Origin of the sequence: Rothia sp. HMSC066H02 (assembly GCF_001814995.1) — a bacterium.
Lineage (GTDB): Bacteria > Actinomycetota > Actinomycetes > Actinomycetales > Micrococcaceae > Rothia > Rothia mucilaginosa.
Genome location: NZ_KV818684.1, coordinates 103,829 through 161,499 on the forward strand (window position 1 = coordinate 103,829; position 57,671 = coordinate 161,499).

Below are 57,671 nucleotides of genomic sequence, written 5' to 3' on the forward strand. Positions count from 1 at the left end.
CCCCCCCCCCCGTAATGCTGGTCGGGCACCCTGAATATCCACCAAAACTATGGCGAATATCATAGTTGAAGGGTGGTTAAAGCCTACCACCGGCTAGACGCACCAGGCAACCAAAACTCCGGTCACGTCTGATTTATTACATGAGAAACGCGTAGTCAACGAGCATATCGACAGGAATCAGCTCGGGTATCCTGCACCCCTTCACAGTTAAAACACGAATGCCCCCGGTTGATGAATCATCAACCGGGGGCATCGTTTAGCGTCTAACGCAGAACCGAGGTTCTACCGCTAAATGCTTAGTGCTGCTCCAGCTCGGAGTTAGCGTTCACGTTCAGCAGGTCGTACTTAGCGAATGCCTTCGCGGGAACGTCTGCTGCAACCTCGCCGCGCTTTGCCAGCATCTGCAGGGTGCGGACAACAACCGACTCTGCATCGATGTGGAAGAAGCGACGTGCACCCGGGCGGGTGTCTGCGAAGCCGAAGCCGTCAGCACCCAGGGTTGCGAAGTCGTTCGGAACGAACTGGCGGATCTGGTCGGGAACATCCGAAGCGAAGTCGGTGGTCGCGACGATCGGGCCAGCAGCGCCTGCCAGCTTCTGGGTCACGTAAGGAACGCGAGCGGGCTGGTTCGGGTTCAGCAGAGCCTCTTCCTCAGCGGCAATGCCGTCGCGGCGCAGCTCGGTCCACGAGGTGACAGACCAGAGGTCTGCGGAGACGCCCCAGTCCTCAGCCAGCAGCTTCTGAGCCTTCTCAGCCCACGGAACAGCAACGCCGGATGCCAGCAGCTGTGCCTTGGGACCGGAGGTCAGCGGGGACTCGCTGATCTTGTGGATACCCTTGATGATGCCCTCAACGTCAACGTTTGCCGGCTCAGCAGGCTGGTGAATCGGCTCGTTGTACACGGTCAGGTAGTACATGACGTTGTGGTCTTCGTCCTTGGTACCGTACATCTGCTCGATACCGCGCTCCACGATGTGAGCGATCTCGTAGCCGTAAGCCGGGTCGTAGATCTTGAACGCCGGGTTGGTGGAGGCCAGAATCGGGGAGTGGCCGTCGTTGTGCTGCAGACCCTCACCGGACAGGGTGGTACGACCTGCGGTTGCACCGATGACGAAGCCGCGGCACAGCTGGTCGGCAGCAGCCCAGAAGCCGTCGCCAGTGCGCTGGAAGCCGAACATCGAGTAGAAGATGTAAATCGGGATCATCGGCTCGCCGTGGGTGTCGTAGGACGAACCCAGAGCGATGAATGCAGCGGTTGCGCCTGCCTCGTTAATACCCACGTGAACAATCTGGCCCTCGGGGGACTCGGTGTAGGTGAGCATGAGCTGGTGGTCAACGGGCACGTAGTTCTGGCCGTTGGGGTTGTACAGCTTAGCCGAGGGGAAGAAGGAGTCCATACCGAAGGTACGTGCCTCATCGGGGGTGATGGGAGCGATACGGTGACCGAAGCCCTTCACGCGCATGAGGTCCTTCATCAGGCGGACGAACGCCATGGTGGTAGCAGCGGTCTGCTTGCCGGAGCCCTTCTTGGTCTGTGCGTAGACCTTGGACTCGGGCAGGATAATCTCAGGCTGGGTGTTTGCACGGCCGGGGATGTAACCGCCGAGTTCCTTACGGCGTGCCTGCATGTACTGCAGTGCCGGGTGGTTTGCCTCGGGCAGGTAGTACGGCGGGTTGTACAGATCCTTCTCCAGCTCCTCGTCGGAGATGGGGATGTTCAGGTGGTCACGGAAGCCCTTCAGTGCTTCCATGGTGAACTTCTTGATCTGGTGGGTGGAGTTACGTGCCTCGAAGAACGGGCCGAGCTCCGCACCCTTAATGGACTGTGCCAGGATGACGGTGGGCTTGCCCTTGGTCTCCATAGCTTCCTTGTAGGCTGCGTAGAGCTTCTTGTCGTCGTGGCCACCCAGGCGCAGGTTGAAGATCTGCTCGTCGGTCAGGTCTGCAACCAGTTCCTTGGTCTCGGGGTACTTGCCGAAGAAGTGCTCGCGGATGTAGCCGCCGTCTTCACCGCGGAAGGTCTGGTAGTCACCGTCGAGGGTTTCGTTCATCAGCTGGATGAGCTTGCCGCTCTTGTCCTTCTTGAGCAGCTCGTCGTAGTCGGAGCCCCACAGGACCTTGATGACGTGCCAGCCTGCGCCGCGGAAGAATGCCTCGAGCTCCTGAACGATCTTGCCGTTACCGCGAACGGGGCCGTCCAGACGCTGCAGGTTGCAGTTGACGACGAAGGTCAGGTTGTCCAGGTGCTCGTTTGCAGCCAGCTGCAGTGCACCACGCGACTCGGGCTCGTCCATCTCGCCGTCGCCCAGGAATGCCCAGACGTGCTGCTCGGAGGTGTCCTTGATCTTGTGGTTGTGCAGGTACTTGTTGAAGGATGCCTGGTGGATAGCGTTCAGGGGGCCCAGACCCATGGAAACGGTCGGGAACTGCCAGAACTCGGGCATGCAACGGGGGTGCGGGTACGAAGGAATACCGTCTGCGCCCTTGGTCTTCTCCTGACGGAAGCCGTCCATCTGGTCTTCGCTCAGGACGCCCTCAACGAATGCGCGGGAGTAGACACCGGGGGAGGAGTGACCCTGGAAGAAGACCTGGTCACCGCCACCGGGGTGGTTACGGCCGCGGAAGAAGTGGTTCTGGCCCATTTCGTAGAGGTCAGCCACACCTGCGAAGGTGGAGATGTGACCGCCAACGCCGATGCCCTTCTTCTGGGCACGCTGAACCATAATTGCTGCGTTCCAACGAATCCATGCGCGGTACTGGCGCTCGAGTTCCTCATCACCGGGGTACTCGGGCTGCTGGTCGACGGGGATGGTGTTGATGTAGTCGGTCTTGACCAGAGTGGGGACCTTTACGCCCTTCTCGCCAGCCTCCTTGAGCAGTGCGCGAAGGATGTACTCTGCACGCTCGGTGCCGTGAGTCTTGATAAGGTCCTCGAGGGACTCAGCCCATTCCTGGGTCTCTTCTACGTCGATGTCCTTCAGGCCATCAAGAAGGGTGCTCAGGGAGTGCTCGTTCGGTACGTTAGCCAAACTAATCCAACCTCTCTTCTGTGCGGTTGTGAGATCGCCCGCCCCGCGATGTTGCGTTGTCGAACAATCTTTGTGTTTAAGCGTTATAGGTCTGTAAGACCCACATCGCTTCTTATCTCTACTATCTTAGACCTAAAGGCGCCTCTCTTGGTCTCAAATGAGGGTTTTTGTGATGTGGGTTTCGCATTGTGACTATCTGAGTGGAAAATATACGCATCAAAAGTACTAGTTAGGGTCTTTTTGTACCTAAATAGCGCGGAATGACGGGGTTGGCGGAATGGCGCGGAATGAAGGGGTATGACCTACCTAAAAGGTAATGGTCCAACATGACTTGTTGTGGCTTAGTGTGGGGTGCAGTGGGAAAGTGAAAAAAATATTGAGACATAGAACACGTGATGTGGATTTGCATGTCGTGCCAGAAGCCCGTATAGTTTTTTCTTGTGTTCGCCACTGGAACGAAAACGAAACAGTGAGAACTACGGGTCTTTAGCTCAGCTGGTAGAGCGCCACGTTTACACCGTGGATGTCATCGGTTCGATCCCGGTAGGACCCACCGATTACCCCGGTACCGCAAGGTGCCGGGGTTTTTGTTTACCCAGTTTTGTTTACCCGGTTTTTCTATACCCATTACCCGCCGCGAGGGTGCCCGGCGGGAAGCTCACGAAGATAATCCAGCCGGAACTGTGATTCCTTCGGGCATAAAACTGCACTCCACCTATATATAGCCTGCCCTAAGCGCGTATCCTTATATACATGACTGAAAACAAGAAGGCACAGATTGGTGTCACCGGCCTTGCTGTCATGGGCGCAAACCTCGCCCGCAACCTGGCACGTAACGGCTACACCGTGGCACTGCACAACCGTTCCGTAGAGAAGACCGACGCACTGCTGGCTGAGCACGGCGCAGACGGCGACTTCATCCGCACCGAGTCCCTGCAGGAACTCGTCGACTCCCTCGAGTCTCCCCGCCGCATCCTGATTATGGTCAAGGCGGGCGCACCCGTCGACGCAGTGATTGAGCAGCTTACCCCCATGCTCGATGAGGGCGACATCATCATCGACGGCGGTAACTCCCACTTCCCCGACACCATCCGTCGCGAGCACGCCCTGGCTGAAAAGGGCCTGCACTTCGTGGGCGTTGGCGTCTCCGGCGGCGAAGAGGGCGCTCTCTGGGGCCCCTCCATGATGCCCGGCGGCTCCGCAGAGTCCTACAAGCACCTGGGCCCGCTGCTCGAAAAGATCGCAGCGAAGGCACCGCAGGACGGCGCACCCTGCTGCGCATGGATCTCCACCGACGGTGCGGGTCACTTCGTGAAGATGGTCCACAACGGCATCGAGTACGCCGACATGCAGGTGATCGGCGAAGCTTACGACATTCTGCGCTCCATCGCAGGCATTGAGCCGGCACAGCAGGCAGAAATCTTCAAGACCTGGAACGAAGGCGACCTGAGCTCCTACCTGATCGAAATCACCGCTGAGGTGCTCGCACAGGTAGACGCAAAGACCGGCAAGCCCCTGGTCGACGTTATCGTTGACGCAGCGGGCCAGAAGGGTACCGGCCTGTGGACCGCTAAGGCTGGCCTGGACCTCGGTTCCCCCGTCTCCGCTATCGCAGAGTCCGTGTTCGCACGCGCCCTCTCCTCCTCCGAGCGTGAGCAGCGCGAGCAGGCACAGCGCGAACTGCCCGCCGGTCTGATTGCAACCACCGGCATCGGTGCAGGCGACCCCGAGTTCGTTGAGGACGTGCGCCGCGCACTCTTCGCATCCAAGCTCGTTGCGTACGCACAGGGCATGGACCTGCTCACCCGCGCAGGTAAGGAATACGGTTGGGACCTGAAGCTGGACACCATCGCATCGCTGTGGCGTGCAGGCTGCATTATCCGCGCCGAGCTGCTGGGCGACATCATGGCTGCCTACGCAGGCGAAGCACCCGCGAACATGCTGCTGGCACCCGCCTTCAAGAACCTCATGGAGGAGCTCGTTCCTTCCTGGCGTCGCGTGGTGGCTAAGGCAACCGCACTGGGCATCCCCGTGCCGGTGTTCGCTTCCGCACTGTCCTACTACGACGGCCTGCGCCGCGACCGCCTGCCCGCATCCCTGATTCAGGGTCAGCGTGACTTCTTCGGTGCACACACCTACGGTCGTATTGACGAAGAGGGCGCCTTCCACACCATGTGGAGCGGTGACCGTTCCGAGGTGAACGCAGCGGACATTCACGTTCACTAAGCTCCCGTAGCTGAATACGTCAAAGCCCGCCTTCGGCTGGATGAGAATCCGGTCGAAGGCGGGCTTTCGTTATGTCTTGTTCGTTATGTCTTGACGGGGCACCCCCGAGATGCCTCAGGGATATATCAGGGGCATCTTGAGGGGCATGGCAGGAGAGAAGACCTGCTGAGCCCGGTGAGAAACCGCCAGGTGCGCCTCTACCGCCTCAAAACGCTTGCCAAGCGCTAGATCCACATGGCGGGGTCAATGTACTCCACAGCGTCCACCAGCGGCTTCTTCTTCTCCGGGGTACGCGGGCGGTGCTTCGCCGGAATACCGGTAATAATCGAATCGGCAGGGTGATCGTTGACGACCACGGCGTTCGCACCAATAGCGCTATCGGCACCAATCTCCACCGGACCCAGCACCTTTGCACCGGCACCAATGGTCACACGGTCACCAATAGTGGGGTGACGCTTCACCTTCTCCAGGGAGCGACCGCCCAGGGTCACGCCGTGGTACAGCATCACGTCGTCACCAACCTCAGCGGTCTCACCAATGACAATGCCCATGCCGTGATCAATGAAGAAACGGCGGCCAATGGTCGCGCCGGGGTGAATCTCCACACCGGTCAGAAAACGAGCAAACTGCGAGAGAGTACGAGCCAGAGCCTTCGTCTCATCCTTCTGCCAGAGCTTATGGGTCAGACGGTGAACCCAAATGGCGTGCATGCCCGAATAGTTCAGCGCAATCTCGACAGCGCCGCGCGCAGCAGGATCGTGCTGGCGGACGTTCTCAATATCTTCACGCAGACGCGCAATAAAACTCATGGGTTCCCTTTCCCTCATCGGTCGTGCTCTGTGTATGCGACCTTTCCAAAGGTACCAACAACGGTGCTCATTCACCTATTCCCGAACTCTGTCGTCGTCATAGTGAGTGCTCTCTTTAACATCTCGGTCACAATTGCGTGCGGAACGTAATATTCGGGCTCGGGCGGGTCTCAGCGGGGGAGTATCGCGGGAAAACGCAAACGCTCCGCCCCGGCATGCAACCGGGACGGAGCGTCGAACACTGCGTACTGTTCTAGATGGCGGCCTCACGGGGAGGGGTGCCGAAGACTGGGGCCTATTAGCCGCGGATATCCTCGTAGAGAGCGGTAGAGATGTAACGCTCACCGAAGTCGGGAACGATAGCCACGATCAGCTTGTCCTTGTTCTCAGACTTCTTAGCCTCCTCCAGGGCAGCCCACACAGCCGCACCGGAAGAAATACCGCCCAGAATACCTTCCTGGGTAGCCAGCAGGCGGGAGGTGCGCATAGCGTCCTCAGCGCTGACCGGAGTTACCGAATCGTAGATGCCGCGGTCCAGGGTGTCGGGAACGAAGTTAGCGCCCAGGCCCTGAATCTTGTGGGGGCCAACGCGACCCTCGGAGAGCAGCGGGGAGTCCTTCGGCTCAACCGCAACAACCTTCACGTTCGGGTTCTGCTCCTTCAGGTACTTACCGGTACCGGAGATGGTGCCGCCGGTGCCAATACCCGCCACGAAAATGTCGACCTTACCGTCGGTTGCTTCCCAAATCTCGGGACCGGTGGTGTTGTAGTGAATGGCGGGGTTCGCCTCGTTGGAGAACTGGGACGCCAGGATAGCGTTCTCGGTGGTCGCAACGATTTCCTTAGCCTTCTCCACAGCGCCGCGCATACCCTCGGTACCGGGGGTCAGCACAATCTGAGCACCGTAAGCGCGCAGCAGCACGCGACGCTCAGCAGACATGGTCTCCGGCATGGTCAGGATGACGCGGTAACCGCGAGCAGCACCCACCATAGCCAGCGCAATACCGGTGTTACCGGAAGTGCCCTCAACAATGGTGCCGCCGGGCTTCAGCGCACCCGACTTCTCAGCAGCGTCAATGATGGCGCGGCCGATGCGGTCCTTAACCGAACCAGCGGGGTTGTAGAACTCAAGCTTGACCGCTACGTTACCGGGAAGACCTTCGTCCAGTCGGTTCAGCTTAACCAGGGGGGTCTGGCCGGTTGCTTCAACAATGCTGTTGAGAATCTTTGCCATGGGGTGCTCCTTCATGAGCTTGGGGGAGGCCAGCCGCGATGGGGTCTCCGCAATGAATAATCGGTTACGTGGCAACTCTACTACTCACCGGCAGTAGGTTTAAACCTGCGGTCACAGTTCGTAATAATGCCAGAGAAAAACCTCAAGGAACGAGGTTCAGAAAGAGGGTACAGAAAAGCGCCGCACAAACCCTTTCTCGACAAAGGACGATGAATGTGCGGCGCTCTCTAGAAACATTATGTAGCCCAAAAGACAACCTCTGTATATAAGAGTAGTGGTGAACTCCGTTCACCGCAAGCTGGAGCCACAAATTTTATTGCCATCAATGGAAAAAACAGTAAAAACCGCATCCTGAGACGGCACAACGCTAAAAGCGGGGGAGAGAACCAGCCTCAGAGGACTAGTTGATGTCCATGTGAAGGTCCCACTTGTTGTTCAGGTAGCGGCCAACAGCCTCACCGAACATCTTTACGTGACGCTTATCAGCCGCCACGGTCTGCTCCTTGCCGTCCTTGAACAGCTTCTCACCCAGATCCACGTTCAGAGTCACGGTCCAGTTGTACGCACCCTGCGCCAGAACCGGCTGCTTGGTGCCAATAGTCAAAGTAGCGGTCGGGTTCACGTACCAGGTCTTCTTCTCGTCAATACCTGCCTTAGTGGAGTCCGCGTACTTCTTCATCGCCGCCAGGGTCTCCTGATCGGTGCTGACCTCGTTCATGTAGTGCATATCGCCGGTACGCAGCAGGTACTCAAACGCCGCACCGAAGTACGCCAGAGCCGCCGCAAAGCCAGCCACCGAATTCTGGTGCATAGCCTCCGGAACGATCGGGGAGGGAACATTCTGCGGCGGGTGCTCAGCGTTACCCGGCTGATACTCGCCGTGCTCCTCCATCTTCTCCAGCTTCGCTACGCCACTGTAATCCTTATTGTCGTTAGGCAGCGGAGAGTTTGCGGCGGTAGCCGAAGCCGACGCAGAAGCGGACGGGGAAGCAGACGCCGAAGCCGACGCAGAAGCGCTCGGCGACGCGGTAGCAGACCCAGAAGCAGCAGAAGCGCTCTCAGAGCCAGAAGCGGAAGCAGACGCCTCAGAAGTAGCCTTAGAGCCACAAGCCGCCAGCAAAGCCATAGAGCTGACGCCCAGCACACCCAGCGCCGCGCGGCGGGTCAGGTTCTCGGACATAGTGATACCTTTCAGTCAGTCGGTGATTGCAACCAGTTTAGCCGCAAACCCAACAGGATACAGAGTTGAGTGGACGAAGCGTGAGAAGCGCCTCGCAGATAAAAGCGTTATGACGAACTATGACGCCGCGGAAGTGGCGGAAGCCTCAGCAGAAGCGGCGGCAGAAGCGGGCGTAGAAGCCGAACCGGATGCCGCCGCGCTCGCGGAGGGAGCACCGCCCTGAACAGTAGCACCGTACGCCACGCTCAGCTCCCACATCTTAGAATCAGCGTGGTAGCGGCCGCGGAAATCGCACTCCTGAACCGTCACCTGAGAAGCAGGACCCGCCGCAGTAGCCGAAGCAGTGGGGGACGCCGCATCAGACACCAGCGCATCCTCGGACGGCTCAGTAGGCTCAGCAGAAGCACTCGCGGAGGCGACCACCGGCTGGATCTTGCCCTCAGCCACCGCCTCCGTACCGAAGTCCAGAGTGTACTTACCCTTAAACAGCAGATTGCCATCACTCATAATGGACGGCTGCGCACTCGAAAGCACATAGGAAGCCGACGGATTCACATACCAGGAACCCTTCTCCACACCCGCAAGAATAGAAGCCGACAGGGCATCCACCTCAGAGCGAGTCTTCGACGACAGCTGAATGCCGGTTGAGAACGCATCCGTGCTACCGGTCTTCACCAGATAATCCATAGCCGCCGCAAAATACGCAATCGCCTCATGGAAACCCGTCACCGTATTCGCCGACAGAGCATCAGTCACCTTCGGCTTCGGAGCATTACGCGGCGGATGATCCACCGTACCCTGCTCATAATTCACCGCACCCTCATAGTGGGTGTACTCCACCAGACCCGAATAGTTCTGACCATCATCGCTGTACCCGTTCGGGTTAGCGCTCGACTTCGAACCATTCAGGCTACCGCCCTGAGAACCCGACTGCTGGCTAGATCCACCCGAACCGCAAGCGCTCAACAGCGCCGCAGAACCGGCAACAGCAGATGCGCCCAAGCCCAAACGCAGCAGGGAGCGGCGAGAGAAAGACGACTGAGAAAAAGAAGACATAAGAGAAAAAACCTTGAATCCAGGAAAGCTCGTTACTACCAGAGTAAAACAGATCATGCCCTAACCCGAGTGCGAGTTAGGGCATGATGCCTCATCCATCTGAGGGCTTAAAGGTTGTCACCATTAGAATTGCCGCCATTACCGGAGTTGCCGGAATTGCCAGCATTACCGCCATTAGCGCCACCATTCTTCGGCTGAGCCGAAGCCTGAACCTCGTACTCATCCTGAATGGTCAAAGTCCAGTCATTATCGTGGCGCACACCGGTAATCACCAGGCCACGCTCAGTGCGGCGCACCTTCTCGGACATCTCCGCGGGAGCACCGTCAATCACCACGGTCGGACCCAAATCAATCACCAAATCAAAAGTCCACTGCACACTCTTCTTCACCAGAGCAGGAACAGCAGTGAACGCAGACATGGTCACCTTCGGCGACACATACCAGTCACGATTCTGCGAGCTCTCATTCGACTCATCCATAAACGACGAGAACGACGCAACGAACTTCTCATCAGCCTTCGACTCACGCAGCGGAGCCGCGTCACCGGTCAGCACCAGGTAATTAATCGCCGCATACACGAACGCAATCGAATCGTACAGACCCTGCACCGAGTTCTCCGAGGCGCTCGCCGGGCGCTTGGGGAACGGCACGTTCTGCGCGGGCGCAGACTCGGTCGCCGGAACGAAATTACCCTTCTTCTCATAGTTGTCGAAGGTAACCTCGCCGCTAAAATCGGTGCGCGCAGACGCCGACGGGGACATCTGAGGGGTATCCGCATCAACAGTCTCATTGCTAGAAGAACCACCGCCGCACGCAACCAGCAGGGCGCTCAAAGACACGCCCGCAACGCCCGCACCCGCGTAACGCAGAGCAGAACGGCGGCTGATACCGTTAGTGGAACTGGGAAGCCCGGAGGTCATGGGGAAAAGCGCCACGGAATACCTTTCGAGTGAGAATCTCAGGTGAGAGACGAGTGAGAGAACGCCTCGACGAGCGGATATCACACGCGGACATCCCTCTAGAGACAGTCCTAAGTATAACGCGCCCCCGCCTTCACACCCGTGCGTACCAGCGCTCAAACGAGCGTGATATGCCGCCCATCAGCGAACTTACCGCAGTCTTACTGTAACCAGCGGGAGCATCGCGCCGAATGGGGCATAGCGGGTATAGCGAAGGAGGGGACGCGTTAATCGTCTATAGAGATCGTCTATAGGGGAGGGGCTACTGGGCGCCCCCGGCGGGAGCAACATCTCCACCAGCGGCACCGGGCTCAGCGGCACCGGGTGCTACGGTCGGCTGAGCCGTCGCAGCGCCAGGCTGAGTCGCCACGGGCTGCGCGGGAGCGGTAGCCGCAGGCGCCTGGGTAGCGGCAGGCTGAGGAGCCTGAGCCGCGCCACCCTGACCAGCAGAACCCTGATCGGCACCACCATTCTGAGAACCAGTGTACTGACGGGAACCGCCCTGACCTGCACCATTCTGGGCGGTAGGAGCCTGCGCACCACCGTTCTGTGCGGCACCATTCTGAGCAGTGCCCTGAGGCGCGCCGTTACCCGAAGTATTCGCGCCGGCGTTCGCACCAGCATTAGCCGCCACAGTGCTGTCATCAGTCACCGTCGGGGTATAGGTCGAGGAAGGATGCGCGCGCGGAGTCTGAGTCGGCTTCGGAGCCAACGCGGGATCGTACTGCTGAGGCGAAATCACGACCCAGCGCTTCGCTTCCTCATCGTACTCAGCGTACAGAGCCTTAATCTCCGGGGCCTCAGTGTCCTCCAGAGGCTTGGTCGTATTGGTTGCCTTCTCAACCCGCATGCCGTGTGCCTGAGTCACGGTGCACGCCCACGAATACTTCGTGCCGCGGGTCGTCGGCTGCTTATCGGTCAGACGGAACGTCCACTCGCCGCCCACCAGCCAATTCGTACCGGGAGCATAGAACGCACGCAACTTCTCCAGCGCCGCACGGTCGGTAGAGTTCTGCGCCTGAACCACCTGCAGAGCAGGACCGGGGTCACCAGTCATACGGGCATAGTTCACCGCCGCCGCAAAATACGCGAAGGTGGCGCGCAGACCGCGGGCGTTCTTCTCGTACATGGTCTCATCCTCAATGGGGATGGGCACGGCACTAGCCTTAGAATCAACGCTTGCCGGGCCGGCAGTCGGCTCAATCGTGTACACCTGACCGGTTTCCGGGTCGGTGCTGCTCATCGGGGCCGCACCGTTGCCCGCAATGTACTTAGTCCACTTCAGCTCGCCCGACAGGTTGTCGTAGGCGCCCGCAATCGAAGCGGAAGCAGTGGGGGAGGCGGTCGCCTCCGCAGTCTTTTTGGAACCGCAAGCGGCAAACATCGCACCCAGGGCGGCGGTGCCCGTAAGCGCAATAAAGTGGCGGCGGCTGTGAATCATAGTGATCCCCTTGAATGTGCTGTGATGCGGAAGTATCGGTGATAAGTGAAGAGCTCACGCTCCAATTCTCAGCCTAACATCACGCCCCTACAGGAGGGCGCGAAACAGTCACCCGCAGGGCGGGTAGACGCGTATTGAGGCGAAAATGGGCGGACCTCATCTAGCCCCTAGCCTATAGATTTCACGCGTGGCACACAAATAAAAGCCCTCATCCGTGCCTCATATCACCCAATATGACGGGTTCTTTGAGGCACGGATACAAAGAAGCTTTAGGCTGAGCCTCGAATATAACGAGCCGCCTTAGAAGAAGTGCTCTCATTCGGGGTCGGGTGCGCACTCGGAATATTCGCGGACGGTTCAGCGGTAGCCGCAGGGGTAGCGGTAGTACTCGGGGAAGAGTTCGGATCCTCCAGCATCTGCCAGCCCTCTTCACCAAAGTAGACGTACGCATCCGCCTTCTGATTGCTGCCGTAGATACCGGTGAGCTGCTCACGCTGACGGGTCTCATGGTTGAACAGGAACGCGTTCTCGTCAACCTTCAGGGTCGCCTTCCAGCAGTAGACGTCCTGCTCGGTAGCGGGCACCGGCTGAGGGGAACTCAGGTTAATGCACATGGGGTGGTTGTTCTTAGAGACCAGCCAGCCAATGTTGTAGCGGTAGATATCGCGGTACATCTGCGCCATTTGACTAAAGTGCTCCTGGCCGGGCAGATCCATGAAGGGGTTGGTGTCACCGGTGAGGAGCATGTAGTTCTGTGCCGCACCCCAGTACTGCAGGAAGGCGTGCAGGCCCTCGACGGTGCGCTCTTTAGCTTCCGGGGGCATGGTGGGGCGGGGGACATTGACGGCTCGATGGCTCAGGGTGCCGTTTGAGAAATTTCCGGAACGCTCAAAGAACTGATCCGGCAAAAGAGCCGGTCCGCGACCATCCAGAGCCGATGCGGGCAGAGGCTCGGCATACGTAATACTGCGCGTGGTGGTCGCAGATTTGGTCTGGGGGCTCTGAGGAGCAGCCTTAGTAGGGGAAGGGTTAGCGAGTGGTTGAGGGCGAGAAACTGCGCTGGGGCTGCAAGCGCTTGCGAGTGCACTCAATGCTGCTCCGGAAGAAAGAGCAAGAAGATGGCGACGTGACAGCGAACCGAACATACGCAACCTTTCGCAAGAGTAAAGACGGGCAGGCAGTAATGGGTAGCTCGGATGCAGTGAACCTCAACGGCAGTTGATTGCAGTTGTGTGAGGGGTCGGTGAGCGTTCCCGAGGGGTGTGGCATACCGCAGTGAGTACGGATGCGATAGAAAGGGCAGGTCAGAAGCCGCCTGAAGGAATCGGTGTGGGTTATGACCTGCCTGGTTGTCGTGCTCAATGATTCTAAGCGTACTTTCAGATTCAAAATAACCATATCTGCGCTTAAAGGTAAAAAGTTATCAAATCTTAATATTTGCCCGCTTTATGCAGGTTATAAAACGTACCAATGTGTTCCGGATAACCGCATTGAAATGTGCTGATTTCCTGCGGAAAATCAAGGATTTTCCAACCTGTTCTTCTTGTGAGTAAATCATAAATTGGAGTTGTTGCACCCAGTGTGCAAGTAGTATCTCAACCTCTTCAGGTTGTCCAAACACCTATCAAAAAAACCTCAATATGAGCCCCCAAACAACCCGTAGCCGTAACGCGCCCACCGCAACGCCCACACATGGCATGAAGCAGGTGCACCCTATGGGACAATAGCGCTGTGACTACCACCGACTATGCGCAGCTCAAAGCAGCTCGCGAACTGCTCACTCGAATCCCCCTCCCGCTCGACGTAGAAGCCGGCGAAACCCCCGGCACCCCCTATACCGTCACCCACGACGGCACCGCCGAGCACGGTACCGCCTCCGCGCGCACCCTGCTCGCCGCTATGGCACGCCAACTCGACGATTACATCCTGCCCCGCAGCGCCAGCGTCGACAACCCCCTCACCATCGTGGTCGGAGGCTCCACCGGCGCCGGCAAATCCACCCTCGTCAACACCCTGCTCGGCGAACCGCTCACCCAGTCCGGTGCGATTCGACCCACCACCCGCCATCCCGTACTCCTGCACCGCGCAGAAGACGAAGCGGCGCTGTCGCCAGAACGCTTCCTGCCCACCCTGCCGCGCACCCGTACCTCCGGAATGAACGCCGGATCGCAGGCACTACCCGGCCTCGACCCGAAGATTGCGCGCGCCCTCATTCCTATTACTACCTCGGCGCTACCGCAGGGCATCGCGCTCATTGACGCGCCCGATATCGACTCCGTCTCTGAGGAAAACCGCACCCTCGCCAAGGAGCTGCTCTCCGCCGCAGACCTGTGGCTCTTCGTCACCACCGCCAACCGCTACGCCGACGCCGTGCCCTGGGAACTGCTCCACGAAGCAGCCGCACGCTCCATCGCCATCGCCGTGGTACTCAACCGCGTGCCCGAAGGCGACGAAGAAGCCATCGAAAACGACCTGCGACGCATGCTCGACGAGGCCGGAATCCATGCCGTGCTGATTCACACCGTCACCGAACAGCCGCGCGACGAAAGCGGCATGCTCGCCCCCGTCAGCCTCGCCCCGCTGACCCTGTGGATCCGTGAACTCGGCGCCGACGCACCCGCCCGCGCCGCCATCGCCCGGCAGACTCTCGCCGGTGCCGTCGAAACCCTCGCCGGTAACCTGCAGGTGCTCGCCGCGGAACAGGCACGCCAGCAGGCGGCACACCAGTCGCTTGCCACTATCGCCGCCGAAGAATACGAGGACGCGCTGACCACCATCGACGGCGCCCTCTCCGACGGCTCCCTGCTGCGCGGCGAAGTGCTCTCGCGCTGGCACGACTTCGTGGGAACCGGCGACTTCTTCCGCTCCCTCGACAGCACCATCGGTCGCCTGCGCGACCGCGTCGGCTCCGCACTGCGCGGCCAGCCCGCCGCCGCCCAGAAGGTAGAAGACGCCCTTGAAAGCGGTATCCACGCCGTCGTGCTGGATGCGGCCGCCCGCGCCTCCGAAAACACCCGCACCCGCTGGCGTGCCAGCCGCGCCGGACGCTCCCTGCTGGCGCGCCTTGATGCGCCGCAGGCTGTTTCTGTTGCGCCGCAGACTGCCTCCGTCGCGCTCGAACAGAACGCAGGCGCAAGCGGTGAGGCGAAGGGCAACGAAGCGAAGGGCGAAGTGCAGTCCGCCGAGGACATCTTCTCCGCAGCCGTTGCCGAACAGATTCGCCTCTGGCAGGGCTCCGTCCTCGAAATGATCCGCGAAGAAGGCGCCGACAAGCGCAAACGCGCCCGATTTCTCTCCCTGGGTGTGAACGCCACCGCCGTGATGCTCATGGTCGCCGCGTTCAGCCTCACCGGCGGCATCACCGGTATTGAGGCGGGTATCGCCGGCGGTAGCGGCGTGGTCGGCACCAAGCTGCTCGAGTCCATCTTCGGTGAAGACGCGGTGCGCCGCATGGCAACCCGCGCCCGCACCGACCTGCTCGAACGCATGTCGGGGCTGCTCACCGAGCACGCTCAGCCCTTCACCGCCGTACTGGAAGAAACCGACCCGCAGGCTGACGCCGCGGACATTCACCGCGCCGCCGAGCAGGTGCAGAACATCGCCGCAGAAATGAGCGCGCAGAGTCAAACCACACAGCGTCAAACCACACAGCGCCAAGCCGCAGCCCACACTAACGGCACGGTTGCCCGCTAAACCACTCCGGACAGGCACCCCGCACCACAGACGAAGAAATAACGCACTATGACTACCCCCGAGAATAAACTCGAGAACACCGAGCGCAATACTAATGGGCGCAACACCGAGCGAGGCGCCAACCCCGCCGTGGCGACCTCGCCCTTCGCGCGCTCCGTCGCATCCCTGAAGGACGCCATCAGCTACGGCGAAGGACGAGTCCCCGAAACCGTGCTGCTCGACGCCGCCGAAACCCTCGAACGCCTCAGCCAGCGCCGTGAACTCTCCACCGAACACACCGTCATCGGCTTCTTCGGCGCGACCGGTAGCGGCAAATCCACGCTATTCAACGCCATCGCCGGGCAGAACATTGCCCTCTCCGCGCCCACACGCCCGACCACCTCCACCGTGCAGGCGGCAATCTGGGAAGCCGAAGGCAGCGAAGAGCTACTTGACTGGCTCGGCATTGACAAGCGCGTTTACCCGCAAACCCGGGCGCTCGCCGCCGAAGGAGAAGCAACCGATGGTAACGGGGCTGGCGGGGGAGTAGCGGCACCCAACGCCGTGACCGAACCCGCACCCGGACTCTTCAACCGCATCCGCCGAGCCGTCGGCGGACGCGGCGAAATGCGCACCCGAACCGGCGGTCTGATCCTGCTGGACATGCCCGACTTCGACTCGGTCACCACCACCAACCGCGACCTCGCCGCCCGCATGATGCGCTACGTAGACGTGCTCGTCTGGGTCGTCGACCCCCAAAAGTACGCCGACGCCGTCATCCACCGCGACTTCATGGTGCCGCTCGCCGCTTCCGGCGCGCAGGCGCTCTGCGTGCTCAACCAGGCGGATAAGCTCGCACCCGCCGAGGTGCCCGCCGTGCTCGCCTCCCTCACCCGCCTGCTCCAGGCTGAGGGCACCGAGGCGCACCTGCTCGCCCCGCCCCTCGCCGTGTCCGCACGAACTGGCGAAGGAGTCGACGCGCTCCGCGACATGCTCGCGCAGGTAGCCGCCGCCAAGAACCTGTCCCTGCAACGAACCGACGCCCAGCTGCACGCCACCGCCTCCCAGCTACGCACCTACGCCGGGGGAGAGGGCGCCGTGCTCGCCGGAGCCTACGCCCTCGAAGCGGAACAGAAGCTCGTGAAGGCATGCTACGCCTCCAGCCATGCCGAGCAGGTTCTGGAGGCGGCAACCGCCTCCTACCGCCGTGCGGCGGGACAGCGCACCGGCTGGATCCTCACCCGCTGGATGAGCCGCCTGAAGGCCGACCCCCTGCGCCGCCTGCACCTGGGACAGCAGGACGAAACGAAGAGCACCTCTAAGGCTGAGAAGTCCGCGGGAATGCTCGGCTCCGATAGCGAGAATGCACCCGAGCTGGTGGCATCTTCCCTGCCTCCGCTGAGCGCCGCACAGAAGGCGGGTATGGCAAACGCCGTGCGCCAGTACAGCAAACAGATGGCGAACCGCATCGACGAACCCTGGAAACGCAGTATGAAAGAAGCCGCGCTCTCCCGCGAGGCGGAGCTACCCGACCTGCTCGAACGCGATATGGTGCGCATCGACTACGGTCTGGGCCGCACCCGCGCCCCCTGGGTCATCTTCAACGCCCTACAGTGGATTGCGCTACTCAGCGCCCTGGTGGGTGTCGCCTGGCTGACCCTCATCTCCGGCATGGCGTACCTGCAGATTCAACTGCCGCCCGCCCCGACACCCGAAGGCTCCCCGGTGCCCCTGCCGACCCTGCTTCTGCTGCTGGGTATCCTGCTTGGTATTGCCTCGGCGGGTGTGGGCAGGCTGCTTACCGCCATGGGCTCACGCTACTACGCACGTAAGCTGCGGGGTCGCCTGCAGACCGGCGTGGAGAAGGCAGTGCAGTCCTGCGTGGTCGCCCCGGTACAGCAGGAAGCAAAGCGCCTCAACGCCTACCGCAAGGCGCTGGACATTTAGCGGCGTATCATCCGAGAAGCCGCATCAGGACAAGCTGCATCAAACTAAGAGCGCACAAAAGAATCCCTCCCCACCTCAATCGAGGTGGGGAGGGATTCTTCCATTAAATCTATACGCTACTGAAGCTTAGTCCTCTTCAGTACTCTCACCGCAGGGAGCCTGCTGAGACGCCGCAAGCTCACGCAGACCGTCCGTAATCGCCTGGGCAGCCTTAACGACCAGCTCGGGGTAGTTGCGGTTCGGCTGGCGGGTCATGCGGTCAATCGGGCCTGAGATAGACACCGCCGCAATCACCTTGCCGCCGGGCGCACGCACCGGAGCAGAAACCGAGGCGGTACCGCGCTCGCGCTCACCCACGGACTGCGCCCAACCGATGCGGCGCACAGCCGCGAGCATGGCGGCGCTGAAGTGCGCATCGCGCAGGCCTTCAACAATACGGTTCTGGTCTTCCCAAGCCAGCAGAACCTGGGCGGCGGAACCAGCCTGCATGGACAGCTGGGTACCGACCGGGATGGATTCGTGCATGCCGGAGGGGCGTGCCGCGGTTGCCGCGCATACACGCCAGTCGCCCTGGCGGCGGTACAGCTGGGTGGACTCGTCAGCTTCGAGGCTGAGCTTCTGCAGAATCGGGTCTGCCACGGTGATGAGCTCATCGGAAATGGTGGCGGACGCGAGTTCGGTCAGGCGGGGTCCGAGCATGAAGCGTCCCTGCACGTCGCGGGCTACGAGACGGTGGTGAGCCAGCGCCACGGCGAGGCGGTGTGCGGTGGGGCGTGCCAGACCGGTTGCCTTGACGAGGTCGCCCAGGGATACGGGGCCTGCCTCGAGGCAGTCAAGAATGAGGGTTGCCTTGTCGAGCACGCCAACGCCGGAGGAGCCGTGGGAGTGTACCTCTACCATCTGCTCGTCGGGGGCCATGTGTTCGGGCGGCTTGACGGGATCAACGATCGGTGCGTTGTGGTGTGTGGATGCGTTGGGGTGACGCATTCCGTGTGCGTTAAAACGTGAGGCGGAAGGAGTCATTCTTATATTCTATCTCAGAATATGAAAGATACCCCGGACTTCATGGACTCTTTGGGGTGCAGAGCTGAAGATGGAATCACCCCCTACGGGATAAATTATGAACTTTTCATAATAAGTGTTTGTGTGGGTTTATGGGTGAAAATATGCGAAAAGACGCAGAAAAATGCGAATAATCCCGCAAAATTACCCTGGAGTCATAGAGTAAACCCACATAAAAACACTTGCTAGTTCGGGGTGTTTCTGAGTCGTCTCACAGGCTAAGAATCCGTGAAAAAATATGCGACACGCCGCAGGGAAATACCGATTTGAGGGTCCCATCGGGTACATAATCCGCCCCTCAACTCCGCAAACTTGCGGCACGCACCACACCGAACGCATCCACCGTAGGAACGCATCAAGCAGGAGAAAGCATGACTAGCGAACAGAACGCAACCACCGCGGGCACCCGTCCGCGCACCCTGGCAGAAAAAGTCTGGGACGCACACGTCGTCGTCCCCGGTGAAAACGGCAAGCCCGACCTGCTCTACATCGACCTGCAGCTACTGCACGAAGTGACCTCCCCCCAGGCATTTGAAGGCCTGCGCATCGAGAACCGCCCCCTGCGCCGCCTCGACCTGACCATCGCCACCGAGGATCACAACACCCCCACCGACAACATCTTCGGCACCATCGCCGACCTGACCAGCCGCACCCAGATCGAGACCCTGCGCCGCAACGCCAAGGAATTCGGCGTGCGCATCCACTCCCTCGGTGACGAGGAACAGGGCATCGTGCACGTGGTCGGCCCGCAGCTGGGTCTGACCATGCCCGGCATGACCATCGTCTGCGGCGACTCCCACACCTCCACCCACGGTGCGTTCGGCGCTCTCGCGTTCGGTATCGGCACCTCCGAGGTGGAGCACGTCATGGCGACCCAGACCCTGCCGCTGGCACGCTTCAAGACCATGGCAATCAACGTTGAAGGCACCCTCAAGCCCGGCGTGACCGCTAAGGACATCATCCTCGCCGTCATCGCGCAGATTGGCACCGGTGGCGGTCAGGGCTACGTGCTCGAGTATCGCGGCTCCGCAATCCGCTCCCTCTCCATGGAGGGCCGCATGACCATGTGCAACATGTCCATTGAGGCGGGCGCACGCGCCGGCATGGTTGCTCCCGACGAGACCACTTTCGAGTACATCAAGGGCCGCCAGCACGCACCCAAGGGCGAAGAGTGGGACAAGGCAGTCGAGTACTGGAAGAGCCTGCCCACCGACGAAGGCGCCGTCTTCGACAAGGAGATCTTCATCAACGCTGACGAGCTCGAGCCCTTCGTCACCTGGGGCACTAACCCCGGTCAGGGTATTCCGCTGAGCCACGCCGTTCCCTCCCCGGACGATTTCGAGGATGAGAACGACAAGGTCGCGGCAGAGCGCGCCCTCGAATACATGGGCCTGGAGGCGGGCACCCCCATGAAGGAAATCCCCGTGGACGTCGTCTTCCTGGGCTCCTGCACCAACTCCCGCATCGAGGACCTGCGCGCCGCAGCAGACATCGTGCGCGGCCGCACCATCGCCGAGAACGTACGCATGATGGTCGTGCCCGGCTCCCAGAAGGTCCGCGCACAGGCAGAAGCAGAAGGCCTGGACAAGGTCTTCAAGGACTTCGGTGCTGACTGGCGCTTCGCCGGATGCTCCATGTGCCTGGGTATGAACCCCGACCAGCTGGCACCCGGTGAGCGTTGCGCCTCCACCTCGAACCGTAACTTTGAGGGTCGCCAGGGTAAGGGTGGCCGCACCCACCTGGTCTCCCCGGTGGTTGCTGCCGCAACCGCTGTGCGTGGTACCCTGTCCGCCCCGTCCGACGTCGTGGCCTAGCACGCCGCTGTAGCTAAGGAGCCATTATGGAACCCATTATCAAGCACACCGGCATTGGCGTGCCGCTGCGTTCTTCGAATGTTGACACCGACCAGATCATTCCCGCGGTCTACCTCAAGCGAGTGACCAAGACCGGCTTTGATGATGCCCTCTTCGCCAACTGGCGTAAGGATCCCGAGTTCATCCTGAACCAGGAGCCCTACAAGCACGGTAGCGTGCTGGTTGCGGGCCCGGACTTCGGTACCGGTTCTTCCCGTGAGCACGCGGTGTGGGCGCTGCGCGACTACGGTTTCAAGGTCGTTATCTCCGCTCGTTTTGCTGATATTTTCCGCGGCAACTCGGGTAAGCAGGGCCTGGTCACCGCGCAGGTCGCACAGGACGACATTGAGCTGATTTGGAAGGCGCTGGAGCACGAGCCCGGCACCGAAATCACCGTTGACCTGGAGTCCAAGACCGTGACCGTGGGTGCGCTGGTTGTTCCCTTCGAGATTGACGACTACGTGCGCTGGCGCCTCATGGAGGGCCTGGACGACATCGGTCTGACCCTGCAGAACCTCGAGGCTATTGAGGCGTACGAGGCGAAGCGCCCCTCCTGGATGCCCCGCACTCAGGAACTCTAAGCCGTAGATCTATGAAGCTCGGGGCGGTGACTATATGAGTCGCTGCCCCGAGCTTTTCTGCATCCTGAGCTTTTCTGTACCTAAAACCTTGGCACGCATATAAAATACGCCTCCCCGGAGCATCAGCTTCCGGGGAGGCGCATTTATTGACGACCTAGAGCTTAGGCACCCTCAGTGATGGGGGTGTTCAGGGTTGCGTTCTCGGTGCAGCTATACAGCGTTGCAGAACCGGGGGAGCGCACGCCCGCGGTCGGGTTTGCGTTCTGTGCGGTGGCAAGAGCGAAGTCAGAAACCACCTCGTGGTTAATGTAGCTGCCGCCTGCGCCGCCGCCGCTGCTCAGGGCGCTGAGCGAGTAGATGTTGCCTTCGTCTTCGAACTGCACCTGACGGCCGAAAACGCCTTCGTAGTATGAGCCAACGGTCCAGATGTTCAAGCCTGCGCCACCGCCGCCGTAGCCGGCGCCACCACCGGATGCTACGGAAGAGAGGGAGAGCTTGCCGTGGGTTCGGGAAAGCAGCGCGCCGGAGCCACCCTTACCGCGGTAAGAGCCGGTTGCGTTCGCACCGCCGGTGCCCTTCTCTCCTTCACGCACGGAGTCGCCCTCGTAAAGGTAGTAGCGCGGGAAGCTGTACGATTCGAACCAGGAGGTAGACATGGGCTGGAGCTTCAGCTCGTTATTCTCGTCGAGAACGCCGACCAGCGCCTCACCGAGGGTACCCGCCACTCCGGAGCGGCCAGCGGTACCGCCGGTGACCATGAAGCGCATGTCCAGGGTCTTATCGTCCTCCTCAAGAGGCTTGAACTCCTGGTAGGGGCTTGCCATGAGCATGCCACCCTGACCGGTGTTGTCGGTGCCCAGGTCGCCGCCTGCGCTACCGCCTGCGGTGGTGGATGCGTCACGGCCGTCCAGTGCCACGCGCAGTGCCGGGTTTAGCTGGTCCTTGGGCTGCGCGTCAAAGATGCGCTGGTGGGTGGTGAGGGTGCCTAGCTGTGCGCCGCCGCCGCCAGCGCCTGCAACGGCTACGACGGTGACTGCGCCGTCGCGGACGAGCTCGACCGCGGAGGAGCCGCCGCCGGACGCGCCGTACACGTAGCCGCTATCGGTGTCCACTACCTGCGCTGCGCCGGTTGCGGTGCTGGAGCCGGTGGAGTCGCCGCCTGCTGCGTAGCCTTCGCCACCGAGTGCGGGCTGTGCGCCGGCTGCGGAGCCGACGCCGCCGTTACCCGCCCAGACGCGCAGGATGTCGCCGGACTTGACCGCAAGAACGCCGCTGAGCTGTGCACCGGCACCGCCGCCAGACAGGGCCGCGTTCGTGACATCGGTCAGGTATTGGGGAGTGAAGGAGGTTGCGGCACCGCCGGCACCTCCCACGAGGTCGAATCGTACTCGTCCAACGCCTTCAGGGACGAGCCATTCGGTGTATGCGCCTGCCTTGTCGTCGTAGCCGGTTACAGTCGGCTTGAGGGTGAGGGCGGGGGAGCAGGTGGGCTCGCCGCTTGCCGCCCATGCGGGGATGGTTGCGCTGGCGAGGATAACGGGGGCGCTCCATGCCGCGCCCTGTACGAGGCGACGGCGCGAAATGCGTGATGCAGTGTTGTGATGTGTCATATTTGGGGTCCTCCGGTAATTCGCGGATGCAGCCGCGAAGTAACCTGTGGTTGGTTGCGATGCGCCGTGGTTTTCGGTTGACTTTCGAATATTTACGGTAATGTTGAAGTGAATTTTTGAAGTTGAAGTGAATCAGGAAGCCGAACCGTTTTAGTTGGGCGTCATCGCAAGGTTGTATGCAGTGTTTGCACGCCCGTTCCCTGCCGTGAGGCTCCGTACTGCGTGGAGCAACGGCAACGCCGGCGCCGATGCCGCAGTTGAGAGCTGGTTGGCTTCTCCTTGAGAGTGGAGGCGCCGTTCAGTGGGCACGAGTGTGCACGTTATTGTAGGGGTGAGGTTGCTCTCAAGTTCAAATTCGTGCGCCAAAAAGACGAAACTAACGTCAAATTTCGGTGAAGAACTAGAAAATGTTTGCATTAGTGTGAATATTTGTGTATCTTTTTGTTTTTTCCGGCTCTGAATCTGAGGGTTCAGACCGGTTTTTCACATACGCATCAGATCAAAATCCTAGTCGCGAGTTCCAAAGGTTCTTCAGTGTTTGGAGCACCTTTACGCAGGGCTTAGAATAATGATGAATATATGCGCCCGTTTCGCCCTGCTACCGGCAGGGGCGCGGCACGACAGAACGCGGCGTATCGGCACACTGTTAAAGTTCGGCGTAAACCAGCCGACTCCACAAAGGATTTTTAATGACTGAGAACATCAGCAAGCTTCGCATTGAAGGTGGCACTCCGCTCGTTGGTGAGGTTCACGTTCGAGGCGCCAAGAACCTGGTGCCCAAGGCTATGGTCGCAGCACTGCACGGTTCGACTCCCTCGACCCTGCGTAACGTTCCCGACCTGAGCGATGTTGAAATCGTTACCACCCTCGTGGAGCTGCACGGTGCGAAGGTTGACTACGACCGTGAAGCCGGTGTTCTCACCCTCAACCCCGCGCAGGATGCAACCACCGCTGCAAAGAACGCAGAGGAGATTCAGCTCTTCGGTGGTAACTCTCGCATCCCGATTCTGATGGTGGGCCCGCTGCTGCACACTCTCGGTACCGCGCGCATCCCCAACCTGGGTGGCTGCAAGATCGGTGACCGACCCATTGACTACCACATGTCTGCACTGCGCAAGTTCGGTGCGGTCGTTGAGAAGGACGACGAAACCGGCACCACCCTGATCGTTCCCGAAGAGGGCCTGAAGGGTGCAGAGATTGTGCTGAACTACCCCTCCGTGGGTGCTACCGAGCAGGTTCTGCTCACCGGTGTGCGCGCTAAGGGTAAGACCATCCTGCGTAACGCTGCGATTGAGCCCGAGATTATTGACCTCATCGCCGTACTGCAGAAGATGGGCGCGATTATCTTCATCAACGAAGATCGCACCATCGTCATTGAGGGCGTGGATGAGCTGACCGGCTACGATCACGCGTCCCTGCCCGACCGTAACGAGTCCGCTTCCTGGGCTTCTGCGGCTCTGGCTACCGGCGGCGACATTTTCGTTCGCGGTGCAGCTCAGAAGGATATGACTGCGTTCCTGAACCAGTTCCGCAAGATGGGCGGCCTGTACGAGGTGACCGCCGAGGGTATTCGCTTCACCCACCCGGCTCAGCGCACCCCCGGTGCAGAGCTGAAGCCCATCGTCTTTGAGACCAACGTGCACCCCGGCTTCATGACCGACTGGCAGCAGCCCCTCGTGGTGGCGCTGACCCAGGCTAAGGGCGCGTCCATCGTGCACGAGACCGTGTACGAGGAGCGTTTCGGCTTCACCAACGCCCTGAAGCAGATGGGCGCAGATATCGTTGTTATGCGCGATTGCGTGGGCGGCGCACCCTGCCGTTTTGAGGGTAAGGGCTACGGCCACTCCGCTATTATTTCTGGCCCCACCCCGCTGACCGGCGCTGATATTGAGGTTCCGGATCTGCGCGGCGGCTTCTCCCACATCATTGCTGCGCTGGCTGCTAAGGGCACCTCTCACGTGAGCGGTGTTGAGCTGATTGCTCGCGGCTACGAGAACTTCGAGGAGAAGCTCAAGGGCCTGGGCGCCAACTTTGAGGTGCTGGCACGCAAGGCGTCGAAGGCTCCCAAGCCCGATGCAGCAATCGTCGTTGTTGAGCCCGAGGAAGTTGAGGTTCAGGGTTAATGAGCGGACAGCAGGGAAAGCAAGCGCTGCCGGAGATTGAGCCCACCGCTTACGGTGACGCTCTGTACAAGGTGCTCGGTAACGCTGCGCGCGGGCTGTACAAGCTCATCGCGCGCGTTGAGATTACCGGCCGTGAGAACCTGCCCTCCAGCGGCGGGTACATTATCGTGGCTAACCACACCACCGAGCTTGACCCGGTGACCGTGGCTTTCCCTGCTTTCGTTGAGGGCGCCCTGCCGCGCTTCTTGGCGAAGGATTCGCTGTTCCGTGCTCCCGTGCTCGGCTACATTATGCGCAAGCTCGCGCATATTCCTGTGGTTCGCGGTTCGGTGGATGCGCGTAAGTCCCTGATTACTGCCCGCAAGATTGTTGAGGCTGGCGGTGCCGTCGTGATTTTCCCGGAGGGCACCACTACCCACGATCCGCAGCTGTGGCCCATGCAGGCGCGTACCGGTGCGGCTCGTCTGGCTCTTGCGACTGGTGCACCCGTCTACCCGGTGGCGCACTGGGGTGACGAGCAGATTCTCGGTTACGTGGATGAGGCTAGCGAGGACGGCCGCATCAAGGAGAAGCGTAAGATTTCGCTGTTCCCGCGCAAGACCGTGCGAGTGCAGGTTGGTAAGGCGCTGGATATCGCCCCCCTCGTTGATGACGCCAGCCCCGAAGCTAAGCACACCCGCACCGAACTGGGCGTGGTCACCGACGCCATGCTGGACGCTATTACCGCCGAGCTGGAGAAGATCCGCGGCGAGAAGGCTCCTGAGGGTCGTTGGAACCCCCGCACGAAGCGTCGTGAAGCCCCCGGTACCCCCTCGGGTCCGGTTGGTGGCGCGCTCGGCGAACCGGACGAAAAGTAGCATCCCAGCTGGGAAAAATCGTAGAGGCCCTGACAGGAGCCGCGGCTATTTGCTGAGGCGTCTGTCAGGGACTCGCACAATAAGCTCGCAAGGAAGAGAGGCAGGTGTTTTCGTGACCTTCTTTGGACGCACCCCCGCAGCAAGCCCTGAATTTACCCCTCCGGCGACCGTACAGTCTATTGCGGTGCTCGGCGCCGGTAGCTGGGGCACCGCTTTCGCTAAGATTGCGGCGGATGCTGCCCGCGAGCGCGGCGATGACACTCGCGTGACCCTCATCGGTCGTGATGAGCAGGTGATGGCTGAGTGTGAGCGCACCCGCGAGAACGCCCGCTATTTTCCGGGAATGAAGCTGCCGGATAACATGCACTTCACGGCGGATGCCCCCGCGGCGCTTGCCGGTGCGGATATTGTGGTTCTTGCCCTGCCCGCGCAGGTTCTGCGTTCGCAGTTGCAGAGCTTCGCCCGCTATATTGAGCCGAATGCCATGCTGGTTTCTTTAGCGAAGGGGTTGGAGACCGGTACGGGTCTGCGCATGTCGCAGGTCATTACCGAGGAGCTGGAAGAATCTATGGCTCTGCGTGGTGCTGATCTGCGCGCGATCGGCCATATTCCGCACCGCGTGTGCGTGCTGTCGGGCCCGAACCTGGCGAAGGAAATCATGGGGGAGGAGCCTACCGCCTCCGTGGTTGCGGCTCGTACCCTGCCGGTGGCTGAGTCTGTTGCTCACGCGATTGCGTGCGCGTACTTCCGCCCGTACACCAACACGGATGTGGTGGGTACCGAAATTGGCGGCCTGGTGAAGAACGTGATTGCCCTTTGCGTGGGTATTTGCGAGGGCCGCAATTACGGCGATAACTCGAAGGCGTCCATTATGACGCGCGGTCTGGCGGAGATTACCCGCCTGGCGGTGGCGTTGGGCGGCGAGGCTGCGACGATGAGCGGTCTTGCCGGTATGGGCGACTTGATTGCGACCTGCTCTTCGCCGCTGTCTCGTAATCACACGGCGGGCCGCCTGCTGGCTCAGGGTGTTACCCCTGACCGCCTGCACGAGCACATGAGCCAGACAGCTGAGTCGATTAAATCGGCACCGGTGGTGGCTGAGCTGGCTCGTCGCCACGGCGTGGAGATGCCCATTGTTGAGGCTGTGGTGGCTGTGCTTTCGGGCCGTATTGGCATTGAGGAGTTGGCGCCTCAGCTGCTCGGTCGCCGCCTCAAGCATGAGAGCCACTAGGTTTTGAAGCTTTCTGGTGTGCTGGCACCCCTTGATTCGGGTTGTGTGCCAGGACATACTAGAAGATTGAATGTAAACATCCAAGGACGGATACCGTTGCGGAAAACCGGTGCGTGAGAAACGCATCAGTGACCGCGACGGTATTCGTGCGTTAGGATTATTGACGCATTGCCGTTCCACCTTCCGGACATGAGGGTAGGGGAACATTGACTAGGAGAAATATATGACCGAGAAGAAGACCGTCGCCCTGCTGTGCGGTGGCCGCTCCTCCGAGCACCCGATTTCGCTCATTACCGCTGCTGGCGTTCTGGGCGCTATTGACCGCACCGCCTACGACGTCATCACTATCGGTATTACCCGTGACGGCCGCTGGTACCTGACCGACGAGCAGCAGCTTGCCGAGCTGACCGCCGGCACTCGCGGTACCGCAGAGTTCCCCGAGGGTACCCAGCAGGTGTTCCTGCCGATGGGCGCCGGCGATTCCCGCCTGACCCTGGTGGATGCTGAGGGTAACGTTACCCGCACCGCACCGGTGGACGTTGTGTTCCCGCTGCTGCACGGCCCCTTCGGTGAGGACGGCACCGTGCAGGGTCTGCTGGAAATGGCTGACCTGCACTATGTGGGTTGCGGTGTGACCGCATCCGCTGTGGGTATGGATAAGCACTTCATGAAGGTTGCTTTCGAATCCGCTGGCCTGGAGGTTGGCCCCTACGAGGTTGTCACCAACCGCCAGTGGGAGCACGAGGACCGCGAGCAGATTCTGGAGCGCGTGCTGAAGCTGGGCTTCCCCATGTTCGTGAAGCCGACCCGCGCAGGTTCTTCCTTCGGTATTACCAAGGTGGATTCGGTGGAGGAGCTCGTGCCCGCGATTGAAGAGGCACGCCGCCACGACCCGAAGATCATCATTGAGGCGGGTATTGTGGGCCGCGAGATTGAGTGCGCCGTGCTGGACGGCCACCACGGCGAGATGCCGCGCGCATCCTACCCCGGCGAGATTGAGGTTGTGGACGAGGACCACGGCTTCTACGACTTTGAGGCGAAGTACGTTTCTGAGTCTTCCGCTGTGACCGTGTGTCCGGCGAACCTGCCGCAGGATGTGCAGGATCGCCTGCGTGAGCTGGCTGTGAAGGCGTTCCTGGCGCTGGATGGCGAGGGTCTGTCTCGTGCGGACTTCTTCTACACTGAGGATGGCCGCCTGGTCATCAACGAGGTGAACACCATGCCCGGCTTCACCCCGATTTCGATGTACAAGACCATGTGGGAGAACACCGGTATCTCTTACACTGATCTGATTAGCGAGCTGCTGACCCTGGCGATGGAACGCCCCCTGGGTCTGCGCTAGTTCTTGGGTGCGCTGTCGTTTTGACTGCGCTCAGTTATTGAATACGTAACGGTGGGGGACTAGCCCCTGTTGTAAGGCGCCTCGGTGCGGATTCTTGAGGGAATCGCGCCGGGGCGCTTTTTGTGCGGTGGGCAAGTTGATGGCTGTGTGGGAGGGGTAATTGGTACGTATTGAGCCCCAAAAGCTTATGAGAATCGCTCGTTTTTCACTCATGAGAAAAATCACTCTTGTTTGCTTCGGGGCTGCTTGGATGGTGGAGTGCAAGTTTTAAAGTGGTATTGATAAGGCAAAACGTAATTCTGCTCATAAGTGCATGAAATGATGCTTCTAGGTAATGAAAAGATGTTATTGATGGTCGTTGCACATCTTGAAGCTCAAAGATTGGTATGAAAGCGCTAAAGTGAGTAATGAAGAAAAAGCCGATTCGGTAGAATAGATGAAGGTATATCCAATCTGCCCTAGCGATTGGGTATCTATTCACTCACAACGTATCAGAAAGTCAAGGACAACCTTTGGGAAAACGAAACCGTAAGGTGGTCTCTGCGAGTCTGGCGACAGCACTGGTTGCTTCCGGAAGCCCCTACGTAGCCTCATTTGCTCAAGATGTGCAAGAGGCGGCGTCTCAGGTTCCGCCCAACCCTGCCGCCACCGCAAGCCAAACCCTGGACCCCACCGCAAACGCGGCATCTTCCTCTCAGACGGCAGTACCCACGCTCGCAACCGTGAGCGCATGGCCCACCGCTCAGGGGGACAATAAGACTGACAAAGCGCAGGCAGAGCCCACCGCTCAGCCTAGCGCTTCTTCGAGTGCTCAGCCCACCGCTAGCGCCGAGCCCTCCGCGAGTGCTACGCCCAGCCCGGATGCGAACGCTACCGCGCAGCCTACTGCCGAGCCCACCGCTTCTGCTAGTGCGACTGCAAGCCCGAGTGCTACGGCGAGTCCTAGCGTAGAGCCCTCTAAGGATGCAACCGCTGAACCTACCGCTACGCCGACTGTAGCTCCTAGCGCAAGTGCCGAACCCAGTGTTGCTCCTACCGCAACTCCGACGGCTGAGCCGACTGTAGCTCCGACTGCGGAGCCTACGGTCCAGCCGACGGCAGAACCTACTGTTGCTCCCACTCCGGAGCCGACCGTTGCGCCTACTGTGGAGCCCACCGCGGAACCCACCAAGGATGCAACTCCTGAGCCTACTCAGGATCCGACCCCTGAGCCTACGGTAGAGCCCACCCCTGAACCTACTCCCGAGCCGACCCCGGAGCCTACTCAGGACCCCACTCCGGAACCGAATCCGGAGCCCACTCCTGAGCCGACCAAGGACGTAACTCCCGAACCGACCCCGGAGCCGACCCAGGACCCCACTCCGGAACCGAATCCGGAGCCGACCCAGGATCCCGTCCCGGTTCCCGAGCCGACTAAGGACGTAACTCCCGAGCCGACCCAGGAGCCCTCTCAGGTTCCAGTTGTTCCGGCCCCGGTTCAGGATCCGACTCAGGAGCCCTCCAAGGAAGCTAAGCAGGAGCCGACCAAGGATGCGGTCATCCCCGTGATTCCGGTAGCTCCGGTAGAGGATAACAAGGACAGCTCGGACTCCAAATCGGTTACCCCGATCGAGACCGAACCTGTTGCTCCGATTCCTCCGGCGAACAACCCGGTGACCGTCCCCGGCAATCGTCAGGAAGTCTCTGGGGAAGATGTCATCATCTCCATTGAGCTTCCGCGACCGGGCAACTCCTCTGAATCCTCAAGTTCCTCTTCGGGATCTTCGAGCTCTTCACCGAGCAAGGCACCGAGCGACAGGCTTGATGGCGAGGATGACGATCCGTTGCGTTCTGGCGGTACCACCCTCGGACGAATCGCAGCCAATAACGGCTCGAATGACTCCATCCCGGGTGCGGCAGACTGGGTTGCTGGATACCTCTCGCACAATAAGACCGACGAGGACCACTCCCACGAGGTAAGCCCCTCGAACTCCTCAAGCTCGGTATCGGCTTCGAAGTCGCCTAGCTCCTCCACCTCGGCTAGCGCCAGCCGCTCCGCAAAGAGCGTGGCAAAGGCTGACGGTGCAAACGCCGCCCAGGAGCAGGCCGTGAAGAATGCGGACGCGGACGATTCCGGACTTTCCGGCATTGCACCGCTGATCCTCTTCTCACTCATCGGTCTGGTGCTGATTGCTCTGGCAATCCGCTACTTCAGCCGCGGAGCATAAGGCGAACATAACGCGTAAGAATACGCGATAATAGAGGATGTGAATCCTCAGACTTTTAGCGAAACGCGGGACAACCCCATGCGAGAGACACCTCTCTCAAAGCTGGGGGAGTCCCGCGTTCTGCGCGCTTTCATGCCGATTATCAACGCCCACAACGAGCAGGTTGCCGCAGCGGCACGCCAGGCCGGGCACATTGAACCCCTCGAGGTGGGCCCCGGTGACGACTGTGCCGTCCTCGCCGCGCCCGCGCCCGGTCAGCGTACCGTGGTCACCACCGACACTCTCGTTGAGGACCAGGACTTCATGAACCTCTGGCCCGGCGGTATCGCACAGACGAGTGAAGCCGGTGAGTTCATTCTGGAACCCGCCCGCAGTAGCGGCTACGATGTGGGGCGCAAAGCCGCGACCCAGAACCTCGCCGACGTTGCCGCCATGGGGGCACGCCCGGCGAGCCTCTTCATCTCCTTGAGCCTGCCCGGTAGCACTCCTTACGGCTGGATTGACGGCTTCGCCCACGGCATTGTGGACGGAATCAACGCCTGCGGAGCCACCGAATGCGTGATTGGCGGCGGCGATATTGGCGACTCCACCGAAATGTCGGTGACCGTCACAGCCCTCGGCTACACGGACCGCGCCGTGCTGCGCTCCGGCGCGCGCCCCGGTGACACTATCGCCCTGGCGGGGCGTACCGCCTGGTCCGATGCCGGTCTGCGCCTGCTACTCAACCCGCTCTCCCTGCCCGCTACGGCACTACTGCGTGCCATCACCGCAGGTCAGAGTGTTGAGGCGGCGCTGGGCACGGTGGCTCAGGCGTGGGCTCAGCGGCAAGCTGAAGGCTCTGGCGCTCTTCCTACTGGCGCTCTTCCCGAGGGGCTCATCGAGCTCGCCCGCACCCTCACCCCGGAAGATGCCGCGCACATGATTGCGGTCTGCGAGCGCGCCGTCGAATCACAGCACCACCCGGTCAGCCCCATCCCCGCCGGTGAAGTGGCACGCCAGCATCAGGCGAGCTCCATGCTGGATCTTTCCGACGGACTCGTCAAGGACGCCGGACGAGTTGCCGCCGCCTCCGGGGTGCAGATGCGCCTCGACCGCGCCGCCGTGGATGCTTTCGCCGAGCCGCTGCTACCGTTGGCGCGCCTGCTGCTGGCGATTGGTGAGCGCAACGAGGCGGGGGAGAGCCCCGCATCCCTGGCGCGCACCTTCGTGCTGGTTGGCGGGGAAGACCACGGTCTGCTGGCGACCTTCCCCGGTGAGGTGCCCGAAGAGTTCGTGCCCCTGGGCACCTGCGTTGCGGATGCCCCGGAGCGCGGTCTGAGCGCCGAACTCTACGGTGCCGAGCGCCGCCACAATGCGGTGACCGGCGCGGCGGTCGTGATGGACGGCCGCTCCCTGGACGGCATGGGCTGGGAACACTACGGGGCTTCCGCGTAGGAGCTCCGCCGGGTACTCTATCGGGCACCCTGCCGGGCGCCGCGAGGTGTTTTAGCTGGCATTTTCAGCTGGCGGGATAGACGACGGGCAATACCGTACATTTAACCGAAATTACCTAGAATAGAAGTACGAAACAGGCTGGGTTCTGTCCGTGCCGCGGGCACCAAGAAATCAGTCGGGAACCAGCCACAAACTCAGCCGAGAACTAGTTGAGAAATCAGCCGAGAACCGCGCGAAACTGACGAAACTGACGAGGAGGGTAGCGTGAACGCAGAACAGAACCAGCGCACCGAAGAACGCGAGATTTACCGCCGCGCCTGCGTGCGCGCCTACCGCTTCGGCGTAGCGTGGTCCACCGCCGCCCGCACCACCATCGAACGCTACCGCGATGCGCTCAACGAGCTCAACGGGTTCCCCGTTCCCGATAAGGACACCGGCTCCAATATTGCCCACACCCTGCTGACCCTGACCGAAGAGTTTGAGCGGGGCATGGAACAGGTTCTGCCCAGTGAGGATCTGCCCCGTAAGGTTCTGCCCAGCGAGGTTCTTCCCGCTGGCGAAATTCCCGTCGGGGAGGGTGCGTGCGTGCCCGAGGCGGCGGGCGCCTCCGAAGAGGAAACCCTCGCCCACCTGTGGATTCAGCTGGGCGGCATCTACGAGCACGCGATTATGCGCGCATCCCGCGTGGCGCGCGGCAACTCTGGTACTCTGCTTTGCGCTTGGGCGCTGGAGGCGGTGCGTAGCTACTGGTTCCTGCCCGGAAACCTCGCTCGGGAGCTCGGCGACGCAGCCGATGAGCTGCCGCTCGTGCGCGCCCTGGAAGCAGACTACGAGCGTGTGCTGGCTGGCGGTTCCCTGCCGAAGCACCGCGAAGTGAAACTGGAGTACGCCCACGCGGAGGCGCGCGCGATGGCGTTCGCGGCTGAGCGTATTCGCGCCAGCGTGGGGGAGCAGATGGTGCCCTCCACGATGCTGTCGGTCATGGTGGAGCTCGCCCGCCTGGACGCACACTATGATGCATCACAGGACGCAGAAGCTGCTGACGAGGCGCTGAAAGAGCGTCGACGTGCGCTGATGCGTGCCGCCCTGGAACGTACCGCGCAGTTCCCGCCCTCACCCGAGCTTGCCGGTTTCGTGGACGCCGGCGCGCTCGGCTTCTACCTTGCCGTGGTGCACTCCAACCCGCGTTGGGAGGGCGCGACCCTGAACGAGGCGCAGGTGGAGTTCATGCTGCGTGCACCCTCTGCCGGTGTGACTTCTGTAGCCGGTTCTGCGGCGCGAGTGGGTTCTGAACAGGCGGGCGCTGAACCTGCCGAGCACGCAGAAAGTGAGGGGCAGAGCGGCTGGGAGCTCATGGGTACCCTGACCTGCGAGCCTCTCGCCCTGGCGCAGCTGCGCCCCGAACTTGAAGCTATGGGCGACAGCCTGCTCATTACGTCCCTGGACATGGCGGCTGGACTCTGGGCGCTGCACGTGCACGTGCCCGACATCGACCCCGCCCGCGAGCTGATTATGGGCTACGGTCAGTGGTCGGATGAGCGTATTTCCTCCCTGGCGGATGGTCGTCACGCCGACCACTCGTGCGGTGCGGAGGGCGGAGCATGAGCCCCGCCCGACGTTCCGTAAACCCGCAGCAGGAAGCCCTGGACTTGGGTCTTCCTGAGCCTGCTCCGGTCAAAACTAAGCCGACAAATAAGCCCGCGAAAGCTGAGGCAGCGCAGAGTGAGCCCGTAGATTCTGAGTCCGTAGATTCAACGGTTGTGGAGCCTGCCCGTGCTGATTCTACGACCCGTGCTGATTCCGCGACCCGAGCCCGGCCGCGGAAAAAGGATGCGCCGCTACTGAGCGATGAGCAGCTCCGCACCACCGCCGAGCTGACCGTGCGCGATCTTGCCGCCTACGCCCGAGGCGAGGTGAGTCGCGCCGAGCTGAGCGAACGCGCGGCACAGCGCGCCAGCGCACCCTACCGTAAGGCGCTCAAGACGCTCAAGCATTCGCTGGGGCCCGCCGCGCACACCATGACCGACGACGCTCTCTACGAGCTGGTCGATATCGCGTTGGCGGCACGGCAGGCAACTCAGCCGGACGTAAAACAGTCGGAAGCGCATCAGACAGAAGCAGATCAGCCGAAGGAACCTGCCCGGAAAGCACCCGCCCGGAAGAAGCCGGCTCAGAAGAAAACAGCTCAGAAGGAACTAACTCAGAACGAACCGATCCCGCAGGAGAGCGAAACTGCCGCGCGGGCTATTTCGGCGCGCCCGCAGAAGGTAACGAAGGCAAGCGAAGAGGGCGAGCAGAAGCCTGCGCCGAAGAAGAATGCGCCGAAGAAGATCGAGCCCGAGGCGGAAGCTGAAAAGCCTGCACTCAAAAAGACTGCAGCGAAGAAGACTGCGCCCGCAGAGAAAGCTCCCGCTTCCAAAGCCTCGGTATCGAAAACCGCAGCGCCGAAAACCCCTGCAAAGCCGAAAACTGCGCCGAAGAAAGCCCCCGCGAAGAAGGCAACCGCTGAGAGGGTCGCGGCTGATAAACCCGCATCAGCCGCCGCGGAGGCTAAGAGTCGTGCCCTGGCGCGCTACGCCTCCGAAGATCGCATCGAAAATGCGCCGCTCAAAAAGTACCTGCCCGCGCCCAGCGCCAAGGCAATCGCTACGCACCTGGACCTGCACACCGTCGGGGAGATGCTCGAATACTTCCCGCGCAAATACCTGCCGCGCGGTGAGCTCAGCTCCTTCGCCGAACTAGTTGAGGGTCAGGACGTCACCATCATTGCCCGCGTGGTGCACGTGAGCACCCGAACCATGGCGGCGCGGCGCGGCAAAATCACGGAAGTGACCATCACCGACCGGCTCTCCGATGCCACCGGGCAGGACGCACCCGCAGGTTTTGGGGCTGCCGGTTTTGGCGCCGTTGGCCTCGGGGCTGGCGGTCCTGTGTCCGTGGTGCCAGGGCGCGCTAACCGCCCCGGCGTATCCGGTGCATCCAGAGTATCCGGCGTGCCCGCGCAGAGCTGGCAGGCAACCGGGATGCACAACCCGCGCATTAATGCGCTCGCTAACTCCACACAGAACCCAGGTGCCCAGATTCCCCGCGCTCAAAACCCCGCGGCTCAGAACCCCGCACAGGGCAGGGGAGCGCAGCCCGCCTCCTACAGCGGCTACGCAGACAGCTACGGCCAAGATTCGTTCGCGCAGGACAGTTTTGCGCAGGATAGTTTCGCGCAGGGAGGCCTCTTTGGCGTGCCCGCGCCCAGCATGACGAACCCCGGTGCGCTTATTGGCTCGCAGATGAAGCTTTCCTTCTTCAACGCCTGGACCGCCGCCCGCGAAATCCGCGAGGGTGAAACGATGATGTTCTCCGGCAGGGTCGGTATCTACCGCGGCGAATACACCCTCACCAACCCGCACTACGCCCTGCTCTCGAAGGACGCCTCCGGCGCGGACGTTACCGACGCCGCCACCGCCCCCGTGCCCGTCTACCGCGCTCCCGTGAAGCTGCCCACCGACCGCATTAGCGGCTACATGGCGCAGCTGCTCGAAAAGGTTCCGCTCAAAGAACTTGAAGACCCGGTGCCCTACACGATTCGTCACGCCCGCAAGGTGCCCTCGCTGGAGTGGACGTACCGCGCTCTGCACACCCCCGACTCTGAGGACACTTGGCGTGCCGCGCAGGCGCAGATGCGTTACCGCGAGGCGTTCGTGCTGCAGAGCGCGCTCGCCCGCCTGCATTCGGTGCGTGCCGCGCACCTGACTCAGCCGCGCCCCGCCGTGGAGGGCGGCCTCGCCGATCAGCTGCTTCAGGTTCTGCCCTATGAGCTGACCGAGGGACAGCAGAAGGTGGGCGCTGAAATTGCCGCCGACTTGTCGAGCGAATCGCCCATGAACCGCCTGCTGCAGGGTGATGTGGGTTCCGGTAAGACAGTGGTGGCTCTGCGCGCCATGCTGCAGGTTGCCGATGCGGGCGGCCAGTCTGCGATGCTCGCCCCGACCGAGGTGCTTGCCGAGCAGCATTTGCGTTCGGTGCTGGACATCCTGGGGGATATGGCGGCGCCCGAAGACTCTGATGCTGACGATTCTGCCGCCGGTTCCGCCGAGGGGATCCCCGCGGGGAGCGGGGCGGAACCCGGCCGTGTGCGCGTGCGCCTGCTGACCGCCTCCATGGGCACCCGCGCCAAGCGCAAGGTACTGCAGGAACTCGCCGACGGCACCGCCCAGATTGTGATTGGCACCCACGCCCTGCTTTCCGATGAGGTGAGCTTCCACGATTTGGGTCTGGTCGTCGTGGACGAGCAGCACCGTTTCGGCGTGGAGCAGCGCGACAGCCTGCGCGGCACCGGCGGCGCCCTGCCGCACCGCCTGGTCATGACCGCAACGCCTATTCCTCGTACCGTCGCCATGACCGTGTTCGGTGACCTGGACGTATCCGTGCTCGACACCCTGCCCGCGGGCCGCCAGAAAATCTCAACGCACGTGGTGCCCCTCGCCGAGAAGCCCGCCTGGGCGTCCCGGCTGTGGAGGCGCGCCCGCGAAGAAATCGACGCGGGCCACCAGGTGTATGTTGTTGTACCCAAAATCGGGGAGGATGGCGACAGCTTGGAGGAGGGCGCCGCGTTCTTTGGCGCATCCAGCCTGAACGGTGCTGGAACTGGCGCGGGTGCGGGCAACTCTGCCCAGGGATATTTCGGTCAGGGCGGTAGCGCCAGTAGCGACGGCAAGGTTCAGCTGACCTCGGTCGCCTCAATGTACTCCTACCTGAGCGCCGAGGACGCCCTCGTCGGCGTGCGTATCGGCACCCTGCACGGCCGCATGGACCCGGCGGAGAAGACCGCCGCCATGACCGCTTTCGAGCGCGGAGAGATTGACCTACTCATCAGCACCACCGTCATTGAGGTGGGCGTGAACGTCCCGAACGCCACGCTCATGATCATCATGGACGCCGACCGCTTCGGCATCTCGGGCCTGCACCAGCTGCGCGGTCGTGTGGGTCGCGGCGGCTATGCGGGCACCTGCCTGCTGGTTACCCGCCAGGAGGAGGGCGGCGTGTCCCGCGAGCGCCTGGATGCGGTCGCCTCCACCACGGACGGCTTCGAGCTCTCCCGCATCGACCTGGCGCAGCGCCGCGAGGGTGATATTCTGGGTACTGCACAATCGGGCTCGAAGAGCACTCTGCGGTTCCTGCGGGCGCTCGCCGATGCCGACATTATTGAGCGTGCCCGCGAGGATGCCCGCTCGGTGGTCGAGAAGGACCCGACGCTGGCTAAGCACCCGTCGCTGGCGCGCACGATTGACCGCGCCCTGGACGCTGACCGTGAGGCGTTCCTCGGCAGGGGATAAGCGCCCAACGGGACAGAATGCCCCGCCAGCCCCGCCTATCTATCAACCTGCCCCGCCCACCACCCGCTGAAACCGTGACGTCAACACACCGCACTAGTTAAGAGGAGAGACCTATGAGCCGTATTATTTCCGGTGCTGCCGGAGGCGTTCGCCTTGCTTCGGTTCCGGGGGATAATACTCGCCCCACCACCGACCGGGTGAAGGAATCCCTCTTCTCCAAGCTGGAGAGCTACGACATTATTCGTGGCGCCCGCGTGCTGGACGCCTTTGGCGGTTCGGGCGCGCTGGGTTGCGAGGCGCTCTCGCGCGGTGCCGCCTCCGTGACTCTGCTGGACACGTACCCGAAGGCTGTTGCGGTGATTCGCAAGAACGTTGCCGCGGTGGAGAAGGCGATGGGCCGCACCGGCACCGGTTCTGCGACGCGCGTGCAGCAATCTCAGGCGCTGACCTACGTGAAGTCCGCCTCCGGTCCGTGGGACCTGGTGTTTGTTGACCCGCCCTACGCCGTGCCGAATGAGCAGGTCAGCGAGCTGCTGGAGGCGCTCACCCCCAAGCTTGCCGAGGGTGCCGTGGTCGTGGTGGAGCGTTCTTCGCGCGATGCGGAGCCGGTGTGGGGCGAGGGCCTGTACTGTTTTTCGACCCGTCAGCACGGCGAGACGGTTCTCTACTATGTGGAGCCTGACGAGGTGGAGGAGCAGGCGGGCGACGAGTTCGGCAACGAATCCGGCGAGGACGCTGAAGAGCTCGCCGCCTAAGATTGCTACCTAAGATTGCCGCCGCAGCTTGCTGCCTCAGCCTGCGCTCGCCCGCATGCCGCTAACCCGCATCCTAAATTCGCCCACATCTAGTCATTCCAACATCTGATATTTATTCGTGAAGGGACCGCCATGATTGCCCTCTGCCCCGGATCTTTTGACCCCGTGCACCACGGCCACCTGGAAATCATTGCCCGCGCCGCTCAGCTCTTTGACGAGGTGATTGTGGGCGTGGCGCACAATAGCTCCAAGAAGTACCGTTTCTCCCTGGAGGAGCGTGTGCAGCTGGTGCGTGAGTCTCTGCAGGAGCTCGGCATTAAGGGCGTGAGCGTGGAGCCGATTCCGCCGGGCGTGCTGCTTGCCGAGTACGCGGCGGAGCGTGGCGCGAAGGTGCTGGTGAAGGGTCTGCGTTCTGCGACGGACTACAGCTATGAGGCTCCGATGGCGAGCATGAACCGCCACCTGGCGCAGGTTGAGACGGTGTTCTTGGCGGGTGAGGATCGCTACGGTGCGGTGTCGTCCACGATTATTCGTGAGGTGGCGTCGCTGGGTGGTGACGTGACTCCCTTCGTGCCGGAGGCGGTCGCCCGCGCCCTGAAGAACGCCTAGAAAACGCCTAATCAACCCAGGCGCACACAACCTTGTGCGCACCCACCCGACATGCCCACCGGCAGGGCCCCGGCAGAATAACTCGCACCGCCGACGGGGCTCTTAACCGCCCCTGCAGAAGCCCTGACCGACCGATTAAGTGCCGCGCGGCGCCTCCTTAAGGGGATATTTAAGAGGTGAGCGCCACTTAAAGAGATTTAAAAGGCGCTTAATCTTGATTAACGGTGCGAATGACCCCTAAAATGGGACTTTGGTTTATACATTTCGTAAGGAGAAACGCCATTTCACGTGCAGACGCATCGCCGCTGGTGGTATCGGTTACTAACCTGATTCACCGCCCCGGCACCATGGAAACTCTCACTGAGGTTCTGCCCGCACCGGCAGACCTGGGTAACACGCTCATCGGCGTGGAAGAGGGTTCGGATATTGACCTCGATATTCGTATGGAGTCTGTTGTTGATGGTATCCTAGTAACCGGCTCCGTCGTTGTGGATGTACACGGCGAGTGTAGCCTCTGCTTGGATCCGATTGATTACGAGATGTCGGCCAATATTCAAGAGCTTTTCGTCTTTGAGAAGGCCCCGGCTGGCGGCCCCGAAGACGAAGTAGATGAGCAGTACGCCGTTGAGGATGATTCCATCGACCTTGAACCGGCTCTGCGGGACGCAGTAATCCTTCAACTGCCGTTCCAGCCTGTTTGTAGGGACACCTGCCAGGGTCTGTGCGCCGATTGCGGTGCGCGCCTGGAGGATGACCCCGGGCATCATCACGAGGTGTTGGATCCGCGCTGGTCGGCCCTACAGGGCCTGCTCGGTGCAGATACCGAAAACTAAATTGTTGTTACTAGAGATTGTGAGATAGCTGTGGCTGTTCCCAAGCGCAAGATGTCCCGCGCTAACACCCGCGCACGCCGTTCCCAGTGGAAGGCATCCGTGCCCCAGCTGGTTAAGACCGTTGAAAACGGTCGCGTGACCTACAGCCTGCCCCACCAGGCAAAGGTTGTAACCGACGCTGCAGGCAACGCCCTGTTCCTGGAGTACAAGGGCCGTAAGGTTGCAGACGCCTAAGAAGCGGTGAATCCTTATGACTGAATTTCCTAGTGTTGATACTAGGGAGTTGCGTAAACGTCTCGGAGTCGATATCGACGCCGAGACGTTTTTGCTATCCCTAACCCACCGCTCCTACGCCTTCGAGAACCCCGGAGTGGAGCATAATGAGCGCCTGGAGTTCCTGGGCGATTCGGTGCTTTCCCTGGCGATCGCTGAAGAAGTGTACCGACGCTACCCCGAGCTGCCCGAGGGTGAGCTCGTGAAGCTGCACCACGTGGTGGTGTCTACGGTGGCGTTGGCGAAGGTGGCACGCGACCTGGATCTGGGCAGGTACATCCTGCTCGGTAAGGGCGAGATTCACACCGGCGGCGCCGATAAGGACTCGATCCTTGCTGACACCATGGAGGCGATTTTCGGCCTGACCTACCTGGAGTGCGGTCGAGAGGCGGCTCGTGACCTGGTGCTACGCCTGATCGCGCCGCTGCTCGACGATGAGAAGGTCCTGAACTCTGGACGCGACTGGAAGACTGAGCTGCTAAACCTTGCCACCGCCCGCGGCTGGGGAGATGTGCGCTACGAGGTCACCGGCGAGGGCCCCGATCACGCGCGCGTGTACACTGCGGTCGCTATTGTGGCGAACCAGCAGGCAGGTACCGGTGTGGGTCCGAGCAAAAAGGAGGCGGAGCGCCTTGCCGCTGAGCAGGCGTACCGCGTTCTGGTTTAGGCTCATTCAAGCATCCTGCAGGTTTGTTAGCTCTGCGGTCTCTTGATTCTGCAGCCCCGCTGATTGGAGGGAATCATGCCAGAACTGCCCGAGGTGGAAACCGTTCGTGCAGGTATCGCCGACCATTCGTTGGGTCGGTCCGTGCGGGCGGTGCGCGTGGTCGATGCCCGTTCGCTGCGCAGGCACCTGCCTGGTCCCGCCCACTTTGAGGCGGCACTCACCGGCAGGACGCTGCGCGGTGCATACCGCCGCGGCAAGTACCTGTGGCTGACCCTGAGCGAGTCGGATGGCACGCTTGCCGACGAGGCGCTCGTGGTGCATCTGGGTATGAGCGGTCAGCTGCTCGTGCGCGATGAGCCGGGCGGCGATTCGGGTAATGATTTGGAGGCTCGCGAGGCCTTTGATGAGCAGCCGCGGCACCTGCGCGTGGCGCTAGAACTAGGAGCTGCGGGGGCTACCGATGGCACGGCGAGCACCAACCGGGCGAGTACCAACCGGGTAAGCACCGGGCAGCGGTTGCTCTTCGTGGATCAGCGCATCTTCGGCGGCATGTTCCTCAGCCCGCTGGTACCGGACGTACCCGCGGCAGTTGCAACGAATAAAGTAGCGCCGGGTGAGGTAGCGCCGGGTGAAGTACCGGAGCGTTTTCTAGTACCGGAAGCGGTCATGCACATTGCCCGCGACCCGCTGGACGAATTCTTCGACCCCGCGGCGGTGCGCCGCAAGTTCCTGCGCACCTCCAGCGGCATTAAGAAGGTGCTGCTAGACCAGTCGGTGATTTCCGGCGTGGGTAATATCTACGCCGACGAGGCGCTGTGGCGTGCGCGGCTGCACTACGCGAAGCCCGCACGCACCCTCAGCGCCGCCCAAACCCGCGAACTGCTGGAGGCGGTCACCCAGGTGCTGCGCGAGTCCCTGGCGGCGGGCGGCACGAGCTTCGATGCCCTGTATGTGAACGTGTTGGGGGAGTCTGGCTATTTTGAGCGCTCGCTGGACGCCTACGGTCGTGCCGGGGAGCCCTGCCACCGTTGCGCGGAGGCGGGCCGCACCTCCCTGATGGTGCGCGAACCCTTCCAGAACCGCTCGTCCTACCGTTGCCCGCACTGCCAACGGGCGCCGCGCTCTCGCTAGGTAAAAGCGCGGGCTAGGTAAAAGCTCCATAAAGCATCACGCTAGATAGACGCTCCGGCGCAAAAATGACGGCGTAGCTACGTTCCTCCCATAGGGGGATGTAGCTACGCCGTCATTCGTTTGAACCTCAGCTGTATAAACGGGGGGCGAGGGAGTCAACCCGAAAGCCACCCCGACAAGAAGCAACTGGCGGCTGTACCTATCGCCTGCACCTAGCGGCTGTACCCGTCCCCGTAGAACAAGCCCAGACGCTCGTAGCCTTCCTCAATCGACACGGCGGGCTCCCACTGCAGAAGCTCGCGGGTGCGGCGCTGATCAAACCAGTGCGCGGTCGACAGCTGCTCGGCGAGGAACTCCGTCATCGGCGGCTCATCACCGGCAGTCACGTTCTTTGGCAGACGCTCCCAGACGCGCTCAATGACCTTACCCGCCAGAGCCGCAACCTTCGCCGGAACCGAGAAACGCGGGGCGGGAACGCCCACCGCCTCACAGAAACCACCCAGTAGTTCAGCGATAGTGCGCGGCTGACCGTTCGTCACCACCAGCGCCTTGCCCGCAAAAGCGTCGAGGCGCTGATAGCCGCGCACCACGGCGTCCGCGGCGTTATCAATGTAGAGCGTATCAATCAGGCCCGTACCGCCGGAGAGCAGCGGCAGGCGGCCCGCGGCGGAACGCTCCAGAATACGCTCGACCAGCTGAGTATCGCCCGGACCCCACATCAGGTGAGGACGCAACGCACCCACGCGCAAAACCCCGCCACCGGGCAGGGCAGTGCCGTTCGCATCCAGCGCCAGAAGCTCAGCGGCAGCCTTCGAACGCGCATAGTTACCGCGCGCATGCTCCGGGGACGCCACTCCGGCACCGTCACCCACAATCGCCGCACCGGCATGAGCCACCGACGGCGACGAAATGTACAGGAACGAACCCACCGAATGGTTCAGCGTCGCCTGCAACAGGGTGCGGGTGCCCTCAATGTTGATGCGCTCATAGTCAGCCCACTCGCCGCTGACCGAAACCTTCGCCGCGGCATGCACCACGCCGTTCACGCCGGTCATCGCCAGAGCCACCGCCTGCGCGTTCGTAATATCGCCGCGCACCTGCTCAAAACGCGGGCGAATCGAACCAGGCAGAAGCGCCGCAATACCCGAATCGCCACGCTGAAAAACGCGCACATCATAGCCGGCACGCAGCAACGCCAGCACGCTCTCACGACCCAGCAGGCCGCTCGCACCGGTAAAGAGGATGCGCTCGCCAATACGCGGGGCAAAATCGGGCTCCTCAACCGGTCGCAACGAACGCGGGGCGGGGTCGGTGTAGCGTGCCGCCAGCGGCTGCGCCGGCTTGCGGAACCGAGCCGTCGGGGAGGTCACTGCATGCGCAGTCGACAGGCGGTGTCCAGATAGGCGGGACGCAGACAAGCGGGGTGCGGGCTCGTGGGAAGAATGAGAGGACATCATACTCCTTAGACTTAGGGATCCGGCAGGTGCTTACGCCCCCGCAAGGACCTTCGACGCCCACTCACCCAGGGCGGGGCGGTCAATCTTCGAATTGTGGCGAATATCGGTCGGATGCTCGTGCACCACCAGCACCGCGGCAAGTTCCACGCCGGTATCCTCGGCAACCTTCTGACGCACCAGCTGCGACAGCTCGAAGGGCGCCACACCCTCCGCAATGGGGAAGCGGCGAGCGCCGGGCACGCGATCGAGCAGGGCACGCTTGAGACCCGATGCCGACTGGCGCGCCTCCAATGCGGCAGTATTTGCGGAAGCCTCAATGACCAGCACGGGGGCGGCGGTTCCGGCGGGGCCCACCGCAACCAGGGCGGCGCGGCGCACCTCGGGCAGCGACTCGGCGGACTGCTCGGCGGCCACCGGGGTCAGCACGCCCTGGGAGGTCAGCAGCACGTGGGCGAGGCGACCCTCAACCCACAGGCGACCCGAAGCGTCCAGGTGGCCGACGTCACCGGTATGGTGCCAACCCGGAGTGCTAATGGACTGCTCCTCAGTCACCCACAGGGTGTCGTAGCGGTCCTTCACATGCGGTGCCGAGACCAGAATCTCACCGGTCACACCCGGCTCATGGGTCAGCTCATCCGCCACCGAACCGTCTTGCAGTAGCGGCGCAATAGCCACCGCCGCACCGTACACCGCGAAACCAACGCACACGCCGTCACGGGCGAACGGGTCAAGCACCTCACCGGCAGCATTCGGGGTACCCTCAGCAATCGCCTGGCGAATCATCTCGAAAGACACATCGGTCACCGGCAGACCCTCGGTCATACCGTAGGGGGTGTGCAGGGAAGCGTTCGGCACCAGGGCGGAGAGCGCCTCCAGCAACGGCACGGGAATCGGCGCGCCAGCACTCAGCACGGTCTGAACCTTGGCCAACGCCGCACGTTGCTCGCCGCTCAGCTCATCGGCGGTTGCCACCACATTTACCAGGGCGGCTGGGGATGCAAACACGACCGACGCATCAATAGCCGCCGCAGCAGACGCCAGGGCAGAAGCCGTCAGGGTCTTCGGGCGGGTCACATCCATCGTCGGGGTCACGCTGGTAGCACCCAGCGCCGGACCCAACAGCGCAAACGGCGCGAAGCCAGCCACCAGGCCGCTACCGGGCGCAAAACCGTACGTATTCGCAATGGCATCACGCATACCAGCCAGCTGACGCTGCGTGTACACCACGCCCTTAGCCGGGCCGGTCGAACCGGAGGTGTACAGCACCGCCGCATCAGCATCCGGCACGGGGGAGGGGAACTCCACCACGGTCGGGGTGGGCACCGGCGCACCCGGAGTACCGTCAGCGGCGGGCGCGGTAAACACCGAACCGGCAACGCCCAACAGCTTCTCCTGCACCGAACCCAGCGGCTCCACAGAAATACGCACACCCGGCCACAGCAGGGTACGGGCGGCACTGAGCGCGGCGGGAATACCCACCAGGAAGCTCGGGTTAGCGCCCTTCAACGCGCGAGTCAGACCCGGAATACCCAGACCGGTATCAGCCACCACAATGACAGCGCCCAGCTTCATGCAGGCGTAAATCAGGGTGGTCAGGCGGGCACCCGGAGGCACCATCAGGTTCACGCGGTCGCCCGGACGCACACCCAGGGCGTGCAGGCGGGTTGCGGCGGCGTTGACCTGCTGGTTCAGCTCAGCCCAGGTCAGGGTCACAGAAACGGAGGTGCCGTCACCCTTGGGGTCCATATCCACCACGGCGGTGGAGGCGTCATTGGCGCGTTCGGCCAGGGCAGCGAGCATGGGGCGGAACGCCGCGGGAACAGCACCCTCAGCGGCAGTGCTCTCAGCGGTAGCGCCCTCGCCGGTAGTCAGACCGTGGCGGCGCGCGCGGGCGGCACGATGCTCCGCCTCCGCATTACGCGCCGGAACCAGCACACCATCCTCCCTTGTGCCGAAAGTCTGCGCAAGCCACGAAATCATGGGGGAGGCAATATCATAATCCTCAATGACCAGGTGCGAGGCCTTCTCGTAGCGGTGCACCTTCGCCTGCGGCATGCGCTCCATCAGGTCGAACAGGTAGCGGCGCTGGAACACCGGGTCCTTCGTGCCCCACTGGAAGAACGCGGGCACGTCCAGGTCACGGATCTGCTCGGCAATACGTTGCATCGGCGTATAGGAAGGAATATCGGTGCCGGTCGGAATATCGCCCACAAAATTACGCACACCCTCACGCCACGCCGAATGAGCGTACGGCGCACGGTACGTACGGTAAATCGCCTCGTTCAGAGGGCTCGGGTACAGGCGCTTAGGCTGCTGACCCACCGGCTGCGGCAGGGCACCATCAAGCGCCCCGGCACCGGCAGAACCCGGCGCGGGCAGGCGGCCCTCATTCTGAGCCAAACCCAAGGTCACATCAATAAACGCGGTCGAATCGTGAGTACCCCACTCGTGCACACCCAACGCCAGGCGCAGAGCGGCAGGGATATTCTCAATGCCGTCATGGTAGACCGCGGTGTTCGTCAGCATCACGCCCGACAGAATCTCACGATGCTCCAGCGCCCAACCAAAGGACACCAGCCCACCCCAGTCGTGAGCGAGGGTCACGACCGGCTTATCGGTCTCATCCAGACCGAGTGCCTTCGTGAAATCACCCAGGTCAGCGATACGGTCGGTCAGGGAGCGGCGCTCACCCTCCAAATCCAGGTGGGTACGCTCCGAATAACCCATATCAATCTGATCAACCGCAACCACACGCCACGGGGCGCGCTCATTCACGCCCGCATCCAGCACAGTACGCCACAGGTACGACCAGGTCGGGTTGCCGTGCACGCACAGGATCGTGCCAATCGGCTCCAAACCCTGCTCGACCAGCACCGGAAGGTTATCCAGGTAGTGCCAGCGGCGCGCGCCAGCCTGCTGCGCCCGCTGCTCAATGGGGGCGGAGGTGGGCACCTCCAGAAGGTGGGAGTAGCGCGGGTTCACGCCCGCCCATTCCTCCGGGTTATACGGGGGCTGAGCCTTAGGGAAGTTCAAATGGCGCATGCTGGGAATCCTTCCGGATCGAATCGGTGAATGTCTACCGCAAAAGCTAACGGGTTACCGGCTAAAGGTTGCTGGCTACCGGGTTACCACTGAATCTCAAGCAGGGCAGTGTTCAGGCCAGAACCTACACCCATGCACAGAATACGGTCGCCTTCCGTGTAGGTCGGGGCGCACTCGGCGAGAGTCATCGGCAGAGCCGCCGCAGCCACATTGCCCCACTTCGGGAAGGTCATGGGGATGCGCTCACGCTCAATACCGACCGCCTCAATAATGGCGTTCGTGTGGGCGTTAGAAATCTGATGGGTCACGTAGGAGGTCATATCGTTCCACTCCCAGCCGTCCTGATGCGCCTGCTCCCATGCCTGCGCCACCAGCTCCAGACCGTGCTTGAGCAGGCCCTCGGCGTCAGTGTTCATGCCCTGATCCGCCTCGCCACCGATGCACAGGTTACGGTGCTCAGTGCCCGCGCGGGACACCGAACCGACGATGCGGTGACCCTCCGGATGGCGGTCAGCGCGACCAATCACAGCCGCCGCCGCACCCGAACCGAGGGTCAGGGTCGCAAACTGAGCCAGCACATCCTCGCGGGTCGAATCGGGGTTGTTCAGGATGCGCACCGCGGTACGGTGCCACGGGGAGGGGTCCTCGCCAGCGACAATCAGGGCGTAGTCGATAGCGCCCGCATCAATCATGGTGGAGGCGACAGTCATCGCGTTCACAAATCCCAGGCAGGCATTCGTAATATCGAAGTTCAGGGCGTGACGCGGTAGTTCCAGGCGGTCGTGCACACCCACCGAAACGGCGGGCTCAAAGTTATCGCGAGTCACCGAAGCGTTAATCAGCAGGCCAATCTGGGAACGGTCAATACCCGCCTGTTCGATAGCCTTCTCGGCTGCGGCAACCACGCCGTCCTCGAAGGTCTGGCCCTCAGCCCAACCGCGGCGAGTGCTAATACCGGCAAGACGCTCCAGCAGGCCCTTGGGCATACGCAGACGCTTATAGGTTTGGGCCAGCTGCTCATCGAAGTAGTCGCTCGTGACGACCTCCGGAGGCAGCTCATGGGTAATAGACAGCAGAGCTGCATTAGCGTGGCGAATGTCAGAGTTCGTGCCGACCTTATCGGCGGATGCATTCATCAATGGTGTGGCCCTTGAAAATAGAAGTCAGTGGGATACATAGAAAAACGCGGGGATGCGAATAGCGGCCCCGCAGAATTCGTGATGCTCATTCCAATCTACCGCACCGGTCGGATGAATCCGTATCCATAGACCCAATATGAACGCCCCCGTTCACCCGGCGCGTAAGCTACGCAAATATGTCGCGCGAAGAGGCCGTTATGTGGCCCTTGGAGACTTTACGGTTACTTCACGGTGTGCATCAAAATCATTGGGGTAACTTCAGTGCGTGCATAAGAGTCCCCGCGCTCGCCCTTTCCAACAACTCTTCCCGCAGCCCGCCCGCCGCACCGCGTACACTAGAGGGATGCCGCCACGCACCACAGAACGTGCCCGGCACACACCAGTTCTTCTGCAGAAAGGCCCCTTGTGCACCTGATGTCGCTGACCCTGCGCGGGTTCAAGTCTTTCGCCTCCGCAACCACTTTCGAGTTCACCCCCGGCATTAACGCGGTGGTCGGACCCAACGGCTCCGGCAAATCCAATGTGCTGGATGCGCTCGCCTGGGTCATGGGCGAGCAGGGCGCTAAGAGCCTGCGCGGCGGCAGCATGAAGGACGTTATCTTCGCGGGCTCCGGCGAGGCCGGTTCAGGTGACGGTGCCCAGCGTGCGCCCCTGGGCCGCGCCAAAGTTACCCTGACTTTCGATAATTCTGATGGCACCCTCAGCATTCCCGCTGATCGGGTGCAGATTTCGCGCACCATGTTCCGCTCCGGCGGCAGCGAGTACGAGATTAACGGCTCCCCGGCGCGCCTTGCCGACATTCAGGACCTGCTCTCGGAGGCGGGTCTGGGTCAGCAGATGCACGTGCTCGTCGGCCAGGGTCAGCTGGATGCGGTCCTGCATGCCACCGCGCAGCAGCGCCGCGACATGATTGAGCAGGCGGCGGGCGTGGTCAAGTACCGCCGCCGCCAGGAGAAGACCAGCCGCAAGTTGGAGTCTGTGGCATCGAACGTTACCCGCCTGAGTGACCTGGTTGCCGAGCTGGATTCGCAGCTGCAGCCGCTGAGCGAGCAGGCAGAATCCGCCGCGACTGCACGCCAGCTGCAGGCGCGCATCCGCCAGCTGGAGGCGGTGCTTTTGGCTCGTCAGCTGGGTGTTCTGCAGGCTGAGCAGGCGCAGGCTCTCGCCTCCGAGGCGGAAGGTACCCGCCGCGCCGAAACCCTGAAAGAACAGCTGGAGGCGGCGCGTGCAGCATCCGCGAAGCATCAGCAGGAGCAGAACCGCCTGAACGCCGAGGTCACCGCCTGTCAGAAGGCCGTGTCGACCCTGCGCGAGTCCGCCGCGCGCGTGCGCACCGTGCAGTCCATCGCCGCCGAGCGCGTGCGCACCTACCGCGTGGAGCTGACCGAGGCGACCGCCGCCGCCCGCGCCGGATACGAACGCGCCCTGGAACTGCTGGAGGAACGCCGCGAAGAGGCAGAGCGCGCGGTGGAAAGCTACGCCAGCTTTGAGGAGCGCTACGATGCGGCGCTGAAGAACGTTGAGAAGGCGGCGTCCGAGGTGGCGCAGACTGAGCGCGCCTCGGGTGAGGCGGCGCAGTCTCGTGCCCGCGCGCAGGCCCAGCTGGATGCCGCCCGCGCCGCTGCGGTGGAGGCGACCCGCGCCTACGCGGCGGCGGCTGAGCGTGCCGCAACCCTGCGTGAGGCGCTGGGCCAGAGCCTGGGTGAAGCATCCGCCGAACTGGACACTGAATCTGCTGAGGCGGTGTTCGACCCTGAGACCGGCGAGCTCATGGATTCTTCGAGCGAGGGCGCGAGCCTGCTGCGCGTGCTGGATGCCGTGCAGATTGACCCCGAGTACGCGCGTGCGGCGTCTGCTGCGCTGACCTCGCTGGCGACCGCGGCGTTGAGCGTGCCGGTTGAGGGCGCCGAGGTGTCGCAGCTGCGTGGTGACAAAGATAGCGATAAGGGTGATGAAAGCAGCGAATCTGCCGCGAAGGAACTTTCAACAGAACTGCCCGAAACCACCCTGCCCGAATCCTGCGCCGCCGAACTGCGCGAGCTGGGTATCCGCCCCGCAACCGAGATCATTGAACCGCTCAGCGAGGATGCCGCCGCGCTCGCCGGCATCGACGAGCACGCCCTGGCGCGCGTCACCGCGGCGCTGGGTGAGCGCCTGGCGGGCGTGCTGTTCGCGCCGGATGCCGCCTCCGCAGAGCACGCCCTGCAGCTGCTCGCAGAGAATACCCTCGCAGGTCAGCGCACTATGTGGCGTATTTTTGACCCCGCGGGCACCGAGCACACCCGCTACAGCCTGCTCTACCCGGCTGAGGGCGCCAGCCCCCTGGAACTTGCCGCCGCCTACCGTGCCGCATCCCAGGTCGTGACCCGCACCCGCGCCGAACTGGACGAAGCCGAGCATGCGGTTCAGCAGGCGCAGACCGCGGCAGAGGCGGCAGTCGAGGCCGAACGCGAGGCAGCGAAGGCGGCGGGCGTGGCGAGCGCCGAGCATGCCCGCGCCCGCGCCCAGGCGGAGTCCCTGGAAGCATCTGCGCAGAACATCCAGGCTGAGCGCGCCCGCCTGAACGAGCGCCTCACCGCCGCGGAGGAATCCGTGGCGCAGGCGCGCGTCGCCTACGAATCGGCGCGCACCCGCGAGGATTCCTACCTGGCGGGCACGGGGGAGCAGGCACCGGCGGCAAAGATTGAGCGCCGCGCCCAGCGTCTGGGTGAGGTTCTTGCCGAGCAGGTGAGCGAGCGCGAGCAGCAGTTGCACGAGCTGAGCACCGCCCTGAAGAACGCCCAGGAGGGCCTGACCAGCACGAACGATGAGGTGCAGGATCTGCAGGCGGCGCACGCGGCGGCGTTGACCCTGCTGGCGCGCACCCAGACGGAGGCGGCGCGCGTGCAGGAGCGCGTGCAGGCGCTGGCTGAGCGTGCTCGCCTGGTGACCGGTTTGACCCTGGAGCAGCTGGAGGAGGAGTACCCCGAGCAGCTGCCGGTTGACGTGCCTGCTGAGGAGGCTCCCGAGAACGCCGCCTCCGAGAATGTGGCATCCGAAAATTCCGCACCCGAAACCGCGCCCCAACCGGCATCAGAGACTACCGAAGCTTCCACCGAGAGCGTCCGCGCTCGCCTCAAGGCAACCCGCGCCGAACTGGAGGCGCTGGGCGCCATTAACCCGCTGGCGCTGGAGGAGTACGAGGCGCTGTCCGAACGCCATGCCTACCTGAATCAGCAGATTGAGGATTTGAAGGCGACCCGCCGCGACCTGAACACGGTCATGGACGAGGTCAGCAGCCACATTGCGGAGGTGTTCACCGCCGCGATGGAGGATATTAACACCCACTACCGCCGCATCTTTGAGACCCTGTTCCCGGGAGGCGAGGGCCACCTGGAGCTGGACGACCCGTCCGATCCGCTGAATTCGGGTGTGGAGATTCACGCACGCCCGGCGGGTAAGAAGGTTAAGCGCCTGTCGCTGCTGTCTGGCGGTGAGCGTTCGCTTGCTTCGCTGGCCCTGTTGATTGCGATTTATATGTCTCGCCCGTCGCCGTTCTACGCCCTCGATGAGGTTGAGGCGGCGCTGGATGACCGCAACCTCTCGCGCCTGCTGCAGGTGATTGGTGAGTTGGGGGAGCGTTCGCAGCTGATTGTGGTGACGCATCAGAAGCGCACGATGCAGATTGCGGAGACCCTGTACGGGGTGTCGATGCGCGGTGGCGTGTCGACGGTGCTTTCTCAGCAGATGGAGGAGCTGCGCGAGCTGCTGTAGTCCGCCGCACACCCACCCCGGCGAACGTCACATGTCCTAGGAATGGTCATGTGCACCCCGGGGTACAGGTCACCGCCTGTACCCGGGTACTATAGGGGGATATGTGCGAACACCGCCCACCTATTCGCGGTTGGCGTGGTGTTTCGCTGTGATCAGGCCTGATGCCCCGCCCTACCCGCGGTGCGCATCCGGCGGCAACCATCCAGGGAAGGAATAGTGATGAGCGAGAACCTGGCAGATGCTTTCCTCAACGGCGAGTCGTTGAAGAATGCCCCCGGCCCCTATTTTGGTGAGTACGGCGGGCGGTGGATGCCCGAGTCGCTGATTGCCGCCATGGATGAGCTGGAGGCAACCTTTAACGAGGCGAAGAACGATCCCGAGTTCATTGCTGAGTTCCAGCGGCTTTCTGCTGAGTATTCGAACCGTCCGTCGCTGCTGACTGAGGTTCCGAAGTTCTCTGAGCATGCTGGTGCGCGTGTGTTCCTCAAGCGTGAGGACCTGAACCACACGGGTAGCCACAAGATTAATAACGTGATTGGTCAGGCTCTGCTGGCTAAGCGTATGGGTAAGACCCGTCTGATTGCTGAGACCGGTGCGGGTCAGCACGGTGTTGCGACTGCGACCGCGGCTGCGCTCTTCGGCATGGAGTGCGTGGTCTACATGGGCGAGGAAGACACTGAGCGTCAGTCGCTGAACGTGGCTCGTATGCAGCTGCTGGGCGCGAAGGTGATTGCGGTTCAGAACGGTTCCCGCACCCTCAAGGACGCCATTAATGAGGCGCTGCGCGACTGGGTTGCGAACGTTGAGAACACCCACTACCTGCTGGGTACCGCTGCGGGTGCGCACCCGTTCCCGGCGATGGTGCGTTTCTTCCACGACGCTATCGGTGAGGAGGCGCGCGAGCAGATTCTGGCTGAGACCGGCCGCCTGCCCGATGGTATTGCTGCCTGCGTGGGTGGCGGTTCGAACGCGATTGGTCTGTTCCACGCGTTCTTGGACGATTCTTCGGTTGAGATTTACGGTTTTGAGGCTGGCGGTGACGGCGTGGAGACCGGCCGCCACGCGGCGACCATTACTCTGGGCCGCCCGGGCATGCTGCACGGCGCGATGACCTACCTGATGCAGGATGAGGACGGTCAGACCATTGAGTCCCATTCGATTTCTGCTGGTCTGGATTACCCGGGTGTGGGTCCTGAGCACTCCTACCTGTCCGATATTGGTCGCGTGACCTACGAGCCGGTGACTGACACCGAGGCGATGGACGCTCTGCGTCTGCTCTGCCGCACCGAGGGTATTATTCCGGCGATTGAGTCCTCGCACGCTCTGGCGGGCGCGTTGCGCGTGTGCCAGCGTTGGGCTGCTGAGGATCCGGAGGCGGCACGCGAGAAGACGATGATTGTCTGCCTGTCCGGTCGTGGCGATAAGGACATGGAGACCGCTCTGAAGTGGTTCGGCCTGGGTAAGGCGATTCCGTCCTCGACCCTGATGACCGGTAATAAGGAAGCTGCCGCATCCGCTGCACAGAACGCACAGGCTGAAAGTGAGGCTAAGTAATGAGCTACCAGGACGCTATTTCTCAGTCGGCACCTTTTACGGTGCTGGATGGTTCTTTCCCCGCTCCGAATGCGCAGTCGCCTCTGGCGGCTCGTCTGGCTGAATGCGAGAAGCAGGGCCGTGCGGCGCTGATTGGCTACCTGCCGGTGGGCTTCCCGACCCTGGACGAGTCGATTGACGCGGCGATTGCTCTGGGCAATAACGGCGCGGACATTATTGAGCTGGGCGTGCCTTATTCTGATCCGGTCATGGATGGCCCGGTGATTCAGAAGGCGACCGGCGTGGCGCTGGAGAACGGTTTCAAGCTTCCTCAGCTGTTTGAGGCGGTCCGCCGCATTACCGAGGCGACCGACGCGGTGGTTGTCGTGATGACCTACTGGAACCCGGTTCTGGCGTACGGTGTGAAGAATTTTGCGCGTGATTTGGCGGCTGCCGGTGGCGCGGGCATGATTACCCCGGACCTGGTGCCTGATGAGGCGTCGTCGTGGTTTGAGGCTTCTGACGAGTACGGTCTGGATCGTATTTTCTTGGCTGCTCTGTCTTCTTCGCCGGAGCGTCTGGCGACTATTGCGAAGGCGTCGAGCGGCTTCGTGTACGCCGTGTCGGTGATGGGCGTGACCGGTGCCCGCACCTCCGTGTCGGAGGCGGCTCGCACCCTGGTTGCGGACATTAAGGCTGCCGGTGCGCCTCGTGCGTGCGTGGGTCTGGGCGTTTCGACTCGTGCCCACGTTGAGGAGATTGGCGAGTACGCGGACGGCGTGATTGTCGGTACCGCGCTGGTGAAGGCTTTGGCTTCTGGCGGTGTTGAGGCGGTGGCTAAGCTGACCCGTGAGCTGGCGGGGCGTGAAGGCTAATGTCTGATGTGCTGTCGCTGGCGAGCGTGCCGGTAGCTAACGTGCTGGCTTCGATTCCCTCTCCAAGCGTTTCGTACCTGCAGTTGGGCCCGTTCCGTGTGCATTTCTATGCCCTGTGTATTCTTGCGGGTATGGCGGTGTGCTTGTGGCTGGGTTCTCGCCGTTGGAAGGCGGCGGGTGGTACCCCTGAGCGCGTTTTTGACGTGGCGATGTGGGCTATTCCGGCCGGCATCGTGGGTGCCCGCGCCTACCATGTGCTGATTACTGACCCGGGTAGCTATTTCGGTCCGAATGTTGCTGATCCGTGGGCTTTCCTGAAGATTTGGGAGGGCGGCATCGGCATTATGGGTGCCGTGTCGGTTGGTGCGTTGGGCGCCTGGTATGGTTGCCGCCGCTACGGGATGAATTTCCCTGCTTTTGCGGATGCGGTAGCGCCGGGTATTCTGCTGGCTCAGGCGTTTGGCCGCTGGGGTAACTGGTTCAACCAGGAGCTGTTCGGTAAGCCGACGACTCTGCCGTGGGGCTTGGAGATTAGCGCGTCGAGCGGTAATTTCCCGACCCAGTATCCGGCGGGCACGCTGTTCCATCCGACGTTCCTGTACGAGTCGCTGTGGAACCTGCTGGGTGTGGCACTACTGCTGTGGCTGGGCCGTAAGGGAGTGCTGAAGCTGGGTCAGACCCTGTGGCTGTATGTGTTCTACTACGGTGTGGGTCGCCTCTTCATTGAGATGTTCTTGCGTATTGATACCTCGGAGATGCTCTGGGGCGTTCGTATTCACGTGTGGACTGCTCTGCTACTGGTTCTGCTGGGTGCTGCTGGTTTTGTGGTGGCTGGTCGTCGTGCGGCGGCGAAGGCTGCTGCGGGTATTGAGCCGGCTCCTGCGGAGTTCGCTCCGAAGCCTGCCGCAGATGAGCCTGCAGAGGGCGCTGAGGAGAAGGCATCTAAGAAGGCAGAGCCCGCCGAGGATTCTGACTCTTCTGAGTCTTCGACGAAGGGCTCCTAGCTTTCATCTTCTGGCTTTTGTCTTCTAGTTCCATCTAAATTTCATAGAAAAACCGCCGGATGGGGGAGCGCCCCCATCCGGCGGTTTTTTGTGCCCGCTATTTGTGCTTGCTGTCTGCTTCTTGCCGCTGGATGTTCTTATAGTGGCATGTGGTCGTCCCATGTGGTGGCGCCATGCGCGGATTTGGGTGCTGAGAAGGCATAATAGAGGTATTGCGTGTGGCGGGTTCCCGTGTAAGGGGCATGAGGCTCCGCGTAAGGAGTATGAGGCTCTTTGAGTGCCCGTCGCGTCTGCGTTTAGAAACACCCACTCAACGTACAGGATTTTTATCGTGAGCTCTTCTGCCGGCGATTCTTCGCGCCCCATTTCTCCTTCTCCTTCTTCTCGTCCGGGTCTGACCCGTCGTCGTCTTGTGGCTGGTGCGGCGTGGGCTACCCCGGTTGTTGTGGCGTCGTCGGTGATTCCGGCGTATGCGGCTTCTGATGAGGAAGGCGAGTGCACCGGACCTTACGAAGATTCGACGATGGTCACTGCCGGTGACGGCGTGAAGAAGGTTGCCGTGCTGACGGTTCCTGCGGGCGCTAAGCGTATGCGGTTTACCGCTGTGGGTGGTGCTGGCGGCACGAACTACACTGTGGCTGATGCCGGTTCCGGTGCCATGGTGGAGGGTTCTATGGCTGTGCGCGGCGGCCAGACTATTACTCTGACGGCCGGTTCGGGCGGTATTGGTAATGGTGAGCTGAAGCCCGCTGAGGGCGGCGACGGCTACGGTGTGGGTGGCTCCTCGAAGGCTTCTTCGCCGGTTCCCGCAAACGTTGTTTCTGCGATTAATGATTTGACCCGCATTTCTGGCGGTGTGACCGGTCGCGGCGGCATGAGCGCTGTGCTGTATTCGGCGTCCGGCGGTGGTTCCTCCGCTATTGAGGTGGATGGCGTGCCGATGATTGTTGCCGGTGGTGGCGGCGGTGCCGGTGTGCTGGCGTCGTATGCGACGGTTCTGCCGAACCCCGCGAATGCTGGTGCTGTGCGCCCGACCGCGCACTATTCGCTCGATAGCTCCGGTGGCGAGCACCAGTTCAGCACCGGTGGTGGTGCTGGTTCGGGTGACGGCGACGGTTCGCCCGGTTTTGTTGGTTTCACCTCGTATGAGGCGCAGTCTGAGCCGATTCTGACGGTGAACCCGGGTTCGGGTGCCGCCGGTGGTGTGGGCGGTGCCGGCGGTGAGAAGCTGAACCCGCCGACTGTTGATGGTTCGGTGATTGGTTTTTCGAGCACCTCCACCCAGAAGCTGGTGAGCACTGCGACTGCCGGTGCGGCGGGTGCGAGCGGTTTCCGCGCGAAGGGCGCCGATGGTGTGGCGAGCTATTCGTACCAGTGGGATCAGACTCCGGAGGGTACCGATAACCGCCCGTCGAATGCTGGCGAGCTGTTTAACGGCTACCAGTCGGTGGTTTCTGGAGGTGGTGGCGCCGGTTATGGCGGCGGTGGTTCCGGTGCTGCGTTGAGCGTTTCGGCTCGTGTGGTGTCGCAGAAGTGGAATAACGATTCGGCTCGTGCCCGCTATGCGGTGGGTTCGGTGCAGCTGGCTGGCGGTGGCGCTGGCGGCGGTACGTTCATGGATTCTACGGTGCGCATCATGGATCTGGGTTGGGCGTTGAACGCTCCGAATGGTCCGGGTGAGCGCGGCGCTGGCTATATTGAGGTTGCTTTCTGCTTCTAGGCAGCTAAGTCTCATCGGCTAAGAGTTCCTATAAGCCTGTAGGAATCGTATAGGTGCAGATTGAACCCTTTCTTTAGGGTGGTATGCGCCTCAAACTTAATATTTAAATTTTTTCTGAGTGCCTCCCAAACCACTTGTTTGGGAGGCATTCTCATCTTCTGTGTTGCTTCGTCATAGCGTCATATCAACCTTTGGCGGTTTAGCGCATTGGTCAGAATAGACCTTATCGAAAGATCATCCTTGCTCGTGAGAACGCCTATATCTAACCCCTCTGTCATATTCGGGGAAGGTCCTTTAGATTGGCGGCTCATCATTTTACGGTGGAAATGTAAAGAATACGCGCGCCCACCCCGCTAGGTTGCACAGCGCAGATTGCAGATTGCGGCTTGAGCGCGACCACCGATGACTAAGGAGTTTAGATCATGTGCAAGGAAACCATGAAGGCTGTTGTTGTCCCTGAGAAGGTTGACGGTTCGGTTGTTGTCCGTGAGGTTCCCGTTCCGGCTGTCGGTCACGGCCAGGCGCTCGTGAAGATTGAGTACTCGGGCGTGTGCCACACTGACCTGCACGTGGCTTCCGGTGACTTCGGTGAGGTTCCGGGTCGTATTCTGGGCCACGAGGGCATCGGTCGTGTCGTCAAGGTCGGTGAGGGTGTTGAGTCCCTGAAGGAAGGCGACCGCGTGTCGGTGGCTTGGTTCTTCGAGGGCTGCGGCCACTGCGAGTACTGCACCTCGGGCCGTGAGACCCTGTGCCGTTCGGTGAAGAACGCAGGCTACTCGGTCGATGGCGGCATGAGTGAGTACACCCTGGTGACCGCTGATTACGCTGTGAAGGTTCCCGAGGGTCTTGACCCGGCACAGGCAAGCTCCATTACCTGCGCTGGTGTGACCACCTACAAGGCAATCAAGGAGTCGCTGGTTCGTCCCGGTGAGTGGCTGGTTGCTTACGGTGCGGGCGGTCTGGGTAACCTGGCTGTTCAGTACGCTAAGAAGGTTTTCGGCGCCAAGGTTATCGCTGTTGATATCAACGATGACAAGCTGGCTCTGGCTCGTGAGACCGGTGCTGATCACGTCATCAACGGCCGTGAGGTTGAGGATGTTCCGGCTCGTATTCGCGAGCTGACCGGCGGCGGCGCTCATGCTGCTGTGGTGACCGCGGTGTCGAAGGTTGCGTTCAACCAGGCTGTCGAGTCGGTTCGTGCGGGCGGTTCCGTGGTGGCTGTTGGTCTGCCCTCGGAGATGATGGAGCTGTCCATTGTGAAGATTATTCTGGACGGCATCCGCGTGGTGGGCTCCCTGGTGGGTACCCGTCAGGATCTGGCGGAGGCGTTCCAGTTCGGTGCTGACGGCATCGTGGTTCCGGTGGTTCAGCTGCGTGAGGTTGACGAGGCACCGGCTGTCTTCGAGGAAATGGCGGCGGGTAAGATTACCGGCCGTATGGTTCTGGACTTCGCTAGCCTCTAAGCTAGCGGATGGGTCGAGGCGCCCGGTAGGGCTTCAAGGTCTCACTCGGCTGGGGTCTTGCCGGTAGTTTCGATGGTTATAGCGCCTAGGGCGCATCCCGTGTGGCGGGGGAGTAGGGGTACTCTTTCTGCTGTGCATACGACGCGGGGTGCGTCCTAGTGTTTTTAACTAGTATTTTTAACTAGATGTTTTAGCGCCGGGTTTTTGAGAGCCGTTATCGTGAGGAGCCCAAAT

At 61.9% G+C, this 57,671-nt stretch carries 38 protein-coding genes and 1 tRNA gene; 26 read left to right on the plus strand and 13 right to left on the minus strand.

What is annotated here, in order from left to right; translation table 11 throughout:
* Window positions 1–296: 296 nt before the first annotated feature.
* Window positions 297–3,029 (minus strand): pyruvate dehydrogenase (acetyl-transferring), homodimeric type, encoded by a 2,733-nt coding sequence (aceE, locus tag HMPREF2999_RS05865; RefSeq protein WP_070676725.1) that lies wholly within the window; start codon window positions 3,027–3,029, stop codon window positions 297–299.
* A gap of 480 nt (window positions 3,030–3,509) precedes the next feature.
* Here aceE and HMPREF2999_RS05870 point away from each other — a divergent pair.
* Both HMPREF2999_RS05870 and gndA read left to right on the plus strand, forming a co-directional pair.
* Window positions 3,510–3,582: transfer RNA gene (locus HMPREF2999_RS05870), tRNA-Val, on the plus strand.
* Between the two features lie 200 nt (window positions 3,583–3,782).
* On the plus strand, window positions 3,783–5,255 hold the full coding sequence (gene gndA / locus HMPREF2999_RS05875) for an NADP-dependent phosphogluconate dehydrogenase (RefSeq protein WP_005505596.1): 1,473 nt from the start codon (window positions 3,783–3,785) through the stop codon (window positions 5,253–5,255).
* A 224-nt stretch (window positions 5,256–5,479) separates the two neighbouring features.
* Here gndA and epsC read toward each other — a convergent pair whose 3' ends face one another.
* The 7 genes from epsC to HMPREF2999_RS05910 form a co-directional block, all read right to left on the minus strand.
* The gene (epsC, locus tag HMPREF2999_RS05880) at window positions 5,480–6,064 is read right to left on the minus strand and encodes a serine O-acetyltransferase EpsC (RefSeq protein ID WP_005505599.1); all 585 of its coding nucleotides are present in this window, start codon (window positions 6,062–6,064) and stop codon (window positions 5,480–5,482) included.
* A gap of 298 nt (window positions 6,065–6,362) precedes the next feature.
* Window positions 6,363–7,298, minus strand: coding sequence for a cysteine synthase A (gene cysK / locus HMPREF2999_RS05885; protein WP_049362987.1), 936 nt, complete (start codon window positions 7,296–7,298; stop codon window positions 6,363–6,365).
* A 400-nt stretch (window positions 7,299–7,698) separates the two neighbouring features.
* Window positions 7,699–8,478 (minus strand): DUF6318 family protein, encoded by a 780-nt coding sequence (locus HMPREF2999_RS05890; RefSeq protein WP_070676723.1) that lies wholly within the window; start codon window positions 8,476–8,478, stop codon window positions 7,699–7,701.
* Window positions 8,479–8,595: 117 nt separating this feature from the next.
* Complete coding sequence (locus HMPREF2999_RS05895) at window positions 8,596–9,534, minus strand: DUF6318 family protein (RefSeq protein WP_070676722.1); 939 nt, start codon at window positions 9,532–9,534, stop codon at window positions 8,596–8,598.
* 107 nt (window positions 9,535–9,641) lie between these two features.
* Window positions 9,642–10,469, minus strand: coding sequence for a DUF6318 family protein (locus HMPREF2999_RS05900; RefSeq protein ID WP_070676720.1), 828 nt, complete (start codon window positions 10,467–10,469; stop codon window positions 9,642–9,644).
* Between the two features lie 286 nt (window positions 10,470–10,755).
* Entirely contained in the window at window positions 10,756–11,934 is a 1,179-nt protein-coding gene (locus tag HMPREF2999_RS05905) for a DUF6318 family protein (protein ID WP_070676719.1), read from the minus strand.
* 269 nt (window positions 11,935–12,203) lie between these two features.
* The gene (locus tag HMPREF2999_RS05910; protein WP_246823091.1) at window positions 12,204–13,025 is read right to left on the minus strand and encodes a DUF6318 family protein; all 822 of its coding nucleotides are present in this window, start codon (window positions 13,023–13,025) and stop codon (window positions 12,204–12,206) included.
* Window positions 13,026–13,665: 640 nt separating this feature from the next.
* Between HMPREF2999_RS05910 and HMPREF2999_RS05915 the strand changes: the two genes are divergently transcribed.
* Both HMPREF2999_RS05915 and HMPREF2999_RS05920 read left to right on the plus strand, forming a co-directional pair.
* Window positions 13,666–15,627 (plus strand): dynamin family protein, encoded by a 1,962-nt coding sequence (locus tag HMPREF2999_RS05915; RefSeq protein ID WP_070676715.1) that lies wholly within the window; start codon window positions 13,666–13,668, stop codon window positions 15,625–15,627.
* A gap of 48 nt (window positions 15,628–15,675) precedes the next feature.
* Entirely contained in the window at window positions 15,676–17,553 is a 1,878-nt protein-coding gene (locus tag HMPREF2999_RS05920; RefSeq protein ID WP_070676713.1) for a GTPase, read from the plus strand.
* 126 nt (window positions 17,554–17,679) lie between these two features.
* On the opposite strand, the gene HMPREF2999_RS05925 is transcribed toward HMPREF2999_RS05920, so the two are convergent.
* Window positions 17,680–18,576 carry an IclR family transcriptional regulator gene (locus HMPREF2999_RS05925; protein WP_371325960.1) on the minus strand — a complete coding sequence of 299 codons (897 nt, stop codon included), beginning with the start codon at window positions 18,574–18,576 and terminating at the stop codon, window positions 17,680–17,682.
* Window positions 18,577–18,986: 410 nt separating this feature from the next.
* Between HMPREF2999_RS05925 and leuC the strand changes: the two genes are divergently transcribed.
* Both leuC and leuD read left to right on the plus strand, forming a co-directional pair.
* Window positions 18,987–20,429 carry a 3-isopropylmalate dehydratase large subunit gene (gene leuC, locus HMPREF2999_RS05930; RefSeq protein WP_070676709.1) on the plus strand — a complete coding sequence of 481 codons (1,443 nt, stop codon included), beginning with the start codon at window positions 18,987–18,989 and terminating at the stop codon, window positions 20,427–20,429.
* 26 nt (window positions 20,430–20,455) lie between these two features.
* Window positions 20,456–21,049 (plus strand): 3-isopropylmalate dehydratase small subunit, encoded by a 594-nt coding sequence (gene leuD, locus HMPREF2999_RS05935; RefSeq protein ID WP_005505627.1) that lies wholly within the window; start codon window positions 20,456–20,458, stop codon window positions 21,047–21,049.
* A gap of 161 nt (window positions 21,050–21,210) precedes the next feature.
* Here the strand turns inward: leuD and HMPREF2999_RS05940 are convergent, their stop codons facing one another.
* A complete protein-coding gene (locus tag HMPREF2999_RS05940) occupies window positions 21,211–22,659 on the minus strand; it encodes a transcriptional initiation protein Tat (protein ID WP_070676707.1) in 1,449 nt (482 codons plus the stop codon).
* A gap of 689 nt (window positions 22,660–23,348) precedes the next feature.
* Here HMPREF2999_RS05940 and murA point away from each other — a divergent pair.
* From murA to mutM, 14 genes are all read left to right on the plus strand, one after another.
* Window positions 23,349–24,782, plus strand: a complete 1,434-nt coding sequence (gene murA, locus HMPREF2999_RS05945) for a UDP-N-acetylglucosamine 1-carboxyvinyltransferase (RefSeq protein ID WP_070676705.1) — start codon at window positions 23,349–23,351, stop codon at window positions 24,780–24,782.
* Entirely contained in the window at window positions 24,782–25,639 is an 858-nt protein-coding gene (locus HMPREF2999_RS05950; RefSeq protein ID WP_070676703.1) for a lysophospholipid acyltransferase family protein, read from the plus strand. Before murA ends, HMPREF2999_RS05950 begins: the two co-directional genes overlap by 1 nt.
* 112 nt (window positions 25,640–25,751) lie before the next feature.
* Window positions 25,752–26,870, plus strand: coding sequence for an NAD(P)H-dependent glycerol-3-phosphate dehydrogenase (locus tag HMPREF2999_RS05955; protein WP_070676701.1), 1,119 nt, complete (start codon window positions 25,752–25,754; stop codon window positions 26,868–26,870).
* Between the two features lie 223 nt (window positions 26,871–27,093).
* Complete coding sequence (locus HMPREF2999_RS05960) at window positions 27,094–28,212, plus strand: D-alanine--D-alanine ligase family protein (RefSeq protein WP_049347437.1); 1,119 nt, start codon at window positions 27,094–27,096, stop codon at window positions 28,210–28,212.
* Between the two features lie 512 nt (window positions 28,213–28,724).
* Entirely contained in the window at window positions 28,725–30,419 is a 1,695-nt protein-coding gene (locus HMPREF2999_RS05965) for a PT domain-containing protein (RefSeq protein ID WP_070676699.1), read from the plus strand.
* Between the two features lie 78 nt (window positions 30,420–30,497).
* Complete coding sequence (locus HMPREF2999_RS05970; protein ID WP_070676697.1) at window positions 30,498–31,853, plus strand: thiamine-phosphate kinase; 1,356 nt, start codon at window positions 30,498–30,500, stop codon at window positions 31,851–31,853.
* Window positions 31,854–32,117: 264 nt separating this feature from the next.
* Complete coding sequence (locus tag HMPREF2999_RS05975) at window positions 32,118–33,458, plus strand: DAK2 domain-containing protein (protein ID WP_070676695.1); 1,341 nt, start codon at window positions 32,118–32,120, stop codon at window positions 33,456–33,458.
* Entirely contained in the window at window positions 33,455–37,183 is a 3,729-nt protein-coding gene (locus HMPREF2999_RS09305; RefSeq protein WP_083315106.1) for an ATP-dependent DNA helicase RecG, read from the plus strand. Before HMPREF2999_RS05975 ends, HMPREF2999_RS09305 begins: the two co-directional genes overlap by 4 nt.
* Window positions 37,184–37,296: 113 nt before the next feature.
* Window positions 37,297–37,938: a 16S rRNA (guanine(966)-N(2))-methyltransferase RsmD gene (rsmD, locus tag HMPREF2999_RS05985; protein WP_070676693.1), complete on the plus strand. Its 642-nt coding sequence runs from the start codon at window positions 37,297–37,299 to the stop codon at window positions 37,936–37,938.
* 132 nt (window positions 37,939–38,070) lie between these two features.
* On the plus strand, window positions 38,071–38,547 hold the full coding sequence (gene coaD, locus HMPREF2999_RS05990) for a pantetheine-phosphate adenylyltransferase (RefSeq protein WP_070676691.1): 477 nt from the start codon (window positions 38,071–38,073) through the stop codon (window positions 38,545–38,547).
* A 224-nt stretch (window positions 38,548–38,771) separates the two neighbouring features.
* Window positions 38,772–39,380, plus strand: coding sequence for a YceD family protein (locus HMPREF2999_RS05995; protein WP_012903341.1), 609 nt, complete (start codon window positions 38,772–38,774; stop codon window positions 39,378–39,380).
* A gap of 30 nt (window positions 39,381–39,410) precedes the next feature.
* Complete coding sequence (rpmF, locus tag HMPREF2999_RS06000; RefSeq protein ID WP_005505656.1) at window positions 39,411–39,614, plus strand: 50S ribosomal protein L32; 204 nt, start codon at window positions 39,411–39,413, stop codon at window positions 39,612–39,614.
* 16 nt (window positions 39,615–39,630) lie between these two features.
* Window positions 39,631–40,320 carry a ribonuclease III gene (rnc, locus tag HMPREF2999_RS06005; RefSeq protein ID WP_049354558.1) on the plus strand — a complete coding sequence of 230 codons (690 nt, stop codon included), beginning with the start codon at window positions 39,631–39,633 and terminating at the stop codon, window positions 40,318–40,320.
* Between the two features lie 75 nt (window positions 40,321–40,395).
* Window positions 40,396–41,451 (plus strand): bifunctional DNA-formamidopyrimidine glycosylase/DNA-(apurinic or apyrimidinic site) lyase, encoded by a 1,056-nt coding sequence (gene mutM / locus HMPREF2999_RS06010; RefSeq protein WP_070676689.1) that lies wholly within the window; start codon window positions 40,396–40,398, stop codon window positions 41,449–41,451.
* Window positions 41,452–41,663: 212 nt separating this feature from the next.
* On the opposite strand, the gene HMPREF2999_RS06015 is transcribed toward mutM, so the two are convergent.
* The 3 genes from HMPREF2999_RS06015 to HMPREF2999_RS06025 form a co-directional block, all read right to left on the minus strand.
* Window positions 41,664–42,905: an NAD-dependent epimerase/dehydratase family protein gene (locus tag HMPREF2999_RS06015; protein WP_070676687.1), complete on the minus strand. Its 1,242-nt coding sequence runs from the start codon at window positions 42,903–42,905 to the stop codon at window positions 41,664–41,666.
* A 33-nt stretch (window positions 42,906–42,938) separates the two neighbouring features.
* Window positions 42,939–45,950, minus strand: coding sequence for an alpha/beta fold hydrolase (locus HMPREF2999_RS06020; RefSeq protein ID WP_070676685.1), 3,012 nt, complete (start codon window positions 45,948–45,950; stop codon window positions 42,939–42,941).
* An 83-nt stretch (window positions 45,951–46,033) separates the two neighbouring features.
* Complete coding sequence (locus tag HMPREF2999_RS06025) at window positions 46,034–47,086, minus strand: 3-oxoacyl-ACP synthase III (protein ID WP_049347456.1); 1,053 nt, start codon at window positions 47,084–47,086, stop codon at window positions 46,034–46,036.
* A gap of 417 nt (window positions 47,087–47,503) precedes the next feature.
* Between HMPREF2999_RS06025 and HMPREF2999_RS06030 the strand changes: the two genes are divergently transcribed.
* From HMPREF2999_RS06030 to adhP, 6 genes are all read left to right on the plus strand, one after another.
* Window positions 47,504–50,842, plus strand: coding sequence for a chromosome segregation SMC family protein (locus tag HMPREF2999_RS06030; RefSeq protein ID WP_083315110.1), 3,339 nt, complete (start codon window positions 47,504–47,506; stop codon window positions 50,840–50,842).
* Between the two features lie 219 nt (window positions 50,843–51,061).
* Window positions 51,062–52,396, plus strand: a complete 1,335-nt coding sequence (gene trpB, locus HMPREF2999_RS06035) for a tryptophan synthase subunit beta (RefSeq protein WP_049345652.1) — start codon at window positions 51,062–51,064, stop codon at window positions 52,394–52,396.
* Window positions 52,396–53,250: a tryptophan synthase subunit alpha gene (trpA, locus tag HMPREF2999_RS06040; RefSeq protein ID WP_049327777.1), complete on the plus strand. Its 855-nt coding sequence runs from the start codon at window positions 52,396–52,398 to the stop codon at window positions 53,248–53,250. The genes trpB and trpA overlap by 1 nt, the downstream gene beginning before the upstream one ends.
* A complete protein-coding gene (gene lgt, locus HMPREF2999_RS06045) occupies window positions 53,250–54,254 on the plus strand; it encodes a prolipoprotein diacylglyceryl transferase (RefSeq protein WP_070676679.1) in 1,005 nt (334 codons plus the stop codon). Before trpA ends, lgt begins: the two co-directional genes overlap by 1 nt.
* 331 nt (window positions 54,255–54,585) lie before the next feature.
* The gene (locus HMPREF2999_RS06050) at window positions 54,586–55,974 is read left to right on the plus strand and encodes a phosphoenolpyruvate synthase (protein WP_070676677.1); all 1,389 of its coding nucleotides are present in this window, start codon (window positions 54,586–54,588) and stop codon (window positions 55,972–55,974) included.
* A gap of 422 nt (window positions 55,975–56,396) precedes the next feature.
* On the plus strand, window positions 56,397–57,437 hold the full coding sequence (gene adhP, locus HMPREF2999_RS06055) for an alcohol dehydrogenase AdhP (RefSeq protein ID WP_080974471.1): 1,041 nt from the start codon (window positions 56,397–56,399) through the stop codon (window positions 57,435–57,437).
* Window positions 57,438–57,671 lie beyond the last annotated feature (234 nt).

Coding starts and splice junctions, on each gene's coding strand:
- HMPREF2999_RS05890 (WP_070676723.1), bottom strand. CDS start 8,478: ATGTCCGAGAACCTGACCCGCCGCGCGGCGCTGGGTGTGCTGGGCGTC.
- leuC (WP_070676709.1), top strand. CDS start 18,987: ATGACTAGCGAACAGAACGCAACCACCGCGGGCACCCGTCCGCGCACC.
- HMPREF2999_RS05925 (WP_371325960.1), bottom strand. CDS start 18,576: ATGACTCCTTCCGCCTCACGTTTTAACGCACACGGAATGCGTCACCCC.
- cysK (WP_049362987.1), bottom strand. CDS start 7,298: ATGGCAAAGATTCTCAACAGCATTGTTGAAGCAACCGGCCAGACCCCC.
- adhP (WP_080974471.1), top strand. CDS start 56,397: ATGTGCAAGGAAACCATGAAGGCTGTTGTTGTCCCTGAGAAGGTTGAC.
- lgt (WP_070676679.1), top strand. CDS start 53,250: ATGTCTGATGTGCTGTCGCTGGCGAGCGTGCCGGTAGCTAACGTGCTG.
- murA (WP_070676705.1), top strand. CDS start 23,349: ATGACTGAGAACATCAGCAAGCTTCGCATTGAAGGTGGCACTCCGCTC.
- HMPREF2999_RS05950 (WP_070676703.1), top strand. CDS start 24,782: ATGAGCGGACAGCAGGGAAAGCAAGCGCTGCCGGAGATTGAGCCCACC.
- HMPREF2999_RS05905 (WP_070676719.1), bottom strand. CDS start 11,934: ATGATTCACAGCCGCCGCCACTTTATTGCGCTTACGGGCACCGCCGCC.
- HMPREF2999_RS09305 (WP_083315106.1), top strand. CDS start 33,455: ATGAGCCCCGCCCGACGTTCCGTAAACCCGCAGCAGGAAGCCCTGGAC.
- HMPREF2999_RS06025 (WP_049347456.1), bottom strand. CDS start 47,086: ATGAATGCATCCGCCGATAAGGTCGGCACGAACTCTGACATTCGCCAC.
- HMPREF2999_RS06030 (WP_083315110.1), top strand. CDS start 47,504: ATGTCGCTGACCCTGCGCGGGTTCAAGTCTTTCGCCTCCGCAACCACT.
- HMPREF2999_RS05920 (WP_070676713.1), top strand. CDS start 15,676: ATGACTACCCCCGAGAATAAACTCGAGAACACCGAGCGCAATACTAAT.
- HMPREF2999_RS05940 (WP_070676707.1), bottom strand. CDS start 22,659: ATGACACATCACAACACTGCATCACGCATTTCGCGCCGTCGCCTCGTA.
- HMPREF2999_RS06020 (WP_070676685.1), bottom strand. CDS start 45,950: ATGCGCCATTTGAACTTCCCTAAGGCTCAGCCCCCGTATAACCCGGAG.
- gndA (WP_005505596.1), top strand. CDS start 3,783: ATGACTGAAAACAAGAAGGCACAGATTGGTGTCACCGGCCTTGCTGTC.
- HMPREF2999_RS05960 (WP_049347437.1), top strand. CDS start 27,094: ATGACCGAGAAGAAGACCGTCGCCCTGCTGTGCGGTGGCCGCTCCTCC.
- leuD (WP_005505627.1), top strand. CDS start 20,456: ATGGAACCCATTATCAAGCACACCGGCATTGGCGTGCCGCTGCGTTCT.
- epsC (WP_005505599.1), bottom strand. CDS start 6,064: ATGAGTTTTATTGCGCGTCTGCGTGAAGATATTGAGAACGTCCGCCAG.
- trpB (WP_049345652.1), top strand. CDS start 51,062: ATGAGCGAGAACCTGGCAGATGCTTTCCTCAACGGCGAGTCGTTGAAG.
- mutM (WP_070676689.1), top strand. CDS start 40,396: ATGCCAGAACTGCCCGAGGTGGAAACCGTTCGTGCAGGTATCGCCGAC.
- trpA (WP_049327777.1), top strand. CDS start 52,396: ATGAGCTACCAGGACGCTATTTCTCAGTCGGCACCTTTTACGGTGCTG.
- HMPREF2999_RS05970 (WP_070676697.1), top strand. CDS start 30,498: ATGCGAGAGACACCTCTCTCAAAGCTGGGGGAGTCCCGCGTTCTGCGC.
- rnc (WP_049354558.1), top strand. CDS start 39,631: ATGACTGAATTTCCTAGTGTTGATACTAGGGAGTTGCGTAAACGTCTC.
- coaD (WP_070676691.1), top strand. CDS start 38,071: ATGATTGCCCTCTGCCCCGGATCTTTTGACCCCGTGCACCACGGCCAC.
- rsmD (WP_070676693.1), top strand. CDS start 37,297: ATGAGCCGTATTATTTCCGGTGCTGCCGGAGGCGTTCGCCTTGCTTCG.
- HMPREF2999_RS06015 (WP_070676687.1), bottom strand. CDS start 42,905: ATGTCCTCTCATTCTTCCCACGAGCCCGCACCCCGCTTGTCTGCGTCC.
- HMPREF2999_RS05895 (WP_070676722.1), bottom strand. CDS start 9,534: ATGTCTTCTTTTTCTCAGTCGTCTTTCTCTCGCCGCTCCCTGCTGCGT.